The following is a 56,443-nucleotide window of genomic DNA, read 5'->3' as shown; positions in this document are numbered from 1 at the left end:
CGACAGCTGCGGCTGGCCATACGGCGCCACTGCCAGCGGCACGCCATCGAGCAGCACGGTCGAGCGCGGCGAGTAGCGCCCGGTCAGGCCGCGCACGCCGATGTTCAGCGAGACCGAACTGCCGGCGGTGCCGGAGTTGTCGGTGACCTGCACGCCGGGGATGCGGCGCATGGCATCGCCGATGCTGGCCGCGCCGCTGGCTTCGATGCGCTGGCGGTCCACCACGGTGCGCGCGCCAGCGAAGCTCTTCACGCTGTCATGCAGGCCGGTGCCCAGCCAGCTGCCGGAGACCTGGATGCTGTCCAGCGTGGTGGCACCATCCTGGGCGAAGGCGCGGGTGGCCGGGAGCAGACACAGGGCGAGGGCGGCAGCCAGTGGCAGGCGGGCCGTTTGCGGGACGTTGGTGGGCATCGGTGCGGGTTGTGGAAGGTCGTAAATGAGAATTATTGCTGATTCCATTCGCCAATGGAATGCGCCTCCGGTTCATGCTGACGGGCCGATGGTAAAGTGGGTGATTGCTTCCTGACTCGCTGAGATCTGCCATGTCCCAAGCCGCTTTCTACCCCGTCGGAACCCCTGGCCAGCCGTGGGGAGCGGCGGAACGGGAGGCGTGGCGTGGCCGCCAGCAGCGCCTGCGTCGCTACGACGAGGAGGTGCTGCCGCGCATCGAGGCGTTGGCTTCGCGCTTTGACAAGGTGGCCTACGGCCAGCTCGACTACGCGGGCGAGACCTACACCTTGTTCGCCCTGCGCAGCCGCGACTGGAACCCGGCGCTGCCGGCTGCCCTGGTCACCGGTGGCGTGCACGGCTATGAGACCAGCGGCGTGATGGGCGCGCTGGAGTTCCTCGAAAAGCACGCCGCCGACTATGCCGGCAAGGCCAACCTGCTGGTGACGCCGTGCGTGAATCCGTGGGGCTTCGAGCGCATCAACCGCTGGAACTTCGATGCGATCGACCCGAACCGCAACTTCCGCGCCGATGGCCCGGCCCGTGAGTCGACCGCGCTGATCGAGCTGGTTGCACCGATCAAGGACCAGTTCGTGCTGCACATTGACCTGCACGAGACCACCGACAGCGACGAGAGCGAGTTCCGCCCGGCGCTGGCCGCGCGTGACGGCAAGCCGTTCGAGCCGGGCTTGATTCCCGATGGCTTCTACCTGGTGGACGACAGCGAGAACCCGCAGGCGGCGTTCCAGCAGGCGGTGATCGCCGCGGTGGAGAAGGTCACCCACATCGCGCCAGCCGACGAGAAGGGCGAGATCATCGGTTCGCCGGTGGTGGCCCATGGCGTGATCGAGTACCCGCTGGTGAAGCTGGGCCTGTGCGCCGGCATTACCGGGGCGAAGTACACCACCACCACCGAGGTCTACCCGGACAGCCCGCGCGCGACCCCGCAGCAGTGCAACGACGCGCAGGTGGCCGCAGTGTGCTCGGCGCTGGATTACGCGCTCGCCCATCGTTGACCGGTAGTGCCGGCCGCTGGCCGGCAATCGAAAAAGGGGACGGAGGGGATTAAGTCGTTTGTGCCACAAACGACTTAATCCCCTCCGTCCCCTTTTCACCCCAGCGCGTCGGCCCACCATAGTGCAGCTGGGCCTGGCGGCGCGTCGCGGCGCCACAGCAGGTCGCTGTGGATGCGCCGCGGCCAGCCGGGCAGTACCAGTTCCACCAGCCGCCCGCGGTCGTAGCGCTGTACCAGTGCGCGCGGTAGTTCGGCCCAGCCGAGGCCGTCCTCGGCCATCTCCATCACCATCAGGTAATCGGTTGCGGTCCAGGCCAGGCCGGTGACCACGCGGGATTGATCGACTTCCGCGCTCAAGCGCACCTGTCTATGCCGCGCCAGCTGTGCGGCGGCGCGACGGCCAGCGCTGGCCAGCGGATGCTCGCGCGCCACATACACCGACAGTTCGCTGTGGTGCGCCAGCGGACGTGCCACCAGTCCGTCCGGATAGTGCTCCTGCCGTGGCAGCAGACCCAGCGCGGCGCGTTCGTTGCTCACCAGTTCCAGTACGTCCTCGCCCTCGGCATCCAGCCATTCCAGCTCGATCTCCGGGAACGCCTCGGCGAAGCGTTGCAGCACCCGTTGTTCCGGGTCCAGTTGGTAGACGTCGGAGAATGCCACGGTCAAGCGCGGCTCGACCGGTGCGGCCAGGCGCACGCTCAACTGCTGCAGGCGGGCATCGGCCGCGAGGATTTCCTGCGCGTGTCCAAGTACCTGGCGCCCGGCCTCGGTCAGCTGCGGGTAGCGCCCGCTGCGGTCGAACAGGCTCACGCCCAGGTCGGCTTCCAGGTGGGCGATGGCGGTGCTGACCGTCGATTGGGTCTTGCGCAGGCGTCGCGCCGCCGCCGAGAACGAGCCCAGCGCCGCGGCTTCCACGAAGGCCTGCAGGGATTCAGGGGAGTAGGGCATTGATCCATCGCTCCTGTCGATGGAATCTATTTTGATACCACCGTAAAAGGCGATGATACTGGCTTCCGTCGCCCCCGTCTGCGGGGCGTTCCGGACCCTCCACGCTCGGCGTGGATCCATTGATGAGGCGGCGTGGTCCCCGCCCTGCAAGGAGCTTCACATGTCCCGTACTGTTCCCGCCCGTGGCGCGCTGGTCGCCTGGGCCTGCCTGACCGTGGCGATCGTCGCCGAAGTGGTCGGCACCTCGTTCATGGCCCATGCCGCCCGCGATGGCGGCTGGACCGGTTACCTGATCATGGCTGGCGCGCTGGCGCTGTCCTACTTCTTCCTGGCGCAGTCGGTGCGCCGCATCGCCGTGGGCGTGGCCTACGCAGTGTGGGAAGGCCTCGGCCTGACCCTGCTCACTGTGGTCGGCCTCACCGTCTTCGGTGAAAGCCTGTCGCTGCAGCAGCTGGCCGGCCTGGTGCTGGCAGTGGTCGGCATCGTCTGCGTCACCCTCGGGGAGGCGCACTGATGAATACCTTGGCGTTGTTTTTCGTGATCTGTTCGGCCTTGATCGACGTCGCCGCCAACATGATGGTGGCCAAGTCGGAAGGCTTCCGCCGCTGGCGCTGGGGCGTAGCTGCGATCGTCATGGTCTGGATCGCCTTTGCCCTGCTGGGCCAGGCCGTGCGTTACATGGATCTGGCCACCGCCTATGCGATGTGGGGTGCGATCGGCGTGATCGGTACCGCTACCTGCGGCCGCCTGTTGTTCGGCAACCGCCTGCGTCCGATCGGCTGGGTCGGCATTGCGCTGGTCACTATTGCAGTGCTGCTGCTGAGTACAGCGAAGTGATGCATCGTTGCGCCAACCAAGGTTGGCGCCTACCAGAACCACGGTTGGCCCCTTCCAGAGCGTGAGCGGCCGCAAGCAAGCGCCCCGGGGATGATCTCCCCGGGGCGTTGCTGTTTCTGAAGCACTCAGAAGCGTGCGGTGAAGTTCAGTCGCGTGGTGCGCCCCGGGCCCGGCATCAGGCTCATCGCCAGCGTGTCCATGTAGTAGGTGTTGCGCAGGTTGCTGACCACCAGTTCCAGCTCGGCCTTCGGGGTGAACTGCCAGCGCGCATAGAAGTCATAGATCGCGGTCGGCAGGTAGATGTTCTGCAGGCCGGTCGAGCCGGTGGTGTTCCAGGGCTTGTCCAGTTCGTGGGTGGGGCCGCTGTTGTAGGTGCGGCGGATGCCGGTATCCAGTCGCTTGTCGAACAGGCGGAAGCCCAGCGTGCTGTGAATCGAGTACTTCGGTGGGTTCTGCGCGTTGACGAACGAGGTGCCGAAGCCGCCGTCCACGCAGTCCGGAGTGGTGTCCAGCTTGCTCCACTTCGCATAGGGGTCTTCGCGCAGGCGCTTGGCGGTGGCCGCATCGCAGGTACGCGCGCGCTGGTAGTAGCTGGCCGACAGGTCCAGGTAGGCGATGCCGGCGTCATAACCGGATTGCAGCTCATAGCCGGACACGGTGTAATTGTCGACGTTGTCGACATAGAACGCCCAGTTGCTGGAATCGAAGCGGCGGGTGATCGCGTTGTCGGTATCGTTCTTGAACCAGGCGACCTTGAACGCCAGGCGATCACCGTCACGCCAAAGGTCCTGCTTGAGCAGGCTGAAGCCGATGTCCCAGGCGCGGTTCTTCTCCGGCTTGAGGTCGGCCACCGGTGCCGAGGTGCTGTTGCCCAGCGTCGACTCGAACAGGCTGGGCATCTTCCAGCCCTGCGCGTACTTCACGTAGAAGAACATGTCCTCGTCGAGGTTGAAGCGTGCTTCGGCATAGGGCGCGAAGCCGTGGCCGGAGCGCCGGATCGCCGGCTTGTAGCCCCAGGCAGTGGGAATCTGCTTGGTATAGAAGCCGTTGGCGCCGCGCGGATCGGGAAGGAAGCCGTCGAAATCGTAGGCCTGGCCCAGGGTGCTGTCGCCATAGGGCGTAGCGCGCAGCGAGTCATAGGTGTAATTGCCCTGGGCATCCGGGTACCACTCCTTGTACCAGCCGGGCAGCAGCTGGCCGCCCTTGCTCAGGCGCGCGAAGGTGTAGCGCAGGTCGCGCGATTCACTGACGAAGGCCACGCGGTTGCGGTCGCGGGTGCGGTAGTCGGTGAAGCGGCCGCCCGCGGTCAGCGACAGCCAGTCCCACGGCTGCCACTGCAGTGATGCCACCACGCTGGCTTCGCGGCGCGTGCCCGAGCGCAGGTAGCGGTTGTTGTTGAAATCCACCGGCAGCACCGGTGAGTTGGGCGCCGTGTCCTCGTGCTGGAAGGACGCGCTATAGCGCAGCGTCCAGTCGCCCAGAGCATTGCTGAAGCGCGTGGTGTTGCTGCTGTCCACGCCCCAGCGCTGGGTCTTCACGTCCGACTGCAGGCCCGGGCCATAGGTTTCGCCCAGTGTGTCCGGCATCTGGTCGTTGGGCACGTCCTTGAACAGTGGTGTGTTGGCGATGTTGCTGTTGAACATGCGGCTGGTGGCGGTGGTGAACCACAGCGTGCTGCTCAGGTCCAGCCACGGATGCGCCTCGGGCCGGTAGCGATGGCGCAACGAGGTGGCATTGACCCGCATCTTCCCGGGCTCGAACTGGAACATGGTGTTGGCCTTGTCCACGTAGGTCACCCATTCGTTGGACTCACCCACGCGGCCGATCGCCGACGGCATGATCTCGCCGAAACTGGAATTGAAGTAGCGATGGCTCAGTTCCAGGCGCTGGTCCGGATTGGGCGTCCAGGTGAATTTCAGCAATGCCGATTCGTTGTCGGTATGCGTGTTGAGCACCTCATCGCCCGGATGGAAGAGCTTGGATACGGCCTGGCTGGACATGCCGGTACCGCCGCTGGACAGGTGCTGGTTGTCGTAGCGATGCGCACCGTTGCTGCCGGCGAAGAAGTTGCCCTGGCGGCGCCGCGCATAGGCCGCGACCAGCTGCCAGTCTTCGCCACGCTGAGCGAAGGCCACGCTGCCATTCCAGTCGCGCGGGTCGCGCAGGCTGTTGCGGTTGTCGCTGCCGCGCGCGATCTGCTTGAAGGTGCGGGTGCGGTCGATGCTGTTGTCGGCCACGCCGCCGCGCATGCGCAGGCCCCAGGTCTGGCCATCATCGAGGATGTCATCGACGTTCAACGTTTCCATGTAGACCACGCCGCCGATCGCGCTGGCGGCGTTGGCGGCCAGGCTCGGTCCCTTTTCAATGCTGACCGCACTGATCAGATCGGGATCGAGATAGCTGCGCTGCTGCACGCCGGCATAGCCGCGGTACACGTCGATGGCCTGCTGGCCGCCGTCGATGATCACCGGCACCCGGTTCTGGCCCTGCAGGCCGCGGATGTTGACGTCCAGCGCACCGCCGTTGCGAACGTCAGCGGTGTGCACGCCCACCGCACCGGCCAGCACGTCGCCGATCGACTGGCCGCGGAAGCGTTCCAGTTGCTGATGGTCCAGGTGCACGCGCGAGCCGCTGTCACGGTAGACCGCATCGGCATCGGCAAGCCCCCACGGTGAAGCGCCTTCGCCGGCCTGGCCAGCCACGCGCAGGGTGCCGATCTGGCGTACCCCGGCTTCAGCGGTAGGTGCCGCCTGCAGCACCACACCGCTGGCATCACGTTGGAAGGCCAGGCCGGTGCCGGCCAGCAGCTGCGCCAATGCGGCGTCAGTACCGAGCGTGGCCTGCACGCCGCTGCTGTGGCGGCCGCGGGTCAGGCGCGCATCGGCAGCGATCGACAGGCCCGACTGCTGGCCGAACGCGGTCAGGGCCTTGTCGAGCGGGCCGGGCGCAATCTGCCAGCGGACCGCAGCGGCGGTCTCCTGTGCATGGGCCGAGGCAGGCAGCAGGCAGGGGGTCGCCAGGGCCATGCACAAGGCGATGGCCAGGGGGCGAGGGGAGGGGCAGGACAGTTTCATGGGGGCGGCAACATCCGCAATGGGTTCCCTTGTAGTGCCCGGTGAGCGCGCAGAAAGGGAACCGCGATTTCAAAGCGGACGCACGACGGTCCACCACGGCCAGCGCTGCTCGACACGGATCGGCAGGGCGCGGGCCAGCAGATGCAGCGCCTGGGTGCTGTCCAGGCGTGGCAGTACTGCCGTGACCTTCAATGCGGCGAGCGCCGGATCACAACCCAGATAGCCCTGATGGTGGCGGGCCAGCTCATCGATGACGCGGACCAAAGGCGTGTCCTGTACCTGCAGGCGTCCGTCCTGCCAGTCACCGCGCAGAGGATCGGCAGCGACCGTTGTGAGCCCGCCCATCGGGCCGATCCGCACCGCGCCTCCGGCAGCCACATCCAGCGCCGCACCGAACATCGGCAGGCAGCGCACCGCGCCCTCGAATACATCCAACCGGCTGTCCTGCGCTTCGCGACCGACCGCGAAGCGGGTGCCGGCAGGCTGCAGGCGTGCGCCCGGCACATGCACGGTCAGGGGCAGGCCGGTGAATGCAGGATGGTGGCCGGTCTGCAGCAGCAGCTCGCCACGCAGCAGATGCAGGGCGCGGCGGCCGCTGCCGATGTCGATGGTGACTTCGCTGTCCGCGTTGAGCCACAACTGGCTGCCATCAATCAGCCTCCAGTGCCCGGTGCGCCCGGCAACGGTGCGCTGCGTCTGCAGGCCGCGTTGCGCCTTCAGGCCATGCAGGCCCAGCAGTGAAACCGCGCCGATGCCAAGTGCACCACCGAGGCTGCGCAGAGCCTGCCGGCGACGACGGCCTGCGGCATCCAGCGCGGTGGCGGCGGCCGGCGCCGACAGGGGCGCAAAGGACTGCCAGACCGACTCGACCCGACGCCACGCATCGGCATGGCCAGCATCGGCATGCAGCCATGCGTGCCATCGCTGCTGGTCGCTGTCACTCCAGCCCTGCTCGCGCAGCGCGAACCACTCTGCCGCCTGCTCCAGTGCCGGGCTGACCAATGCGGCATTCATGCCGTGGCATCGCCGGACAGGCGCAGGCAATGCAGCATCGCCTGCGCCATGTATTTCTTGACCATGCGCTCGGACACGCCCAGCTGTTGGCCGATTTCCGCATAGCCCAGGCCGGACAGCCGGGCCAGCAGGAACGCACGGCGTGGCCGCTCGGCCAGGCCGGCCAGCATGTCGGCGATGGCGTGCAGCAGTTGCAGTGCCTGCGTGCGTTCTTCCGCCGATGGATGCACCGGCTCCGGTTGCGCAGCCAGTGCGGCCAGGTAGGCGCGCTCCAGGTCCGCGCGCTGCCAGTGGTTGACCAGCAGGGCGTGCGCGATGGTGCTGAGGTAAGCGCGCGGCAGGCGCAGTTCGGACGGATCGACGCGACGGCTGAGCAGGCGCAGGAAGGTGTCCTGGGTCAGGTCGGCAGCGCAGTCGGCGTTGTGGGTGCGGCGGCGCAGCCAGCCCAGCAGCCAGCCATGGTGTTCGCGGTAGAACCCCGCCAGCGCGGTGCTGGAGGCGGCGGGCACGGCCATCGGCATCGATCATTAATGAGAATGATTCCCATTATAGGGTGATCGAGCGGTGTACGACAAACCCTGCGCACTTGGCAGCAGGCCGGAGGCGTGCATTTGCGATGCCCGCCGCGCTCGCCGACACTGCGGTCTTTCCACAAGGAGTGCCCGCATGTTCAGTCACATCACCGTCGGAACGAACGATATGGACGTCGCGCATCGCTTCTACGATGCCCTGTTCACCGCATTGGGCGCCCGTCCGGGTGTCTTCGATGACAAGGGTCGGCTGGTGTACTTCAAGGACGGCCGCATGTTCATCGTCACCGCACCGATCGATGGGCAGCCGGCGTGCCATGCCAACGGCGGCACGATTGGTTTCACCCTCGACAGCGCCGAGGCCGTGCGTGGCTGGCAGGATGCGGGCGTGGCCCATGGCGGCACCGCCATCGAAGACCCGGCCGGCATCCGCAACATGGCTGGGCGCCAGCTGTTCCTGGCCTACCTGCGCGACCCGGATGGCAACAAGCTGTGCGCGGTGCATGTGATGTCTTGAGCACAACAGCGCGGGGCAGCAGCACGCACCGGTGCGCGCGCGTGATAGCACGGAATCGCCAGCGCGGCCTGTGACCGCAGGCCGCAACTTCATGCTCTGTCCACTGCGGTTCAGCCAGAATCGGTCGGCTAACCCTTTGATCTACCGGAGAACGCCGCCCCATGGAAGTACTGGAGCCGCAACAATCCCCGGTGCGCACCCTTCGACCTGTGTTCGCCTTCGCGGCGATCGTTGTCGTGGCGTTCGCGCTGTTCGTCAGTCTGTTCCCGCTCGGTGCGGGCCGCCTTCTGGTCAAGGCGCAGGACTGGGCCGCACTCAATGTCGGCTGGTACTACCTGCTGGCGATGACCCTCTACCTGGTGTTCGTGGTCGGCGTGGCGCTGTCCAAGTACGGTGGCATCAAGCTCGGCGCCGACCATGACGAGCCGGAGTTCAGCTACCTTTCCTGGGCCGGCATGCTGTTCGCCGCTGGCATCAGCATCACCCTGTTCTTCTTCTGCGTCTCCGAACCGCTGACCCACTACCTGCAGCCGCCGCAGGGCGATCCGGCCGCGGGCGAGGCCGGCGCGCGCCAGGCCATGCAACTGCTGTTCCTGCACTGGGGCCTGCATGGCTGGGGCGTGTTCGCACTCGCGGCGATGGCGATGGCCTACTTCGCCTACCGCCACAACCTGCCGCTGGCCCTGCGTTCGGCGCTGTACCCGCTGATCGGCAAGCGCATCAATGGCCCGATCGGCTATACCGTGGACGCGTTGGGCATTGTCGCCACCGTGTTCGGCATCGGCGCCGACATGGGCTTCGGCGTTTTGCACCTCAACGCTGGCCTGTCGCACCTGTTCAACATCCCGCACTCCAACCTGGTGCAGATCATCCTGGTGGTCAGCATGATGGGCGCGGCGGTGGCCGTGGCCGTTTCAGGCGTGGAGAAGGGCGTGCGCTGGATGGCCAACATCAACATGCTGCTGGCGATCGCGCTGGTGCTGTTCATGCTGTGCGCCGGCCCCACCCAGTACCTGCTGAGCACGCTGATGCAGAACCTGGGCGACTACCTCGGCAGCGTGGTCGGCAAGAGTTTCGATGTGTACGCCTATGGCGGCCGACCGGAATGGCTGGGCGGCTGGACGGTGTTCTACTGGGCCTGGTGGATCGGCTGGGCGCCGTTCGTCGGCCTGTTCATCGCCCGCATCTCGCGTGGCCGCACCATCCGCGAATTCGTGTTCGGCGTGCTGCTGATCCCGCTCGGCTTCACCCTGGCGTGGCTGTCGATCTTCGGCAACAGTGCACTGGACCAGGTGCTGCACCATGGCCAGCAGCAACTGGCGCAACTGGCGGTAGATGATCCACCCACCGTGCTGTATGCCCTGCTGGATGGGTATCCGTGGAGCAAGGCGGTGATCGCGGTGACGGTGTTCGTCAGTTTCATTTTCTTCGTGACATCGGCTGACTCCGGCGCGGTGGTGCTGTCCACGTTGTCCTCGCATGGCGGGGCGCCGGAGGATGATGGTCCGCGCTGGCTGCGCGTGTTCTGGGGCACGGTGATCGCGGTGCTGACCGCCGGGTTGCTGCTGGCCGGCAGCATCGATGCGCTGAAATCGGCGGTGGTGCTGGCGTCGCTGCCGTTCTCGGCGGTGTTGTTGCTGATGATGTGGGGCCTGACCCGCGCCTTCAGTGACGAATCGCACCGCAAGCGCGCGCTGCAGTACCGTCCCTCGCCGCTGATCGGTGACGACCGCCACCACCAGGGCTGGCGCCAGCGCCTGAGCCAGGCCATGCACTTCCCGGTGCGCGACCAGGTCTACCGCTTCATGGACGACACGGTGAAGCCAGCGATGGAGGCGGTGGCCGAGCAGCTACGCGGGCAGGGCTGGGATGTGGCCACGCGGTTCGAGGCCGGCGACATGGAGCTGACGGTGAACCACGGCGAGCAGCAGGACTTCCTGTACCGGGTGATCCTCAGTGGCTATCTGACGCCGTCGTTCGCCGCGCAGCAGCTGCGCAACCAGCGCTACTACCGCGCTGAAGTGCACCTGTTCGAAGGCAGCCAGGACTACGACCTGGTCGGCTACAGCCGCAAGCAGATCATCAACGACATCATCAGCCAGTACGAACGGCACCTGCAGTTCCTGCACCTGAGCCGCTGATGCACGACCGCCGGGCTTGCCCCGGCGGTCAGTGGTAGTGCCGGCCGCTGGCCGGCAGCACAATTGGGGCGGCGCATCACCGCCGCCCCGATATCTCATCAGAACCGGTAGCGCGCCCCCAGCGAGACGAACTGCCCGCGCAGGTTGTACTGGCTGATGTCGAAACCGTTGGAGCCACCGGCCGGGTCGAACGGCGGGTCCTTGTCGGTCAGGTTCAGCACCGACAGCGACAACGTGGTGTTGGGAACACCTTCGTAGGCCACGTAAAGATCCAGCTGGTGATACGGCTTGATGCGGTCACGCAGCCCCGGGTTGCTGGTGACCGTCGCCACACGCTGGTCGTAGCCACTCACGTACTGCAGGCTCAGCGTGCTGCTCCAGTCGCCCACCGCCCAGTTCAACGACGTGGTGCCGCGGGTGCGCGGCAGTGCGCCGTGGCGGTTGTTGCCGGCCCCGTCATAGGGCGCCTGGCCGGCCACCAGCGGCTGCTTGAAGCTGAGCAGGTGGGTCCAGCTGCCGGCGACGGTGAAGTTGCCCCAACCGTCGGTGCGGAAGGTACGGCTGGCGTCCAGGTCCAGCCCCGAGGTGGTCAGTTCGCCCTGGTTGGCGTACTGGTTGGTGATGAACTGGATGCGTCCGTTCTCGCGTTGTACGCGGCCCGGGAACAGGGTCGGGTTGTCGACGATGAACTGCGCACTGTCAGGCTTGACCAGGTTGTCCTGTTCGATGCGGTACCAGTCCAGGCCGATGCTGGTATCGCCATCCGGCGACCACACCGCACCCACGTTGAAGTTGCGCGAGCGCTCGGCCTTCAGGTCCGGGTTGCCGGTGCGGATGTTGGTCACGCCACGGCTGCCACCGGGCTGCAGCGGATCCAGCGGATCGATTACCGAGCCGTAGCTGACGGTCTGGCCCGGCGCGATCTCCGGCAGCGAGGGGGCGCGGAAACCACGCGAGAACGAGCCGCGCAGCAGCAGGCTGTCCAGCGGCTGCCAGCGCAGCGCCACTTTCGGCGAGAACGCTTTGCCGAAATCATCGTAGTGGTCGCCGCGACCGGCCAGCTGCAGTTCCAGCGTGCGGTGCAGTGGCACGCTCAGTTCGGCGTAGGCGGCACTGACCTGGCGCTCGCCGTTGACCACGTTGATGGCCGGGCGCAGCTCGGTACCCGACAGCACCTGTGCGCTGGTGCGCGCATCCAATGATTCCTTGCGGAACTCGGCGCCCCAGGCGAAGCCGACTGCACCGGCCGGCAGCTCCCACAGCGTGGTCGACGCCTTTACGTTCAACGAGTGCAGCTTGTACCAGCCCGGACGCTTGGTCTGCAGGCGCAGTGCATCCAGCGCCCCCGGCGTGCTGGACGGGTTGAGGAAGTTGTAGCTGCCATCGCGCAGGATCTGCTCGAAGGCGTAGCGGTTGACGAAGTTGTCGACGTACTCGCGCTGTGCACTCTGCGAGGTCAGCGCTGCCACTTCCCAGTCCCAGCGCTCGCCACTGCCACGCACCCCGGCCAGGGCACGGTAGAACACCTGGGTGTTGTCCTTCAGGCGCGGGCCGAGATCGAAGAAGGTGTACTCGAACGGCAGCGGCGTGCTGCCCGGGTTGTTCGGGTGGCCGACCGGCAGCACCGCCGGCACATCGATCAGGGTGCCGGTGGCCGGGTTGTAGGCACGCAGGCCCGGCCCGACGGTCAGTGGCGCGCTGAAGATCTGGTCGGCCTTGTTGTGGCTGTACAGCACATCGGCGAAGGCCTCGACGCTGTCATTGAAGCGGTAGGTCGCACTCAGCGACGCCTGCAGGCGCTCGGCGCCGGGCTGCAGGGTCTTGAACGGCTGCGCATTGAAGGCGCAGGCCTGGCCGGGCAGGGTGCTGCCGAAGTCGCTGTACGGGCGCAGCTGGCTGCCGTCGGGGCAGTTGGCGAACGGCTGCGGCGCACGCGGGTTGCTCAGCCAGTTGCCACCGGCAGTGGACCACCCGGCCAGGCGACCACCGGGCTTGTCGCGGAAATCGCCGCTGCGGGTATAGGCACGGTCGTCGCCATCAAGGCGGTCGCGCTTGAGCAGGTCCAGCCCGAACAGCACGTTCCAGCCCTGCTGTTCCAGATCACCGAAGCCGGCCAGCAGGTTGGCCTTGCGTTCGTCGAGGCCGCCCTGGGTGGCGGTACCGAAGCCGCCGCCGACTTCCACGCCCTGGAAGTTCCTGCGCAGGATGATGTTGATGACGCCAGCGATGGCGTCGGAGCCGTACACCGCCGAGGCGCCATCCTTCAGCACTTCGATGCGCTCGACCGCACTGATCGGCAGTGCGTTGAGGTCGACGAAGGTGTCCTGGGTATTGAGTGCGAAGCCGAAGTTGGACACCCGATAGCCGTTGACCAGCACCAGCGTGTTCTTCGGCGACAGGCCGCGCAGGCCGATCGAGGCCGAGCCGGCGGCGAAGCTGCCGGTGTACTGTTCGTCGAAACTGTTGCCGGCATTGGCCGACAGGTTGCGCAGCACGGCGGTGAGGGTGGAGCGGCCGGTCTGCTCGATCTGTTCGCGGCTGACGATCTGCACGGGGTTGGGCCCGGCGGTATCGCTGCGTTTGATGTTGGAGCCGGTCACCAGCACAGTGCCGAGGGTGGTGCTGTCCTTGCCGGAATAGGCGGTTTCAGCGGCGCCGGCAGCGCCGGCGGTGAGGCCCAGCGCGATCGCGCCGGCAAGCAGGTTCAGGGTGGTGCGGTACATGGAAGCAAGAACGCCGAACGGGGAAGGAGCCGTCAGTACCGCACGCAGGTACATGCGCCTTCCAATGACGAAAGCGCATTCAGTTATACATCACAGGTTCTTAACGAAGTGGCTGCTTCTTGCTCTCGGTGGGTGCGGACCGTTGGTCCGCACGCTCCTGTAGAGCCGAGCCTACGCTCGGCTCCGCACACTGACAGGAAAGCAGCCGAGCATGGCTTGGCTCTACAGAAGGCAGTGCCAGCCCATCACGGCCGCAGCAGCACCTTGCCATTGCGGCCCGAACCCGCACCGGCCTTTGCTGCCTGGGCGATGTCGTCCAGCGCGAAGACCTGCTCCACAGGCAGGGTCAGTTCGCCGCTCGCCGCACGCTTCAGCAGCTCGCCAACCAGCCGGCGCTTGTCCTCCACTGCCATCGCCTGGCTGACCTTGCTGCCCCAGAAACCCTTCACCGTGGCTTCCTTGTAGATCAGGCCGCCGGCGGGAATGCGCATCGGTTCGCCGCTCATCACACCGAACGACACCAGGGTGCCGTGGTGGCCAAGCAGGTCGACCAGATCGCCGCTGGCGTCGCCGCCGATGGAATCCACCGCGGCCGCGGCCTGCGCTTCGCCGGTCGCCTCACGCACGCGATCCTTCCAGCCGTCCACCGAGGTGTCGAACACATGATCGATGCCCAGCACTTTCAACTGTGCGACCGCATCGGCATTGCGCACCAGGTTGGCCACGTGCACGCCGCGCGCCCGCGCCAGCATCGCCAGCGACTTGCCCACCGCGCCGTTGGCGGTGTTCTGCACGATCCACTGGCCCGGCTCGACGTGCAGGAACTCCAGCAGCATCAGCGCGCTCAGCGGCATCGCGATCAGCTGTGCGGCCATTTCGTCGGGGATCGCCTCCGGCATCGGAATCACCATGCGTGCCGGTGCAATGAACGCTTCGGCCCAGGTGCCATGCACCGAGGCGGCGGCAACCCGCTGGCCGATCTGCAGGCCCTCGACGCCTTCGCCAAGCGCATCGACCACGCCCAGCGCTTCACTGCCACCGATGGCCGGCAGCGTCGGCTTGTAGCCATACAGGCCGCGCACGGTCAGCAGATCGTGGTTGTGGATCGAGGCCAGCACGGTGCGGATGCGCACCTCACCGGGGCCGGGGTCGGGCAGGGCCGCATCGGCAATGGCGAGGACGTCGGCCGGGTCGCCGAAGGAGGAGTACTGGGCAGCGCGCATGGGCGGTGTTCCGATGAAAGTTGAAGTTGTATCGAACTGGGGACGCAGGGAGTGTCGACAAGGCGTCGCCGCTGCAACACGGCATCCTGCGACGGATCGTCGCGGCATGTCGTGATTACCGCATCTTGTGTTGACGGCTCGGGATATCCCCACTATGTTGTGGCCGTCACTCCCGGTCAGCCGCCGCCGCCGGACATGCAGCAAACGTCCCGCGGCCCGCCCCTGAAGGCTTGCCGTGTCGACGCGGCCGCCATCGTGCGGACACAGGTCGCCCCCACGGCCCGGATACCGGCCGCAGGCGCAGGCGCATGCCGACGACCTGGTGTTCCCGCGCTTTGGCATCCCACCCCGATCGCCCCGTGCGCCGGTATCGCGTGCAGGGCTGCCACGGCATCGACGCCACCGTGCGTGCGAGCCTGGAGACGCAGGACCATGACCGACAACACCTACCGCGCGGCCGATCTGGCCGGCGCCGGCGACGCTTTGCGCGCTGGCGGCGAGCGCGTGCCGACCTGGATCACCAAGGAGGCCGGCAACCGCCGCCTGCCGTTCGATGCCGAGCGCCTGCAGCGCAGCATCGATGCGGTGCATGCCGAGTTCCCGCAGCTGGATGTGAGCGACTACCGCCGCGTGGTGCAGGCGATGGTCGAGCGCAAGCCCAGCATCAGCGCCGACGACCTGGTCGATCTGCTGATCCGCGAGGCCGAATCGCGCGTGGACCTGGTCGCGCCGGAGTGGGAGCAGTTCGCCGCACGCATCTACCTGCGCCGCCTGTACAAACGCGCCAGCCGCAACCGCTTCTACGATGTTGGACTGAAGTACGGTTCCTACGTGGGCCTGCAGGAAAGCCTGGCCGACCGCGGCATCTACAGCAACGACATCCTGCGCTGCTATTCCAAGGAAGAGCTGCAGCAGGCCGGCGAAATGATCGACCCGGAACGCGACCGCCTGTTCGCCTACAACGGCCTGTACCTGCTGGCCACGCGCTACCTGGCCAGCGACCGCAGCCGCGAGGTCTATGAACTGCCGCAGGAGCGCTGGCTGACCATCGCGCTGTACCTGATGCAGGAGGAAAAGCCGCGCGAGCGGCGCATGCAGCTGGTCGGTGAGGCGTACTGGGCGCTGTCCAACCTGTACATGACGGTGGCCACACCGACCCTGGCCAATGCCGGCAAGGTGGGTGGGCAGTTGTCGAGCTGCTTCATCGACACGGTGGACGACAGCCTGCAGGGCATCTATGACTCCAACACCGATATCGCGCGCGTGTCCAAGCACGGCGGTGGTGTTGGAGCCTATCTGGGCTATGTGCGCAGCAGCGGCGCGCCGATCCGTGGCGTGGCCAATTCCTCCGGTGGCGTGGTGCCGTGGATCAAGCAGCTCAACAACACTGCGGTGTCGGTTGATCAGCTCGGCCAGCGCAAGGGCGCGGTGGCGGTGTACCTGGACATCTGGCACCGCGATATCGAAGCCTTCATGGACCTGCGCCTCAACAACGGCGACCAGCGCCTGCGCGCGCACGATGTGTTCACTTCGGTCTGCGTGCCGGACCTGTTCATGGAAGCGGTCGAACGTCGCGCCGACTGGTACCTGTTCGATCCGCACGAGGTGAAGCAGGCCAAGGGCTGGTACCTGCAGGACTTCTACGACGAGAAGCGTGGTTCTGGCAGCTTCCGTGACCGCTACGCCGAGCTGGTGGCCGATGAGCGCATCAGCCGCCGCACGGTGAAGGCCATCGATCTGTTCAAGCGGATCATGCTCAGCCAGCTGGAGACCGGCAACCCGTTCCTGTTCTACCGCGACGAGGTCAACCGCCGGAACCCGAACAAGCACGCGGGCATGATCTATTCCAGCAACCTGTGCACCGAGATCCTGCAGAACATGAGCCCGACGCGGATGATCCAGGAGATCGTCAGCGGCGACCAGATCGTGACTACGCGCCGCGCCGGTGACTTCGTGGTCTGTAACCTGTCCTCGATCAACCTCGGTCGGGCGATCAGTGCGCCGGATGACCTGTTGGCCACCGATGTGCTGGAACGCCTGATCCCGATCCAGGTGCGCATGCTCGACAACGTGATCGACCTCAACGCATTGCCGGTGCCGCAGGCCACGATCACCAACCGCAAGTACCGTGCCATCGGCCTGGGCACATTTGGCTGGCACCACCTGCTGGCGCAGCAGGCAATCCAATGGGAATCACCGGATGCCGAGGCGTTGGCCGACCGGCTCTACGAACGCATCAATTTCCTGACCATCCAGGCCAGCGCGCAGCTGGCGAAGGAGAAGGGCAGCTACCCGATGTTCGCGGGTAGTGACTGGCACAACGGGCGTTACTTCCGTGACCGCGACTACAGTGGCGCCGCGTGGGGCAGCCTGGCCCACGAAGTGGCCACGCACGGCCTGCGCAACGGCTGGCTGCTGGCGGTGGCGCCGAACATGAGCACCGCGCAGATTGCAGGCTCCACGGCCTCGATCGACCCGATCTACAGCGCGTTCTACTACGAGGAAAAGAAGGACTTCCGGCGGCCGGTGGCGGCGCCGGGCCTGTCGCTGGAAACCTGGCCGTACTACGAGAAGGGTGCCTACAAGGTCGACCAGTTCGCCAGCGTGCGCCAGAACGCGCGCCGCCAGCGCCATGTCGACCAGTCGATCAGCTTCAACCTGTACGTGCCCAGCACGATCCGCGCCAGCACCCTGCTGGAGCTGCACCTGAGCGCCTGGCGCGAAGGCCTGAAGACCACTTACTACGTGCGCTCCAACGACATCGACATCAGCGAATGCGAGTGGTGCTCCAGCTGATCAATGGTAGTGCCGGCCGCTGGCCGGCAACCCCGCGATCTTCGGTAGTGCCGGCCGCTGGCCGGCAACCCCGCGATCTTCGGTAGTGCCGGCCGCTGGCCGGCAACACGATAGAAAGAGAACGAAGGCAGAAACCCATGGCAACCCCCCTCGACCGCATCAAGATCCTCGAACCGCGCCATCCCAACCGCAGCACCGGCATCATCAACGGCCGCACCAGCGGCATCCTCAACTGGAACGACATTCCGTACCCGTCGTTCTATCGGGCCTACAAGGAGCTGTCGACCAACTTCTGGATTCCCGATGAGGTCGACATGAAGCTCGATGCCCGCCAGTACGGCGAGCTCAATGCGCGCGAAAAGAACGCCTACGACTCGATCATCGGCCTGCTGGCCACGCTCGACTCACCGCAGACCCGCTTTATCTACAACGTGGCCGAGTACATTACCGACCCAGCGGCGCATGCCAATGCAGCGATCATCGGCCAGCAGGAAGTGATCCACAACGAAAGCTACAGCTACGTGCTGGCCTCGATCACCGACCTGCCGAACCAGAACCGCATCTTCGAGATCGCCCGCACCCACCCGACCATCATCAAGCGCAACGCACCGATCATGGGCGCGTATGACGACTTCATGCGCGAGAAGACCGCCGAGACCCTGCTGAAGTCGCTGATCCAGTCCTCGATCCTGGAAGGCATCAACTTCTATTCCGGTTTCGCCTACTTCTACAACATGGTGCGGCAGAACCGCATGAACGGTACGGGCAAGATCATCAGCTTCATCAACCGTGACGAGCTGGCGCATACCAAGTTCATCAGCGAGCTGATCCGCGCCATCATCGGCGAGAACCCGGAGCTGCAGACCAACGAGCTGACCGCCTACGTGCACCAATCATTCGAACACGCGATCGAGCTGGAGACGCAGTGGTCGTCGGAGGTGCTGGACGGTATCGACGGCATCGACGTGGACGAGATGGTGCGCTACGTGAAGTACCGCGCCAACAAGATGGCCGGCATGCTCGGCATCGAGCGCCTGTACAGCGACACCACCGACAACGTGATGCCGTGGATCAAGGCCTACGCCGACAACTTCACCGAAACCAAGACCGACTTCTTCGAGATGCGCAATGCAAGTTACAAGAAGACCAACGTCGACAACGGCTTCGACGACCTCTGAGCCCAGCGAAGCGCTCAGCATCCTGCTGGTGGTGGCCTCGTTGAGTGGCAACACCCGCGAGCTCGGCCGGCAGATTGCCGAGCGTTGCCGCGCAGCGGGCCATGCGGTGCACTGGCAGGAGGCCGACGACCCGCGCCAGGCCCCGCCGCTGGCGGCCAACGAGGCCGACCTGGTGCTGCTGGGCTGCTGGACCGACAACGCCGGCCGCACGCCGGCGGAGATGAAGGCGTGGGTGGCCGGTATTACGGAGCGCGGCGAGCGGCCACGGCAGCTGGCGGTGTTCGGTACCGGCGAAACGCAGTGGGGGCAGGAGTACTACTGCGGCGCCGTGCACCGGCTGATCCGCTACTTCCGCAGCGACTACCCGCCGCTGGAGATCGAACAGATGCCGCATGGCGTTCGCCATGCCGCGGCCATCGAGGCCTGGACCGACGCGGTCCTGGCCCATTACTGGAGCAACACCGATGCAGATCATCGACGCCACCACGCCTGAGCAGTTCCAGCAGCTGCTGGCCGAACATCCGCGGGTGCTGGTGGATTTCCACAAGGACCAGTGCCCAGGGTGCCGGATGCTGGAGATGTCGCTGCACCGCGTGGCGACCAGCAGTGCAGGGCAGGGCATCACCCTGCTGCGCGTGCAGCTGGAAGTGCTGGGTGAAGCGTTCTTCAGGGGACTGGGGTTGCGGCAGACGCCGACGCTGTCCCTGTTCCGTGACGGCGACGAACGTACCCGCCTGGCCGGGTTCCAGTCGCCGCAGCAGATTGAGGCCGCCATTGCACTGCATCTGTAGAGTCGAGCCATGCTCGACTGCTATTCGCGCGGTGATGGAATGAGTCGAGCATGGCTCGACTCTACAAAGGCATCCACGCATGGCGTGGATCTACTGGCCGCTGAAGGTATCCACCAGCAGCTTCACGTTCAACGCCACGATCACCAGTGCGATCACCCAGGCGATGCTGCCCAGCCAGCGCGGGGCCACCAGCGCGCCCATCGTCACCTTGTCGGTCACGATCCGCACCAGCGGGATGATCGCGAACGGCAGCTGCATCGACAGCACCACCTGGCTCAGCACCAGCAGCTTTACCGCGCCCTGGTCGCCAAACAGCATGATCACCACCACCACCGGAATGATCGCCAGCGCCCGCGTGATCAGCCGCCGCAGCCACGGCGGCAGGCGGAGGTGCAGGAAGCCTTCCATCACGATCTGCCCGGCCAGCGTGGCGGTCACCGTCGAGTTCAGGCCCGAGGCCAGCAGCGCAATCGCAAACAGCGTCGCAGCGGCGCCCACGCCCAGCATCGGCGCCAGCAGCTGGTGCGCCTGCTCGATGTCTTCCACGTCGAAACGGCCATTGGCATGGAACACCGCCGCCGCCAGGATCAGGATGCTGGCGTTGATGAACAGTGCCAGGGTCAGTGCAAGGGTGCTGTCGGTCACTGCCCAGCGCAGCGCGCTGCGTCGGCCTTCATCGGTGCGCGGGTAGGCACGGGTCTGCACGATGGACGAGTGCAGATAGAGATTGTGCGGCATCACCGTGGCACCAATGATGCCGATGGCGATGTACAGCGCGTGCGGATCGGTCACCACCTGCGCGCGCGGGATGAACCCGCCCAGCACTTCCATCACCGGCGGTGCGGCCAGCGCGATCTGCACCACGAAGCAGCCGAAGATCACCATCAGCAATGCGATCACGAAGGCTTCCAGCGCACGGAAACCGCGGTTCATCAGCAGCAGCACCAGCAGCGTGTCCAGCGCGGTGATCACCGCGCCCCACAGCAACGGCAGGTCGAACAGCAGCTTCAGCGCGATCGCGGTGCCGATCACCTCGGCCAGGTCGCAGGCGATGATCGCCGCCTCGCACAGCGCCCATAACGCCAGGTTCACCGGCTTGGGGTAACGCGCGCGGCAAGCTTGGGCCAGGTCCATGCCGGTGGCGATGCCGAGCCGCGCCGACAGCGCCTGCAGGATCACCGCCATCAGGTTGGAAATGAGGATGACCGACAGCAGCAGGTAGCCGAAGCGCGAACCGCCGGCGAGGTCGGTGGCCCAGTTGCCCGGGTCCATGTAGCCGACCGAGATCATGTAGCCCGGGCCGAGGAAGGCCAGCAGGCGGAACCACCAATGGCCCTTGTCGGGCACCGCCACCGAGGCGTTGAGCGCACCCAGGCTGGCCGGAGTGGAGGCCGAAGGGTCGCGGGGTGCCAGGGTGTTCATGGCTCCGAATATAGCTCCTGCTATAGTCATTAGCAATGTGAAACAATCGTCTTTATCGCGTTACTGGTCCAGAATTCAGGTTCAACACCGGAACAACCGGAAGGACAGGCGCAGGCGTGGGCAAGACCGACGATTCGACATCGCTGAAAAGCACCTCCTTGATCGAGGCCGAGCGCCAGGTCGAGAGCTTCCGGCAAGTGCGCGAGGCGCACCGGATGGAGCTGGTGGAGGACTATGTCGAGCTGATCTCGGACCTGCTGGCCGACGGCGGCGAGGCCCGCCAGGTCGACATCGCCACCCGCCTGGGCGTGGCCCAGCCCACTGTGGCGAAGATGCTGCGGCGGCTGGCCCGTGATGGCTGGGTGGTGCAGCGGCCGTACCGCGGCGTGTTCCTGACCCCGGAAGGCGAGGCGCTGGCCCATGCCAGCCGCCAGCGTCACCAGACCGTGGAGCGTTTCCTGCTGGCGCTGGGCGTGGACGCGGATACCGCGCGGCGCGATGCCGAGGGTATCGAGCACCATGTAAGCGAGCAGACGCTGGCGTTGTTCGAAGCGTTCGTGCGCAAGGCCGAAGGCGGGGCGCTGTAACGGTAGCGCCGGGCCATGCCCGGCGGCTGTTCGCGCGGTGATGGAATGAGTCGAGCGTGGCTCGACTCTACAGATCGGGCGGACAATGGGCCTGCTGCTGCGCGCACGCCCGTTTCGTCCATTCCTTCAACACGGGCTGCAGGCCTTCGTAACGCCGGCCTTGCCAGCCATTGGCAAGTACATTCCCGTCTGCATCGATCAGCACCAGATTCGGCGGTGCCAGCCCGGCCAATGCCTGCAGTGCCGGCATGCGCGCGGCACGGCGCGGGTCCAGCACCGGCCACGGCATGTCCTGCGCGTGCATGTAGCGGCGCAGCGCGGCCTCGCTCTCGTCCAGGCTGACGTACACCACTTCGGTGTCGGCGCCGGCCTCGCGCAACGCATCACGCACGCTGCGCAGGGTGGGTACGAAAGCATGGCAGGGCGCGCACCAGTCGGCGCCGAAGTACAACGCCACCAGTTTCGGTGGCGATGACCACTGCATCGGGCGCAGCGAGCGCTGTTCCGGCCGCATCAGCGAGGCCGAGACCTGCGCATGCAGGTCCGCAGCCATCGCCGGTGCGGCCAGCAGCACGGCACAGGTCAGCAACAACGCTCGTAGTGGATCAGAACGCATAGCGCAGGTTGACGTACCACGAGCGCGCGAAACGCGGCCCGTAGACATAGTCGCTGTCGCGCAGCGCGCCGACTTCCAGATCCTTCTGGCGCTGATCGAACACGTTCTTGACGCCCGCGGCCACCGACACTTCCTGCTGCGCCTGCGCGCCCAGGTGACGATGCCAGCGCGCACCCAGGTCGGTCACCAGGAATGAACGCGTGCGGTGCAGTTCGCCTAGCCGGTTGTTCAGCACCGACATCGGGCCGGTGTGGCGCAGCGCGACGAACGTCTCCCACGGCTCGGCGGGCATCCAGCTGAGCTGGGCCAGGCCGGTCCAGCGTGGGGTCTTCAGGTAGTCGCGGCTTTCGATCACGGTGTCGCCGCCGTCGCCGGTGTCGTCGAAGATGCGCTGTGGTTCGCGGAAGCGCGAGCGGTACCACGAGGCACCCGCGGTCAGGCGCCACTGCGGCGACGGCTGCCAGCCGAGGTTGGTTTCCGCGCCAAGCACATTGGAACCGGACGCGTTGTAGCGCAGCTGGCTGAGCTGGCCGTCATCGCCGCGCTGGATCTCGCCCAGTGCGAAGGTGTCGCGGATGCGCGCATACGAGGCGGTGGCATCCCAGCTCCACACCGGATTGGCCGGGTCCGAGCGCCAGTCGAAGCCGAACAGGGTGGTCAACGCGCGCTCTTCCTTCAGGCCGTCGGTGTTGCGCACGCGCACCTGTTCACCACCCAGCGTATCGACATGCACATCCTCGACGAAGATTTCCGGTGCACGGAAGCCGGTGGCAACGCCTGCCCGCCACTTCAGGTTGGGCGTGGCCTGCCAGGCCAGCGCGATGCGCGGCGAGAACACCGCGCTGTCCAGCTCCGAGCTCTTGTCCACGCGCGCACCCAGCACCAGGTCGACGTTGTCGCGCAGGCTCCACTCGTCCTGGATGAAGGCGCCGAGGTTGTGGAAGGTGGCATCTTCCCCCCCCGCCGCCCCCCCCCCCCGTGTTGTGTGGCGCCGCCCCCCGCGTGTGTTGTGTCCCGCGGGGGGCCGCGCGGGGGCCCCCCCCCCCCCGTTCGGGGGGGGTGGGGGTGGGGGGGGGGGGGGGGGGGGGGGGGGGGCGGGGGCCCCGCCCGCGGGGCCGCGCCCCCGGCCCCGTTGGGGTCCAGCTGCGACGGGTCATAGCCCGGCGCCGACGGATCGGTGACCACGTCGCCCAGGCCGCCATAGAAGCTGTCGCGGTCGATGTCGGCGAAGGCATAGGCCAGGCGGAAATCGACGTCGGCATTGATCTCCTGGTCCCACGACACGCTGCCGCGCCGGTACTTCGTATCCAGCGATTCGGCGATGTTGGCCAGGTATTCCGGCTGGTCCAGGCGGTTGCCTCCGCGGCGGGTTTCATCGGTCACCTGCAGGTCCAGGCGCAGGCGTGTGCCCGGCGTGGGGGCGTACCAGGCCTGCAGCCCGCCGACCTTGAGGTTCTTGCGGGTGATCTCGGTGTAGCCGTCGCCGTTGTAGTCGATGCCGCTGTTCCAGTTGCGCTGGGCGATCACTGACAGGCCCGCGTCTGCGTCCTTGGCGACCAGGTCCAGCCGCACGTCGGCGTTCTTCTGCGGCGTACCCTTCAAGACATCCACGCCGGCCTGCACATGGCCACCGCTGCGCGCCGGCAGCGGCGGGATCAGGTTGATCACTCCGGCCACCGCGCCCGGGCCGTACAGTGCCGAGCCGCCGCCCTTGACCACTTCGATGCGGTCGACGAAGCCTGCCGGGATCTGTTCCAGGCCGTACACGCTGCCCAGCGTGGACAGCAGCGGGATGCCATCGAACAACAGCTGGTTGTAGGCGCCGGGCAGGCCCAGCAGCTGTACTTCGCTGGTGTTGCAGTTCTGGCAGTTGCTTTCCACGCGCAGGCCATTGATCAGCTCTGCGGCGCGCGAGAAGTCGGTGGCCGCACGCAGCGCGATGTCTTCCTTGCGCAGCACCTCGGTGCGGATCGGCACGTCCGACAGCAGGCGTTCGCTGCGGGTGGCAGTGCTGACCTTGACCTGCACACGGTCCAGCTCGGTCGGCTTCGGTGTGGCTGCCAGCGCGGGCAACGGCAGGGTCAGGGCGATGGCGGCAGCCAGAGGCAGCCGGCGGGATAGGGGTCTGGAAACGGGCATGAGGGCGTCGTCCTTGGGAGAGGAAAGGCGGCGAGGGCGACCTGGCTGACGCATATGAAAGCAGAGGGTCATAGATATAGCAAATGCTATATAGATGAGTCCTGGCAATCATGAGGACGAGGGCTCAGGTCGGATCATCGCGGACGACAGTGTTATAACATTACATTGCGTCAGCAAAACCCTGCCGGATGTCATGCCCGGCAGGGTGCGATCGAAATCGAGGAACGCCGCCCCGGTCTGGCCCCCGGGGCGGCGAGGGGCTTACCAGGCGGCGCGCAGGCCCATCTGGGCACCGTGGTTGCGATAGCCGCTGTCGCCACGCTGCACACGCAGGTCACCCCATGCGCTCCAGCGCTGGCCCAGCTGCAGCTGGGCACCGGCCTGCACTTCGTAGCGGTTCTCCGGCGTCTTCGCGTTCAGCGACTCGCTGTTGAAGCGCATCGACGCGTCGCGCTGGCCACGCAGCCAGTTCGCCGCCAGGAACGGCTGCACGCGGTTGCCCTGCAGCGTGCCCTGGCCAAACAGGCGTACGCCGAGGCGGCTGTTGAGGCCGCCGCCGCGACCATCCTCGACCGTGGTGCCATTGTTTTCGACCAGGCTGTCGCCGTCGTAGTCGGTCCAGGTCAGCTGCGCCTGCGGCTGCAGGTACAGCGTGCTGGCCTCACTGCTGCGGATGGCCCAGGCATAACCGGCTTCCAGCGATGCGCTCCGGGTCCTGGAATCGTAGGTCTCGCGGGCGATGCCTTCGCCCTGCACCTCGTTGTCGAAGCGCGCCGCCTGCAGCCAGCCGTCCACATACAGGCCGGCACTGCTCTGTGCATCCTGCACCCAACCCAGGTAGACACCGGCCGACTTGCCCTTGACCTTGCCGCGGGTGCCATAACCGCTCAGATTCGACACCGCCTGCGTGGTCGCCTCGCCGGTGCCCAGCATCACGCCGACCTGGCCACGGCCATCGCCCCAGCGCCAGACATCGCTGCCCAGCTGCAGGGTGTTGATGTGGGTACGGGCATCGACCTGGCCGGCCACGTTCGCCTGCAGCTGGTCACGCCCGGCGCGCACCCAGGTGCCGATGCGGGCGCGGTCGAAGCCGGGCTCGCCGCGGTCATGGCGGCGCAGCTGGAACATCTGCACGGCCGCGGCCTGGTTGGCCAGGTACGCGCCCGGCTCCGGACGCAGCACGGGGACCGGATCGACGGGATTGACCGGGTCCACCGGATCGACCGGGTCCACAGGATCGATCGGGTCCACAGGATCGACCGGATCCACCGGACCAGTGCCCTGGCACTCCGGCAGCGCCGGATTGATGTCGCACGGATTGCCGGTGTAGGCCGAGGTCAGGTACCAGTTGCCGTTGGTCGCGCCCGGAGTGCCCTTGCGCAGGAAATACTCGTACATGCCACCGATGGCGCGGCCCTGCATGGCGAAAGTTGCGGTGGAGGTGCCATCGACCTGCACCAGCGGAATGCCGTTGATGGTCTGCGCACCGGCGCCATTGATGTTGTTGACCACAATCCGGGTGCTGCCGCTTGCATCGCCGGTGACGTGCACCTTCGAAGTCGGCGCATCGTCGGCGGCCATCACCGTATTGAAGTGCAGCGTGCCGCCCTGGCCGACATAGTTGCCGTTGACGGTCAGCTGGCGGAACTCACCCGGCCCGAGCAGGATGTCGCTGCCTGCACCCAGAGTGAGATTACCCGTGTTGCTGTCGCCGGACAGCGTCCAGCGGCCGCCCTGGTCGACGATGACGTCGGCCGGGCCGAGGATACGGCCGGTGAGGTCGAGGCCGTCAAGGAAGCGCAGCGTGCCGGTGGCGGTATCGGCGATGGTGATATCGCCCTTGAGCGTGGAGGTGCGGGCGGTGACGTCAAATACTGAGCTAGCGCGCCCTTCGATCACGACATTATTGCTGCTGGAAAGCGTCGATCCGTTTTGGATTGCTACGCGGACAGGGTATCCCGTCGTGGTGCCGCCAATAAGAAGCGCCGGCCCGCTTGTTGTTGCAACATGTGAAGAATCGAGGAGCAGTCCCCAATCCTGCATGCCCGCCGAACCTGCGATTGCGCTGTTCGTGAGGCTGATGCCATAGGCACTTCCGACGACCTTTGTGTTGGCTTTCAGGTTGAGGATTGTGCCAAGGCTGCGAATCCCTTGCGCAAAAGTGCTTCCCTCCGAGTCCAGTCGGCCGCCGCCGCTGCCGGTGAAGGGCCCATTGAAGGTGCTGCCTGCCGTCGTAAGGTGTGGCCGAGTAAGTCCAGCATAGCCTGAGCCGACGAAGATTGAGAGGGTGAATTGGCCATTCACGGTCGAGTTGTGCAGCGTGCCAACACTATTGAGCAGCCGCATGCTGGAAATACTTGCGCCATTCGCAATGACCTGTGCGGGTTGACCTCCAGAATAGTTGGTGTCGATTCGGTTGGTCGTGGCTCCTTCCACAATCAGCGTGCCACCGTTTACGTCGTAGGGTTGAGGTAGTGAGCCTGCATTCACCACAAGAGTCTGGCCTGGATTGACGGTTGCTGCGCCGGCTGCACCAGAAGTGGCAATTAGCAATACTGTGGCGATAGCCCGAGCTAGATCGGATTGGTTCTTGGTGGAAGGAAACTTCGGCGTGAACTGCATCATGCGCATGGGTGTTTCTCCTTGAAGCCTATTGGGGGGACCTGCGTCCGCAGGGCCGGAGGCGGCACTGTGCGGATCGGGTCTTGCCTGGGCCATGCAATTAATCTGAAACGACTGCAGCGGTACTTGCCGGATTCAAACCCCGTTCAATAACTCACCAAGCTGAATGGAGTGCGCGGTCTGAATAATTCAGCGTGCGTGAGAGCGTAGTGAATGGCGCGTGCAGGATGCTCAAGCTGCGCATCTGCAATCTAGATCTGTGATGGCGGCCACGGTTCATCGGCGCCGTGGCGCTGCGTGGCGGGGGGCATGGAGTCGGGGACGGCTCAGAGCCCTTTCCTCTGGAAAGGGATCCGACCCAGGGGCCTCGATCAGCCGCGGCGGAACGCGGCGGGGGTACGGGCGCCGACGATGATCATGCGGATCATCGTGGAGATCTGCTCGACCAGCTCCGGATCCTTCTCCGGCGGCAGGTCCATGGCGGTGGCACCCATCGCGAACACCAGCCGGGTGATGGCCTTGGCCACCAGTTCCGGGGCATGCAGTACGGCGCCATCCAGTGCGGCCAGGCGCACCAGGTCGTGCTGCAGCTCTTCCTCGAAATAATGCAGCTCGCGTTCGACCGCGTGCTTGAAGTCGTCCGAGCCGACCGCGCCCTCGCGCAGCAGCACGTGCAGCAGCTTGTCGTCGGCGCGCAGCTGCTCCATGAAGGTCTCCACCGAGACCCGCACCACGCTGGTAGCGGTGGAGGTGGCGCGCTGCCGGGCCTCGCCGATGATGGTGCGCAGCGAGCGGCCGGCCGCATCGATCAGCGCCACGGCCAGTTCGTCCATGTCGCGGAACTGCCGGTAGAAGCTGTTCGGCGCGATGCCGGCCTCACGTGCCACTTCGCGCAGGCTGAGCGTGGACAGGCTGCGGTGCGGCCCGATCAGTTTCAGGGCAGCAGCCAGCAGATCCTCGCGGCTCACCGTACGGCGGGCCGGGCTGTTGGCATCTTCGGGCGTCGACAAAGCGGTGGCGGCGGCCATGGGGGTTCCGGTGGGGCGAGGCTGAATCATACCCAATCCGGTTCAATATACACATGTATACACAGGTGTATGTGCGCCCGTATAGTGCGCCCATGAGCGCTGTCGTCCGTCCGTCCCTGTTTTCTCCATACCGCTGGGTCTCGCCGTCGCTGTTCGATTTCTGGGCGGGCCAGCTCAATCCCCTGTGGACCCTGCGCGAGCCGGTGGCCCGCCTGGTCCGGCGCGAGCCGGCCGGCGAGGGCGCGGCGACCCTGGTCCTGCGCACCAACCGGCACTGGGCTGGCATGCGCGCTGGCCAGCACGTCACCCTCGGCGTCGAGATTGAAGGGCGCCTGTGGCAGCGCAGCTACAGCCCCACCGCACTGGGTCGGCGCGAGCTGGCGATCACCGTCAAGGCGGTCGATGGCGGCCGGGTCAGCCAGCATCTGGTCAATCATGCGCAGCCGGGCGAACTGTTCCGCCTCGATGCCGCCTTCGGCGAATTCCATATGCCGGCCGCGGCGCCAGTGCTGCTGCTGGCGGCCGGCAGTGGCATCACGCCGATGCGCAGCCTGTTGCGCGAGGCCTGCCAGCGTCCGCTGGCGGCGCCGGTGGACCTGTTCTACTGGGAGCGCACCGCTGCCCATCTGCAGTTCCGTGATGAACTGCAGGCGCTGGCCGCAGCGCATCCGAACCTGCGCGTGCATCTGCTGACCACCCGCGAGGGTGAGGCGCCGGCCGCGCGTATCGATACCCACGATCTGCAGGTGGCCGGCGATGACACGCCGTTGGCGCAGCGCCATGTGCTGGCCTGCGGCCCGGACGGCTTCGTTGCCGCCGCGCGCGAGCGTCTGGCGCACCAGGTGGCCGGCTTCCAGGCCGAAGCCTTCACCCCGCCAGCGCCGCTGCGCGATGCCGACAGTGAAGGCGAAGTCTCGCTGACACTGGCCCGCAGTGGCCGCCAGCTGAGCGTGCCGCGTGACCGCTCGCTGCTGGAAAGCCTCGAAGCCCATGGCATCAAGCCCAAACACGGCTGCCGCATGGGCATCTGCAACAGCTGCTCCTGTGACCGTGTAAGTGGTGCGACCCGCCACCTGCGCACCGGCGACCTGCAGTCCGAAACGGCGCAGCCGGTACGGATCTGCGTGAGCGCACCGACCACCGACCTGACCCTGGATCTCTGAGGACGCCTGCCATGACCCGCGCTACCGACCGTGCCCTGAGTACTGCCGAGATGCATGCCTTCGGTGAGGAACTCGACGCGATCCGCGACCGCGTGATCGGCAGCCTCGGCGCCTCCGATACCCGCTACATCCGCCGCGTGGCCGCCGCCGTGCGCTGGTTCGGCGTGGGTGGCCGTGGCCTGCTGTTCCTGGCGGCGTTCTCGCCACTGTTCTGGATGCCGCTGCTGTGGCCGGCCGCGATCACCGGCACGCTGCTGCTGGCGCTGTCGAAGATCCTGGAGAACATGGAGCTGGGCCACAACGTCATGCACGGCCAGTTCGACTGGACCGGCGACCCCAAGCTCAACGGCAACACCTACGAGTGGGACATCGTTGCCACCGCCGACAACTGGCGCAAGACCCACAATTTCCGCCACCACACCTACACCAACGTGCGTGGCATGGACGATGACATCGGCTACGGCCTGCTGCGCATCTTCCCTGAACAGCGCTGGAAGCCGTTCTACCTGCTGCAGCCGATCATCGCGCCGATCTTCGCGCTGCTGTTCCAGTGGGGCGTGGCCGCGCAGGACCTGCGCCTGGGCCGCTGGCTGAAGGGCCGCATGAGCAGCCGTGCGATGTGGCTGCAGACCCGTCCGGTGGCGCGCAAGATGCTGCGCCAGGTGCTGAAGGACTACGTGTTCTTCCCGCTGCTGGCCGGTCCGTTCTTCCTCACCGTGATGCTGGGCAACCTGGTCGCCAACGGCCTGCGCAACATCTGGACCTATGTGATCATCTTCTGCGGCCACTTCACCGCTGAATCGGAAACCTTCCCGAAGGAGTGCCTGCGCAATGAGTCGCGCGGTCATTGGTACCTGCGCCAGCTGCGCGGTTCGTCGAACATCAGTGGTGGCTTCCTGATCAATGTGCTGTCGGGCAACCTCAGCCACCAGATCGAGCACCACTTCTATCCGGACCTGCCGGCCAACCGCTATGCGGCCATCGCCAAGGAAGTGAAGGACATCTGCCGCCGCTACGGCCAGCACTACAACAACGGCTCGCTGCCGCGCCAGTTCGGCCAGGTGGTCTGGCGTATCCTGCGCCACGCGTTCCCGAGCAAGCCGCGCCGCCTGCCGATGTCGGACATCATGTCCGCACCGGCATCGGCCAACGCGGGCTGATCGACTCAGCCCGCCTTCGCCAGGGCCGCCTGTTCGCGGTCCAGGCGACGCAGGAACACCTGCATTTCCTTGCGTGCCTGCTGGTCGCCCTTGCTGCCGGCCACGCTCAGCCCGCGTTGCCACGCTTCGCGCGCCGCCTGCGGCTGGCCACTGGCCAGCCAGGCCTTGCCCAGCAGCTTCCACGCCGCCGAATACTGCGGATCAAGGACCACGCAACGGCCCAGATGGGTTGCCGCGCGCACCGGGTTGCCGGCATCCAGCCAGCCCTTGCCCAGGCCGAAGCGCAGCAGCGCGCCGTCCTTGCCGCTGGCGAGCATGCATTCCAGAGCCTCGATGTTCATCAGCGCACCTCCACCAGCAGCTCGGCCGGTCCCGGCTGGAAGCGGCCGCGATGGAACAGCAGTGGCGCGCCGCCGTTCTCGTGCACTTCGATGATGCGGCCGGCCAGCAGCAGGTGATCGCCCACCGGCCACTGCGCATGGCGGGTGCAGGTGAGATGCGCTACCGCACCGGCGATGCGTGGCGGGGCGTCCTCGTCGTCATCCAGCAATGCCAGACCGTCGAAGCGGTTGCGTACCTGCGGATCGGCAAAGCGCCGGGCCAGTGCTTCCTGGTCGGCCGCCAGCACGCTGATCGCAAAGCGGGTGGCGCGCTGGAAGGTGGAAAGACTCTGCGCGTGCAACGCCAGGTTCCACAGCACCAGTGGCGGCTGCAATGACACCGGCACGAACGAATTGATGGTCAGGCCGATGGGCTTGCCCTGCGCATCGCGCGCGCAGACGATGGCCACGCCGGTAGGAAAGTGGCCGAGCAGCCGCCGCAGGGCACGCGGCGGCATCTCGACCGACGGCACCGGGGCCGGGGCGGGGAAGACCCCCGCCCACGGCCCGGCGTACGGCAGTGTCTCGCCGCTCATGAGGCCCGGGCCTGGCGGTAGCGCCGGCCGACCTCGGCCCAGTTGATGATGTTGAAGAACGCACCGATGTAGTCCGGGCGGCGGTTCTGGTAGTGCAGGTAGTAGGCGTGTTCCCAGACGTCCAGTGCGAGGATCGGGGTATTGCCGGACAGGCCGACCGTTGCACCCATCAGCGGGCTGTCCTGGTTGGCGCTGCTTTCAACCTTCAGGCGGCCGTCGCGATCGCTGGTCAGCCAGGCCCAGCCACTGCCGAAGCGGGTCTGCGCGGCCTTGGTGAAGGCCTCCTTGAAGGCATCGAAGCCACCCAGATCGCGGTCGATGGCGGCGGCCAGCTCATCATCGGGCGTGCCGCCGTTGGCGCTGAGCACGGTCCAGAACAGGCTGTGGTTGGCGTGGCCACCGCCGTTGTTGCGGACTGCGCCACGCTGCGCCTCGGGCGCGGCATCGAGGTTGGCGATCAGCGCCTCGACCGGCTGCTCGGCGATGCCGGCCTGCTCGATGGCGGCATTGAGGTTGTTGACGTAGGTCTGGTGGTGCTTGCTGTGGTGGATCTCCATCGTGCGCGCATCGAAATGCGGCTCGAGGGCGTCGTAGGCGTAGGGGAGCGGGGGAAGCGAGTACGACATCGAAGCAATCTCCGTGGGGAAGGCCAGACGGGCTGGCCGTGGGGAGACTGTTATCGCACCTCAACATTGGTTGAGGTCAATAGATCAAGAGGTCAAGACGGAGGCATGGTAGTGCCGGCCGCTGGCCGGCATTCAGCGAAGGTCGGGTTGCCGGCCAGCGGCCGGCACTACCAGAACCCGCTTTCCGAACCCTCACCGGCGCGCTGAAGCGCTGCCCGCGCTCGCAGGAAACTGTCAGGAGGGGGCGGGGGCCGCTGGACAGGACCGTTGGCGCCAAGGATGGCGCCATCGAGCACCATGGAGGGGCTTTTGCGTGTCCTGGCCAGCGGCCCCCGCCCCCTCCCACACGGATCAACAAAAGCGCCGGCAGGCGAACCCGCCGCCAGCGCTTTCATCAACTCAGCTCAACCAGTCCTTGCACGCGCCATCCACCTGGTCACCGCACGCCTGCTGCATCCGCTGCTGCAGCCGTGCCAGCGTCTCCGCACCCTGGTGCTTGCCGCTCCACGCCTTCAACTGCCCGGCAAGTCGCTCGAAGCGCTGGCGAGTGCGCTGGTGGTAACCCGACGGCTGTGCCTCCAGTTCGGCGATCAGCGACGCGGTCGCCTGCTCGATGCGTGGTGCATCGTCCGGCGCCAGCTTCAGCAGGCCTTCCACGTACAGCACGCCCCATTGCACGCGGGTGGCCGGGCCCTGTGCACCATCGTAGGCGCGCTTCAACCACTCCAGCGCGCCGGCGGCGTCGCCGCGTTGCTCGGCCAGTTCGGCCAGCTCGGGCATGTAGTAGTACGGCTGCTCGCTGCGCTTCAGCTCGGCCAGCAACAGTGCCTCGGCACCCGCGTCGTCACCTACCTCGCGCAATGCGTACACCGCGCTGCTGATCGTGGCCTGGCGTGCATGCGCATCGGTGGCGGCGGCATCGGCAGCGGCCACGCGCTGCTTGACCCGCTCGACCAGCGGCGCGGGCAGTGCGCCCTTGGGCTGTTGCTGGCGGGCCAGCGATACTTCGGTCAACGCACGCGACAACGCGTCGTCGGCGCGATCACCGCGCTCGGCGTCGGCACGCTCCAGTGCGACCAGCAGCTGCTGTCCGAGCGTGTTGCTGGTGGCCGGCCCGGCACTGGCCTGCTTGACCAGCTGCACGCCTGCATAGCCGAGCAATTCACGGTTGCGGCGCACTTCCGCCGGTTGTGCCAGTACGGCCTGCAGCAGCTCGCGCACTTCGGTGGGCGAGGCATCGGGCTTTTCGGCTGTGGCCAGAGCCAGCAGGGCGAAACGGCGCTGCAGGGCGGCGTCGGGTGCCGCCTTGGACAACTGGCGCAGCACATCCTGGCTCCTGCGCTCGCCGGCCAGGCGGTTGGTGTCCACTTCCCAGCCGTAGTCGCCCAGCACCTGCCAGTCTTCGGCGGCCAGCCGGTCCGGCGTTGCCAGCGCGGTGGCCAAGGTGGTGGCAACAGCACTGCGGCGGCCTGCAGCGACGGTCAGGGCCCGGGTCAGTTCGGCGGCGTCATTGCCGCCAGCCACGCGGGTGATTTCGTTGCGCTGTGGGTCCAGCACGATCAGCGTGGGATAGCCGCGCACGCCGAAGCGTTCGCCCCAGGCCTGCGCACCTTCCTCGTCGCCATCCAGGTAGACGGGAACGAATTTGCTGGTCAGCGCGATGAAGGCCGGGTCCTTGAACAGGCCCGCCTTGAGCTGGTTGCACGGCGGGCACCAGACCGCACCCCAGTACAGCAGCACCGGCTTGCCGCTGTCGGCGGCTTCGGCGAAGGCATCGTCCACATCGCCCTGGCGCCAGGCGATGGCGGATGCCGGCGCGGGTGCCTCGGCGGAGTTGGCGGTGGATACCGGGGCCGGGGTGCAGGCGCTCAGCGCCGAGGCCAGCAGCAACACGGAAAGCGCGACGCGCATCGGCAGCATCTCGAAGGGCAGGGTGACAGGCCATTGTAGGAACCGCCGGGGAGCCTGCTGATTCAGTTTGCTTATGACAGGCGTGCCGCAGGGCATGACGCCCACCGGGCATTGCCGGACGGATGCCTTCAGGCCGCTGCCCGCACCATCTGCTGGTACACCAGCCCGTTGATCTCGCCGACCTCGCCATCCAGCACAAAGCCATAGCGCAGGTAGGTAGGTACTGCGTTGAGCGAGGCGCGCACCGTCAGTACCGGCTCGCGTACCTGCGGCAGCACGGCTTCGAACAAGGCATGGCCGATGCCCTGGCCCTGGCAGGCGGGATCGACGAACAGCATTGCCAGGTGCCGGCCCTCCTTCAGTTCGACCACGCCGACCACGCGCGCATCCTGTTCGGCCACCAGGATGTGGTTGTCACCCTGCAGGCGCGCACCAAATGCGTCGGCTGCTGCGACACTGCCGAAGGTGGCGATACCGGCAGCGCTGAGCGAAGGCGCCACCGCTGCAGTGAACGCAGCCAGGCACACCGCGCTGATCGCGGGCAGGTCATCGACGTGGGCAGGGCGGATCGTCAGCATGTAGTGTTCTTCCAGTGGTGGGCGGCGCGTCATCGTCGCCGCAGGCCTGCGCGCTAAGCTGGCGGCATGAGTGATTTCAATCCTGCTTACGTTGCCTTGTTTCCGCAACAGGGTCTGAGCCTGGGCCTGATGACGCCTGTCGCCGCACATGGGCTGGCCGATCCGCATGAAGCCAGGCGGATCGCACGGCTGGCCGATGATCTTGGCTTTGCCGCGCTATGGACCCGCGATGTACCGTTGATGGTGCCGCAGGGCCCGTATGCAACAGCGAGTGCGCTGGATGACCCGTTCCTGTGGCTGGGCATGCTGGCTGCCGCGACCGAGCGCATCGTGGTCGGCAGTGCAGCCATTGTGCTGCCACTGCGGCAGCCGTTGCAGGTGGCGAAGTCGGCGCTGAGCCTGGACCGGATCAGTGACGGGCGCTTCGTGCTGGGCCTGGGTTCGGGTGACCGCCCGGAAGAATTTGCTGCGTTCGGCGAGGATCTGGAGGGCAGGGCGGCGACGTTCCGTGAGCGCTGGACGTTGTTGCGCGCAGCGTTGTCACCAGAGGCCGATGAACGGACCGCCGTACTGCAGGCGACCGGTGGTTTCGACGTGTTGCCGGCGCCGGCAACGCGCATTCCGATGCTGGTGGTGGGTACTGCGCGGCAGAGCCTGCAATGGATCGCGCGTGAAAGCGAAGGCTGGGCCACCTATCACCGCGAGGAGGTTGCGCAGGAAGGACGCATCGGCCTGTGGCGGCAGGCACTGGCGCAGCGCGGCGGGCCAGGCAAGCCGTTCGTGCAGTCGATGCTGCTGGACCTGCAGGCGGATCCCCAGGCGCCAGCCGAGCCATTGCCGCTGGGCCTGAAGGTCGGCCGCGATGGTCTGCGTGACTATCTGTGGCGCGTGCATGCGCAGGGCGTGGCACATGTGATGTTCAACCTGGTCGACAACGGGCGGTCGATGGACGCGCTGCTGCGCGAGATCGGCGAGCAGGTTCTGCCGGATGTGCTCCGGTAGGTGCCCACCCTGGTGGACACGTTCCAGCAGTCGAGCACGGCTCGACTCTACATCGGGTTCGCATCTGCGTATCATTCGCATTTGATATCCCGATGCTGGAGCTCCGCGTGACCCAACGTTCCCCCATGCACCCGGCCGGACGCCTGTTCGCGGTGGTCGCTTTCATCGAGGCCGTGACCTGGGCCGGCCTGCTCATCGGCATGTGGATGAAGTACGGCCCCATGGCCAGCGTTGCACTGGTGAAGCTGTTCGGCCCCCTGCACGGCGTGGCGTTCCTGGTCTACGTGGCGGTGACGCTGTTCGCGGCAGTACGCCTGCGTTGGCCGTGGTGGGCCAGTGCCCTGGCCCTGCTGGCGGCGATCCCGCCGCTGGTGACGCTGCCGCTGGAGTGGTGGTTCAAGCGCCGTGGTCTGCTGGGCCTGCGTGCAATGCGCTGAACCCACTGTTGCATGCCCATTCAAGAGAATGGGTATCAAATGCAAATACGAGCCGTTATCATTTAAGGATGGCATCGGGCCCTGAGCAGGACCGGTGCCGGGCGGGGGCGTACAGACGCGCCCGGCCATCCTTTCCTGTTACGGCTGGTGTTTCATGCACGCACGTCCCGTCGTTCCCGGCTTGCCGGCGCTGGTGTTGGCTGCCCTGATCGGCACCATGGCGATGATGTCCTTCGTCGCCGTGATCGGCCCGGTGGTCCGCATGCTCGGCTTGTCCGAGTGGCATGCCGGCCTCTCGGTCACCGCCGCCGGTGTGTTGTGGATGCTGGCCGCGCGCCCGTGGGGCCAGCTCAGCGACCGCATCGGCCGCAAGCGCGTGCTGATGCTGGCGATGAGTGCCTACACCGTGGTCTACATCGCGCTGGCGGTGTTCATCGACGTGGCCCTGCAGGCGGTGCCGCCTGTGTTGGTATCGGTGCTCGTGCTGGTCGGTGCGCGTGGCCTGATCGGCCTGTTCTACGCCGCGGTGCCTCCTACCGCTGCCGCGCTGATCGCCGACAAGGCACCGACCGGGCAGCGTGCGAAATTCCTCGCTCGCCTGGGCAGCGCCAACGCGCTGGGCATGGTGCTTGGCCCGGCCGCCGCTGGCTGGCTGGCCTATACGAATCTGTCGCTGGCGCTGTATGTGGCCGCATTGTTGCCGCTGCTTGCGCTGGCATTGCTGGCGTGGCGGTTGCCGGCCACACCGCCGGTGGAGAGCGCTTCTGCGCAACGCCGCCAGCCGATGAGCCGTCTCGACCCGCGCCTGCGCCTGCCACAGCTGGCGGCGTTCATCGCCATGATCTCGGTGACCATCGCGCAGGTCACGGTCGGCTTCTTCGCAATCGACCGCCTCGGCCTGGATGCAGCGGCGGGCGCGCGCATGGCCGGCATTGCACTCACAGCGGTTGGCATCGGCCTGATCCTGGCGCAGGCGTTGGTGATGAAGCTGGAGGTACATCCACGCCGCTGGATCGTCCTCGGCGCGCTCATTTCCGGCATCGGCTTCGCTTCGGTGGCGGGCGTGCAGCAGGCTTGGCAGTTGCCGGCGGCGTACGCGCTGGCCGCGTTCGGCATGGGTTTCGTATTCCCCTCGTTCCAGGCGCTGGCCGCCGATGCGGTGGAGGCGCACGAGCAGGGCGCCGCGGCCGGCACGGTGGCGGCCGCGCAGGGGCTGGGCATGGTGGCCGGGCCGATGCTCGGCACGCTGTTGTATCGCGGCGGGCCAAGCCTGCCTTACCTGCTGGTCGGCGCGCTGCTGCTGTTGCTGTGCGCGCTGGCCGCAGCGCATCGGATGAAGGAGACCCCATGAACGATTCCCTGATGCAGGGCGCGTGGCCGGAGGCTGCGCCAGCGCCGCAGGAGAACACCGACGACGCGTCGCTGTTCCTGCTGCAGCATGCGGGCCAGCACGTGCACGCACGCGGGTGCCGCGCCGCGCTGCCGGTCGGTGCACTGGCGACGCTGGCAGAGCGCGTTTCGGAGTTCTTTGCCCAGCAGCGCGGTGGTCCGGGCCTGTTGGTTGGCGCGGTGCCGTTCGAACCGCGTGCGGACGATGCGTTGTACCAGCCCGAGCGCCTGTTGCCTGTGCTGGCATTGCAACCGCAGGCCGCACCGCCGCTGGACGGCGCCCTGCGGGCCGAGCCTGTGCCGCAGGACTATGCGTCAGCGGTTGCCGCGGCGGTGCAGGTCCTGCGTGCGCCCGAGCAGAACCTGCACAAGGTGGTGCTGGCGCGCAGCCTGTTGGCACGCACCCGCCAGGCGCTGTCGCCGGACGTGCTGCTGGCGCGCCTGGGCGCGGATCCGTCGGTGGCGACCTACGCGGTGCCGTTGCCGGTGGAGCTGGGCCAGGCGCCGGCGTGGCTGGTGGGGGCAACCCCGGAACTGCTGCTGCGCAAGCGCGGTGCCGAACTGCTGTCGCATCCGCTCGCCGGTTCAGCACGCCGCAGCGCCGATGCTGCCGAGGACGAGCGTGCCGCGCAGGCGCTGCTGGCCTCGACCAAGGACCATGACGAGCATCGCCATGTGGTGGACGCCATCGTCGAGGGCCTGGCACCGTACTGCAGCCACATCGATGCACAGCCACGGCCGATGCTGCATGCCACCGCCAGCATGTGGCACCTGGGCACCCGCATCCATGCCACCCTGAAGGATCCGCAGACGTCTGCCGCCGAACTGCTGGCACAGCTGCACCCCACGCCGGCGGTCTGCGGTACGCCGCGGCTGGCGGCACTGCAGCGCATCCGCGAACTGGAACCGGTGCCGCGCGGCTTCTACGCCGGCGCCGTGGGCTGGCTGGATGCGCAGGGTGACGGCGACTGGTACGTGGCGATCCGCTGCGCACGCCTGCAGGGCACGCAGCTGCGCCTGTATGCCGGTGCCGGCATCGTCGCCGAATCGGAACCCGAGGCCGAGGTGGCCGAAACCGCGGCGAAGTTCGCTGCCCTGTTGAACGCGCTGGGTGTCCATGAATCCGCGCCCGCCATCGAGCCTGCCGCATGACTACCTCCATTGATTCCTCCCGCCTGCCACTGCAGCAGGTGTGGCCTGATGAACTGATGGCGCGCTATCGCGAGGCCGGCCACTGGCGCGGCGAGACCTTCCCGGCGTTCCTGCGCGAGCGCGCGGAACGCTATGCGGATGACATCGCGGTGGTCGCCGGCGATGTCCGCCTGAGCTACGCGCAGCTGTGGCACGAAGCCGGTCGCATCGGTTCCGGACTGCTGGCACTCGGCCTGCAGCCCGGTGAGCGGGTGCTGGTGCAGCTGGGCAACACCGCCGGATTCATCACCACCGTATGCGGACTGTTCCGTGCGGGTCTGGTGCCGGTATACGCGTTGCCGGCGCATCGCATCACCGAACTGGTGCACTTCGCCAACAAGGCCGAGGCCAGTGCCTACATCACTGCCGACCTACACGATGGCTTTGATCATCGCGGGCTGGCGCGGGCGCTGCAGGCCGAGGTGCCGGCACTGCGCCACGTGGTCATTGACGGCGATGCGGCGGAGTTCACCGCGCTGGAGGCGCTGCAGGGCGATCGCAGCGAGCTGCCGGCCGACCCGGATCCGCAGTCGGTGGCGTTCCTGCAGATCTCCGGTGGCAGCACCGGCCTGTCCAAGCTGATCCCGCGCACGCACGACGACTACATCTATTCGTTCCGCGCCAGCAATGACCTCTGCGGCATCGACCGCGACAGCGTCTACCTGGTCGCGCTGCCGGCCGCGCACAACTTCCCGATGAGTTCGCCCGGCTTCTTCGGTGCGCTGTATGCCGGCGCCCGCGTGGTGCTCAGCCCCGGTCCCGGCCCGGATGCGGCCTTCCCGCTGATCGCCCGCGAACAGGTGACCTGCTGCGGACTGGTGCCGCCGCTGGCGCTGCTGTGGGCGCAGGCAGCGGCTACGAGCAAGCACGACCTGTCCAGCCTGCAGGTACTGCAGGTAGGCGGCGCCAAACTGGTACCGGAAGCCGCACGGCGAGTGATCGACGGCCTGGGCTGCACCCTGCAGCAGGTGTTTGGCATGGCCGAAGGCCTGGTCAACTACACCCGGCTGGATGATCCGGAGGAACTGATCGTGGCCTGCCAGGGCCGTCCGATCAGTCCGGACGACGAAGTGCGCGTGGTCGATGACCACGACCAGCCGGTGGCCGAAGGCGAAGTGGGCCATCTGCTGACCCGCGGCCCGTACACCATCCGTGGTTACCACAACGATGCGGTGGCCAACGCGCGCTCGTTCACCGACGATGGGTTCTACCGCACTGGTGACCGCGTGCAGCAGTTGCCCGGCGGCTATCTGGTGGTGCAGGGCCGTGCCGGTGACCACATCAACCGGGCGGGCGAGAAAATCTCCGCCGAGGAGATTGAAGATCACTTGCTGGCCCACCCTGGTGTGTTCGACGCCGCCGTGGTCTCCATTCCCGACGAGTATCTCGGTGAGCGCAGCTGCGCGTTCGTGATCCAGCAGGGGGAGCCGATCAAGGCGCCGGCACTGAAAGCCTGGATGCGTACGCGCGGCCTGGCGGCGTTCAAGGTGCCGGACCAGGTCGTGTTCGTCGACAGTTTCTATACCACCGCGGTCGGCAAGATCAGCCGCCGCGAACTGCGCGCGCAGCTGCGTGCGCGTCATCTGCAACAGACAGGAGGAACGCGCTGATGGCGCTGCCCCGCATCACCAACTATTCCTTGCCGACCGCTGCCGAACTGCCGCAGGCGCGCGGGCCCTGGCGCCCGCAACGCGATCGTGTCGCGCTGCTGGTACACGACATGCAGCGCTACTTCCTGGCCGCGTTCGATGCCGGAAACGCGCCGCTGCGGCCGGCGGTGGACAACATCGCGCGCCTGCTTGCGCATTGTCGCGCACATGGCATTCCGGTGTTCTACACCGCGCAGCATGGCGACCAGGACCGCCGCGACCGTGGCCTGCAGGCCGACCTGTGGGGCCCGGGCATGCGCCGCAGTGCCGATCATGAGCCGATCATCGAGGCGCTGGCACCACAGCCGGGCGAGCATGTGCTGGTGAAGCACCGCTACAGCGCGTTCCAGCGCAGCAACCTGGAGACGCTGATGCGGGTGCGTGGCCGCGACCAGCTGCTGGTGACCGGCGTGTACGCCCATATCGGCTGCACCGCGACCGTGGTGGAGGCGTTCCAGCGCGATATCGAGGCGTTCATCGCAGCCGATGCGGTGGCGGATTTTTCGCGTGCCGATCACGATCAGGCGCTGCACTGGATCGCACGCACCTGTGGCGTGCCGATGACCACCGATCAGTTGCTGGAGGTGCTGTGATGGCTGCCACGGGTGATGCGCTGGATCTGGAGCGGATGCGTGCCGACGTTGCGCGCGTGCTGGAGTGCACGCCGGCCGAGATCGGTGACGACGACAACCTGATCGATCTGGACCTGGACTCGATGCGCATGCTGGGCCTGGTCCTGGCCTGGGGCAACACCGGCCTGCCGCTGGAGTTCTCGCAGTTGGCCGAGCACACCACGCTGCGCCAGTGGTGGGGTGTGGTGCAGACGCTGCAGGCCGCGCAGAACGCATGAACGCCGCTGCGCTGGCCACGCCGGTGGCACTGACCGAGGCCCAGTCGGGGCTGTGGTTCGCGCAGCGGCTGGCGCCGGACAATCCGTCATTCAATACCGCACATGCGGTGTGGATCGACGGTCCGCTGGATGTGGCCGCGTTTGTCGCCGCGGCAGACCAGGCAGCGGGCGAAGCCCAGGCCTTCGCACTGCGCTTTGCCGAGGGGGCCGACGGCCAGCCGTTGCAGTGGCATGACCCGTCGCACGTGCCGCTGCTGTCGGTGCGCGATCTATCCGGCGAGACAGACCCGGCATCGGCGGCGCGTGCCCTGATGCAGGCCGACCGGATCAGCGCGGTCGATCCGACCCGCGACCGCATAAGCCAGCAGGTGTTGTTCGATCTGGGTGGCCAGCGCTGGGTCTGGTACCTGCGCGTGCATCATCTGGCCGCGGATGGTTACGGCATGGCGCTGTTTACTGATCGCGTGTGCGCATTGTATGCCGGTCGTACGGATGAGCCGCTGCCGAGGCTGGCGGGCGTGCTGGTCGATGATGCCGCCTACCGTGCCGACCCGCGCCGCGCGCAGGCGGGGCAGTGGTGGCGCGAGCAGTTGCAGGGCGCACCGGCGGGCGTGGGCCTGGCCGGTACGCTGGCGGCCAGTGACGACGCGCTGCGTTGGGTGCAACCGTTGGATGCGCCGTTCCGCGAACGGCTGCTGCAGACATCAGTACGCTGGTTGCAGCCGTGGCCGGATGTGCTGGCCGCGTTGTCTGCCGAGTATCTGCGGCGGATGAGCGCGGCCGATGAGGTGGTGCTGGGCGTGCCCTACATGGGGCGGCTCGGCAACGCATCGGCGCGGGTGCCGGCGATGGTGATGAATGTGCTGCCGCTGCGGGTGGCGGCCGGCGAGGGCAGTGTCGAGGCGTTTACCCGGGCATTGGGCCGGCAGCTCAGCCAGGGCCGCAAGCACGGCCGCTACCGTGGCGAGCAGTTGCGCCGGGACATGGGTTTGGTGGGCGCGCAGCAGCGCCTGCACGGTCCGCTGGTGAATGTGCAGCCGTTCTACAAGCCACTGGCACTGAACGGCGTGCGGGCGACGCTGGAAGTGCTGTGCACCGGGCCGGTGGATGATCTGACGCTGGGCTTCCGTGGCGACGGCCAGCACCTGCTGGATCTGGAGATCGAGGCCAATCCCGCGTTGTACAGTCGGGAGGATGTGGAGGCGCACGCGACCCGGTTGCTGCATTTCGTGTCGGCGGCGCTGGAAGCTGAAGATATCGCGGCGGTGCCGCTGGCTACCGTCGCAGAAGCGCAGCAGGTGGTGCATGCTTTCAATGCCACCGCGCATGCGCTGCCACCCACCACGTTGGTTGAACTGCTGCAGCAGGGCATGGACCGTGATCCGCACGCGCCCGCGCTGGTCTTCGGCGATGCCGAGCTGGACCACGCCACGCTGGAGGCGCGCAGCTTCGCACTGGCCGCGCAGCTGCGCTCGGTGGGTGTTGGGCCTGGCAGCGTAGTGGCGGTGGCGCTGCCACGCTCGCTGGAATTGGTGATCGCGCTGGTGGCGGTCCTCCGTGCGGGCGCCGCCTACCTGCCGCTGGATCTTGCCCATCCCGATGAGCGCCTCGCGCGTATTCTCGCCTCGGCGCAGCCGGCGTGCGTACTGGCTGCGGCAGAGGTATCGGCGCGCATGGACGGCGTGCCGGTGCTTGCCCCCGATCAATGGACCGCGCTGAGTTTCGCAGCACCGTGGGCCGATCCGGCGCCCAGCGATGCAGCCTATGTGATCTATACCTCCGGCTCGACTGGCGAGCCGAAGGGCGTGGTCATCGAGCACCGTGCCATCGTCAATCGCCTGCTGTGGATGCGCGAGCACTACGGCATCCGTTCCGATGACCGTGTTCTGCAGAAGACCCCGGCGACCTTCGATGTTTCGGTCTGGGAATTCTTCCTGCCGCTGCTGTGCGGCGCGACGCTGGTGGTGGCGGGTCCGGACGCGCATCGTGATCCGACCGAGCTGGCACGGCTTGTGCGTGCCCACTACATCACCACCGCACATTTCGTGCCGTCGATGCTCGACGCGTTCCTTGCCGCGCCGGCCTCCGAAGGCCTGCAGCTGCGCCGCGTGTTCACCAGTGGCGAGGCGCTGGACGCATCGCTGCGTGATCGTTTCCATGGGCGCGTGCAGGCCGAACTGCACAACCTGTATGGCCCGACCGAAGCGGCAGTGGACGTAAGCTACTGGCCGGCTTCGGCGCAGGACCGCTCACGGCCGGTACCGATCGGCTTCCCGGTCTGGAACACCCGCCTGTACGTGCTGGACGCGCGGATGCAGCCGCTGCCGGTGGGTGTGCCGGGCGACCTGTATCTGGGGGGCGTGCAGCTGGCGCGCGGCTATCTCGGTCGCGATGACCTGACCGCCGAACGCTTCCTGGCCGATCCCTTCCTGCCAGGGGAGCGCATCTACCGTACTGGCGACGTGGCGCGCTGGCGCAGTGACGGCGCAGTCGAATATCTGGGCCGCAGCGACCACCAGGTGAAGCTGCGCGGCCTGCGCATCGAGCTGGGCGAGATCGAGGCGGCACTGCGTACGCTGCCGGGCATGGAGCGGGTGGAAGTGCTGCTGCGCCAGGATGCACCCGGTGATGCCCGGCTGGTGGCCTATGTGCCAGCGGCGCTTGCCGATGCCGTGATGCTGCGCAGCCACCTGGCCACGCGCGTGCCGGACTACATGGTGCCGTCGGCGTTCGTTGGCGTGGATCAGTGGCCGGTGACCGCCAACGGCAAGCTCGACCGCAACGCGTTGCCGAAGCCGCCGCAGAACGAGATTGCCGGACTGGCGCCGCGCACGCCGCTGGAACAGGAGCTGGCGGTGCTGTTTGCCCAGGCACTCGGGCGTGAAGCGCCCGTGGCGGTCGATGCGGACTTCTTCAGCCTCGGCGGCGACTCGCTGTCCGCGGTGCACCTGCTGCTGGCGATCGAACAACGCTGGCGCTGTGACCTCGGCCTCGGTGCCTTGTTCGCGCAGCCGACCGTGGCCGCATTGGCGACGCGCATTCGCGAACCGCCGGCGCTGGCCGACCACGCGTTGGGGCCGGTGATCTCGTTGGCTGCCACTGATGCTGACGGGCCCACTCCGTTGTTCGTGCTGCACCCGGCCGGTGGCATCGCCTGGAACTACCGAACGCTGGCGCGCGCCCTGCAGCCGGCACGCCCGGTATATGGCCTGCAGTCGCCCGCGCTGGATCCGAAGCAGCCGTTGCCGTCCAGCATCGAAGCCATGGCCAATGACTATGTGCAGCGGGTGGTCACGTTGCAGCCGAAGGGACCGGTGCATCTGCTGGGCTGGTCGGTGGGGGGCATCCTCGCCCAGGCGATGGCGGTGCGCCTGCATGAAATCGGGCGTGAAGTCGGTGAACTGGTGCTGCTCGACGCCTACCCCAGCGAATGCTGGCGGGCTGAGCCGGAACCCGATGCCATCGCCGCATTGCGTGCGCTGCTGGCGATTGCAGGCCATGACCCGGAGGCGCATCCGGAGCTGGACAGCCGTGAACGCATTCTTGGTTTCCTGCGCCGTGGCGGTAGTGCGCTCGGTAGCCTGCCGGATGTAGTGCTCGATGGCGTGGTGCGTGCGGTGACCGGCACCAACCGGTTGATCCGCGAACACATCCACCAACCGTTCGACGGCACGCTGGTGCACGTGCGCGCTGGCCGGGATCATCAGGCGCGGCCGCAGCTGCAGTCGGCGTTGTGGCGCACGCACGCGCGCAGGGTGCAGGCGCTGGAACTGCCGTTCCTGCATGCCGAGCTGACCGGCCGCGATGCGGTGGCGCAGCTGGCACCGTGGTTGTCGGCGCGCCTGCGCCACTGGGATGAGCAAGAGGAGATCGCAACATGCAGTTGACCGGCTTTGAAGGTCGCGTGGCACTGGTGACCGGCGCCGCCGGCGGCATCGGCGAGGCCCTGGTACGGCTGTTGGCCGAGGCCGGCTGCACGGTGGTGGCAACCGACCGTGAGGCGCCCGCGGTGGTGGATGCACGTGTGCAGGCGTTTGCACTCGACGTGACCGACAGCGCAGCGGTGGACGCCCTGGTGGATCGTGTGGAAGCCGGCATCGGGCCCATTGGCCTTGCCGCCAGCGTGGCGGGTGTTCTGCATGTGGGAGCTGTTGCGGAGACCACAGATGCCGACTGGCGCCGGGTGTTCGCAGTCAATGCCGATGGCGTGTTCCATGTTGGGCGTGCGCTGGCGCGGGTGATGTCACCGCGTGGTCAGGGCGCGATCGTCACCGTCAGTTCGAACGCCGCCGGCGTGCCGCGGCACGGCATGGCCGCCTATGCCGCGTCCAAGGCCGCCGCCACGATGTTCACCCGCTGCCTCGGGTTGGAACTGGCGCCGCTGGGCATCCGCTGCAACATCGTCGCCCCGGGTTCAACGCTGACCCCGATGCAGACCGGCATGTGGCAGGACGCGCACGGTGCCGAGCGGGTGATCGCCGGCAGCCTGGAGACGTACAAGGCCGGCATCCCGCTGCGCAAGCTGGCCACCCCGGAAGACATCGCTCATTCGGTGATGTTCCTGCTCTCCGAGCAGGCCGGGCACGTGGCAATGAGCGACCTGTACGTCGACGGCGGCGCCACCCTGCGCGGCTGAGTCCTGTCGATACCGGCCGGCAACCCATGGCCCCGGTAGTGCCGGCCGCTGGCCGGCAATCCATGGTCCCTGGTAGTGCCGGCCGCTGGCCGGCAACCCATGGTCCCTGGTAGTGCCGGCCGCTGGCCGGCAGCCCATAGTCTCCGGTAGTGCCGGCCGCTGGCCGGCAACCTCATTCAACTTCAGACATCTCCGAACTTCCATCGAGGCATGGCCTGACGTTCAACGCGCAATGATCGCTCCACCATGGGGCATGAGCAGCCATCGCCTCCGCCTGGGCCGGCGTTCCATTGTCGGTCAGGTCTACGTTCTGACAACGACCACACATCAGCGCCGCCGGCTCTTTGAAAGCGAAGCTGCAGTGGCATGTGTAATCGACCAGCTCCATTACATCGAACAGCGCGGGCTCGTACAGTCACTCGCATGGGTCGTCATGCCGGATCATGTCCACTGGATGTTCGAGCTGCGTGCAGCTCATCTTCCAGACATTGCGCGCCGAATGAAGTCGTCGAGCGCGCTTGCCCTGAATCGCCTGGCGGGTCGTCGAAGTACGGTGTGGCAGCCAGGCTACTTCGATCATGCCGTGAGGGCCGAGGAGTCGCTGGCGCGGCAAGCGCTGTACATCCTGGGGAATCCGGTACGCGCCGGTATTGCCCGGCAGATTGGCGAGTATCCGCATGCGTGGTCGGCCTGGACGTGATGCCGGCCAGCGGCCGGCACTACCGGTTGCGGTGAGGGCTGAGCAGGCGCTGTACATCCTGGCGAACCCGGTACGCGCCAGTATTGCCCCGCAGGTTGGCGAGTATCCGCATGCGTGGTCGATATGGGCGTGATGCCGGCCAGCGGCCGGCACTACCCGTTGCAGTCAGGGTAGGGTCAGTCGGTAGACCAGAACGCGGTTGTCGTTGTCGTACGGGCTGTCGCAGGATTGGCCCTGCATGCGGCAGTGGCGGGCGATGAAGTCGTTGTCGTTGCCGATCAGCAACAGCACGTCGTTCGGATGCTGCGGGTCCAGCGCTGGCAGTACGTCCATGGCTTCCCACTTTTCCGAGAGCAGCCCGGCATGCGGGCCGCGCTTGGTGTTCAGGTCAAGGCCGGCACGCGCCAGCTGGGGGCGGTCGAGCAGGTTCAGCAGTTCGTCGCTGCGTGCGGGCACGATGCCGTCCTTCAACACGGTGCCCGCCGGGTCGGCCAGCACCGAGGCCGTACCGGACTCATAGTTGCTTCCTGCCAGGTTGCTGGCATCGGCCACATCCACCAGCAGCACCGACTTGTAGACGATCGGGTCATCGCCGTCCTTGCCCAGACCGTTGCCATCGCGGGCCAGCAGCAGGAAGCGGTGGGCATCCAGTGCACGTAGCTCGCTCTGCGCGGCGGTACGGTCCAGCTTGCCCTTGCCGTCGTGTGCATAGGCGGGCAGGGCCATCACGTAATGGCCGATCGGTTGCTGCGGCGTCGGCGAGGCCGTCACGTCGTAGACCAGCACGCGGGTGTTGATGCGCCCGGCCGCGTTGCCTTTTGCGCTGTCCTGCAGCGTGGCGCTCTGAAGGGCCACGAACAGGCGGGTACCGTCGGGGGACAGGCCCATGCCTTCCACGCCCTGGTTGTTGCGGCGCCCAGTCTGCGGCGCCGCCAGCGAACCGAAGGCGGGCTTGCCATCGCGCTGCGGACGGATCGCCGGCGGCGCCACGATCACGCCCTGCAGCTGGCCCTGTGCATCGAAGTAGTAGACGTTGGCGGTGTACTCATCGCCGATGTAGAAGTGGCCATCGGCGGTGAACTGCAGCGACTCCGCATCCAGCGAGACCTTGCCCGCGCCTGCGCCGCTGGCCGGTGAGGGCAGCACCACCTCGCGCTGGGTGATCGTGTGCTCACCCGGGTCGGCACCGGTGAACGGCTGCCCCTTGAAATCCTTAAGTACCACGCCCTTGTCGGGCACCATGCTCAGCGTGCCAAGCGCAGGCTTGCCCGGGGTAACGTCGATGCGCAGCTGCATGCGCTCCACGCGACCGGCGTAGTCGTAGAACAGGCCGGCCTCGGGATCATTACGACCGCGGTCGGGCAGGGTCCAGAGCACGCCTTCGTAGCCGCTGGCAGTGCGCTTCCAGGTGCCGGGCTGCACCGCCAGCGATGAAAACGAGCCCAGCGTATCGCCGAGGAAGTCCACCGTGCCCGCGGGCAACCGTCCGGCAGCGACCAGGCCCTTGTCCACATAGGTACGACCGCCCAGCTGCAGGGTGCGCGGTGGTGCACCCGTTGCCTCATGCGGAGCGGAGTATCCGCTGGCGGAGAGGGTGGCCAGCAGCAGGGCGGTCGTGAGCATCAGTGGACTCCGGGCGGAAGATCAGAAGCGAAGGTCGATCGTACCGAACACCTGGCGCGGTGCCGAGGCATGGAACACGTACAGCTTGCCGGCCGGGTCGCTGGGCGCGAACACGCTCGAATCCAGGTTGCTGGCGTAGCGTTTGTTGGTCAGGTTGGTCACGTTGAACGACAGGCGCATGCCCTTGGCGAAGCCGACCTGGCCGAAGTCATAGCCACCGGCCAGATCGAACACGGTAAAGCCGCCGAAGCCCTGGTCGTTGGTGTAGGTGTAGAAACGTTCGCCGGTGTACTTGCCACGCAGGCTGGCGAACCAGCCGTTGTCGCGCCAGGTGATCTCGGTGGCCAGCAGCTGCTTGGGCGTATCGGTCTGGATCTTGCCCTTGATCTGCTGCTCGACACCGGCCTGCACGTAGTTGGAGGCGTAGGTCGAACGGTTCAGCGAGGCCGAGGTGTACCAGCTGAAGTGCTCGTTCGGGGTCCACAGCACGGTCAGCTCGGCACCGCGGCTGTCGACGCCGCCCACGTTGTAGAAGCGGTTGCCGCAGGTCGGGCCGACCGGCTGCCGCGAATCGCAGGGGTTGTACTGAAGCAGGCGGTTGTCGAAGCGCACGCTGTAGGCCGCGATCGAGGCCTGCACGGTATCGGTGACGAAGCGATAGCCGGCTTCGAGTGAGCGCGACTCCTCCGGTTTCAGGTTGCCCTGTGCGTTCCAGGTCGCCTGGCTGACCGCCTGCGGACCGAGCTTGAAGCCGCCCTGGAACATGGCGATGTTCTCGGCATAGCTGGCGAAGATCTCGTGGTGCTCGGTCAGGCGGAAGTTGGCGCCGATGCTGGGCAGGAAGTTCTTGCTGGCCTTCAACGACCCGGTGGCGAACTGGTTGTTGGAGGTCGGCGAGATCGGCGTCTTCGCGTCGCCCGGCAGTGCCTGTGCATCGGAGGTGGCATGCGGGCTCTTGGCGCCGAACTCCAGGGTCAGGCGATCATCGAGCAGGCGCCAGGTGTCCTTCAGGAAGAACTGGTGAGTCTTCCAGCGGGTGCGCTGGGCGAACACGCCGACATCCGAGGGCAGGGTGTTCATGCCGCTCAGGTCGCGCGGGCCGTCCACCGCAGTCTGGTAGCGCTCGGCGCTGCTGGTGTTGCGCTCGTACCAGACGCCACCTTCGATGCGGTGTGCGCCCAGCTCCCAGTCGAACGACAGCGTGCCGCCATCGCGGTCGATGGTGTAGATGGTGTTGCGGAAGATGATCGGAATCTCCTGCGCGGTGCCCTTGTTCGACCACGCGCCGCTGTTCCAGTTGTGGCCTTCGCCACGGTCGTCGTGGTGGTAGGCCAGCGCACGCAGGCTGAAGCCATCGGCCAGGAAGAAATCACCTGCCAGGTAGTACAGGTTGTCGTCGCGCAGGATCTGCCCGGCGGTGAAGGCACCGTCGGCATCCTTGTCCGGGCCGCTGCTGTCGCACTTCTTCGCATTGAAGCTGGCGGTGTTGCAGTAGGCCTTGGCCACCGCCTTGTTCCAGTCCGGCGCGTAGCCGCCCCAGTCCCAGCCCAGGCCGCGCGACATCTCGTCCTTGGACAGGTAGAAGTAGTCGGCCTGGGTGGTGCGCGAGGTATCGACGAAACCGGTGATCTGGCCGCGGCCAAAGTTCCACACGCCCTTGGCGTTGAACTGCTTGGTGGTGGATTTGTTGTAGGCGGTCTGGTCGTTCCACAGATCGGAGACGGCATTCATGCCGGAAACGTAGCCGGAGAAGCCGTTGTACTCGCCGCTGTCCACGCGCACGAAGGTGCGGCGGTTGGCATCGCTGCCGAAGGTCTGCACCACGCGGCCACCCAACTCCTGGGCTGGGCGGTCAGAGGTATACGAGATGGTGCCGCCGAGGTTGCTGGTGGACGGCGTGCCGAGGCTGCCGATGCCCACCGCCAGTTCCGCGCCGGCCATGTTCTCGCTGATCAGCGCACGGTTGATGGTCAGGCCGTTGTAGTTGTTGTACGCGCCATCGCCCAGCGGCACGCCGTCGAGCGTGTAACCGAGACGGGTGGAGTTGAAGCCGCGCAGGCTGAGGGTCATCGACTGCTCGTTGGTGCCCAGCGCATCGGCCGACTGCGCGTTGACGCCAGGTAGTAGATTGAGCGTCTTCTGCAGGCTGGTGCCCGGCGGCAGGATGTCGAGGTTCTCGCGGGTGATGCGCTGCACCTGGCGCGCTTCACCGCTGCCGATCACCGAAACCGCATCGAGATCGGTGGCGGACGTGCCAGTGGAGGTCGGGGCAGCATCCTGCGCCCAAGCCGCGGGAGCGAGCGCGATCGACAGCGCAGCGGCCAACAAAGTCTTCGTCATGTTACGGACACTCAGGCAGGCACGAGCCACCGCACGGGCGCGGAGCTCATGGAGTTCAAAAGGGGAGACAACCGATGCGACCGGTGGCGCTGCAGGCGCCGTGGGTCAACGTGAAAATGGTGCGCTAGACAGATGACTGTCTGGTGACACTGCTATGCGCGTGGCATGCGGACGCATGCATTGGTAGATGCCAACCTTGGTTGGTATGCGCAGCGTCGAACAGACGCTGCGCTGCTCTGTCGCAGGAGCGCCAACCAAGGTTGGCATCTACCAGGGCAGGTCAGGCCTATCGGTTCAGGCAGCGCCGAACGAGGTCGGCATCAACGCGCGATCAACCCGCGTTGCGCGGCTTGCGCGTGCGCTTTGGCTTTGCAGTATCGCCGCCGCTGGCGGCGCCATCCTGCAGCGCCTGCAGCCACGACAGGGTGTCCACGTAGTCGATGAAATGCCGCAGGTAGCCTGGGCTGGTCGCCTGCATCGTGTCCAGCATGCGTTGCACCAGCACCGCCGAGTTCAACGGGCCGCCATCGGCCGGAGCCTCGGTGCGCAGCGAGCGGCGCACCTGCAGTTCGCTGCGCAGTTCCGACCACTCGCGCTGCACCTGCTGCAGCATCGGTACCTGCGGGTAATGCGGCAGCGAACGCGATCCCGCATCGAGATCGCGCACCAGTGCGCGCAGGCCCTCCAGTGCGGGCGGCTTACTTGGCATCCGCGGCCTTGGGCTTGGGAATCGGCGCGATTTCCACGCGACGATTGCGCGCGCGGCCGTCTTCGCTGGCATTGGAGCTGACCGGCTGCTCGCTGCCGAACGCGGCGGCGAATACCGCGTCAGCCGGTACGCCATCGGCAATCAACGTGCGGGTCACGGTCAGCGAACGCTGTGCCGACAGCTCCCAGTTGTCGGCGAAACGCCGGTTGCCTTCGCGCACCGGTGCGTCATCGGTGAAGCCGCTGACCATCAGGATCTCTTCGCGCGTCCCCAGATAGGCGGCCAGCGGTGCGGCCAGGCTGCGCAGCAGCTCCTGGCCTTCCGGCTGCAGCTGGTCCGAGTTCAGTGCAAACAACACGCTGCCGCTGATGCCGATGCGTCCATCGACCAGGGTCACGCGACCGGCGGCCAGCGGGCCCGCCAGCGCCTGTTCCAAGGTCTGCAGGCGCTTGGCTTCGGCCTGGCGCTGCTTCACTTCCTGGTCCAGTCGCTGCGACAGCTCCAGCTGCACGGCAACCACACCGACCAGTATCAGCACGAACGCGCCCAGCAGCACCGACATCAGGTCGCCGAAGGCGGCCCAGATCGGGGCGTGTGAGCCGCCGTCGACCTCCAGCTCGTCGCTCATGCGCTGCCGGCCTTGCCGCGGCGCGTGGCCAGCTGCTGCAGTTCTTCCATCACCTGCTTCTGCGACAGCAGGCTGAGGTCGACCACCTCGCGTGCCTGCGCCACGTAGTAGGCCAGCTGCTCGTCGCTGCGGGCCAGCGAGGCATCCAGTGCGCCGCCGATCTGTTCCAGGCGGCCGGACAACTCGGTGGAGGCGCTGCCGAACTGCGCAACCGCGTCGCCGAAGGCGCCAGCCAGCTGGCCGACGTCACCGGCGCTGCCGCTGAGCGCCGCAGCAATGCCATCCAGCTTTCCGGTCTCGGCGGCGATATGGTCGGTGAAGCGGTTGCCGACGCGTTCCAGCAGCTCGGCCGAACCACCGACCAGCGCGTCCACGGCGGTGCGCTGTTCGTGCGAGGCATGGTTGATCGCATCCAGCAGGGTCTGCACGGTGGCCAGCAGCCGGCCGCGTTCTTCCAGCATCGCGTTGTCGCGCACCAGGCTCTCGGAGAGCGTGCTGCGCAGCTCGTTGATGACGTCGGCGGCGGCCTTCGGTGCAGCGGCCGCGGTCTGCAGCAGGGTGGACACTTCCGCCAGCGTGGCACTGGCCTGGGCGCGACCGTTTTCGCCGATCTGCTGTGCGGTGGCCGCCAGCGTGTCGCAGACCTGCTGCTGCTGCGCGGCCAGGCGTTCGCCGTTGGCCTGCAGGCGTTCGGCCAGCTCCGTGGAAACGTGCTGCAGGGCATCGCTCCAGCGCTGCAGGCGCTGTTCGTCGCCGGCCTGCAGCTGGGCCTGCAGCGCGGCGTGGGCCTGCTGCAGTTCGGCGCTGACCGCATCCCAGCGTGCCTGGCGCTGCTGCTCGCGGCTGTCCAGGCGGGCCTGCAGTTCGGCGTGCGCGGTGGCGGCGGCGGCCTGCGCGGCCTGCCACTGCTGCGAGCGCTGCTCTTCATGATCCTGCAGCAGCGACTGGCTGGCGCTGTGATGCTGTTCCAGTGCCTGCAGCAGCGCCTGCGCACGCGCGTCCAGATGCTCGCTGGTGGCCAGCAATGCCTGCTGCTGGCGTTCGACCAGCGCGGTATTCAATGCCTGCTGCTGATCGGCGGCGGCGCGCCAGGCCTCGGCATTGCCGCTGGCATCGGCCTGCAGGCGCTCGCCGATGCGCGCGACCAGTGCTTCGGACTGGGTGCCCTGGCCATCGCTGAAGGCCTGCAGGTGCTGCCGCAGATCACTCACCAGCGCCTGTTGTGCCTGGGTCTGCTCGCTCACCACCTTGGCCCAGCTGGCTTCGGTGGCGACGCGGCTGCGCTCGAAACCGTCGCTCAGGCCAGACAACTGCTGCTGCACCGCCTGTTCGACACGGGCATGCAGCGCCTCACCATGGTGGGCCAGGCCGGCCAGCGTGGTTTCGGCCATCGGCTGCAGCGCGCCACCGATGGCAGCGGCGCTGGCCTCGGCGCCTTCGCGCAGCGACTGCTGCAGCGAGACGGCCAGGCGTTCCTGCAGCGCCTGGCTCTGGGTCAGGAACTCGGCCTGGCCGGCCAGCAGGCGCTCATTGGCGGCCGCACTGTGCTGTTCGAAGGTGCTGGTCATCGCCTGCAGGCGGTCGACCAGCGCCGGCAGCGCGGCGGACTGTGCCTGCAGCAGGCGCAGCGATTCGGCGCGCTGCCAGGCCTGCGAGTACGGGTGCAGGTCGCCGGCAATGGCACGGTCCAGCTGCTGCACGGCCTGCAGGCGGTCACGGCGCAGCAGCGCCGCCAGCAGGCCGAGCATGGCCGAGCTGGCCACACCGGCGATCGAGGTGCCGAATGCCACGGCCAGGCCCTGCACCGGCGAGGCCAGCGAGCCGCGGATGGCGGCCATGTCGGTCGCGCTCTGCAGGGCCAGGCCGGTGCCGCGCAGGGTGTCCATCATGCCCAGCAGGGTGCCGAGCATGCCCAGCAGCACCAGCAGTCCAACCAGATAGGGGGTCAGCACCGGCGCGGGCAGGGCGGTGCGCTCGCCTTCCACGCGCAGGCGCACGGCGTTGCGCAGGCCCATCGGCACGCGCTCCAGCCAGGGGGCAAGGCTTTCCTTCGCGCTGGAGAGATCGCTCAGCGCGCTACGCAGGCCGTTGCTGGCCTGCCGATAGCGGTACAGCTCCACGCCACCGGCGATGTAGCAGGCCGCGATGATCGCCGCCACCGCTGCACCCAGCGGATGCACCGAAACGTAGCCAATGCCGATCCAGCACACGGCCAGCAGGCCGACAAGGAAAACAACGACATGGAAAGCAGTTCTGGACATGGTGTTCCGGTCAGTGGGAGCGCAGGGCGTCTTGCAGCCCTTCGATCGGGTGGAAGCGCAGCTGCAGCTCGGCAAGCAGCAGGGTGCGCATGTCATGGCGGAAGGCCGTGCGCCAGCCGGGCTGGCCGTGCACGCGTTCAAAACGGGCGCCGAGCACCGCCGGCGCGGTGGCCAGCAGGCTGTGCTCGCGCGGGGTGAGTGTCTGTTCCATCACCGCATCGACCTCGGCCAGCCGTGCCAGCTCGGGTGAGACCTGCACCAGCTGATCGCGCAGGCGGCCCCGCAGGCGCCCGGTGGCGGTCTGGATGGCCTGCTGCAGCACCCGATAGCGCTGGCGCAGCGAGGCGAAGTTGGGTGCGGCGGCGGCTTCGGCCAGGTCCAGTAGACGCTCGGCCTCGGCATCCTCACTGATCGAGGCCAGCAGGCTGGCATGGGCCTGGGCGCAGTCGCCCAGCACATCCTCGGCCGCTTCGGTGGCCTCACCCGGCTCGGGCAGGCGTCCGCCGAGCGCCCCGGACAGGGCCACGGCACGGCTCCAGTCCACCCACTGGCCGAGGCGTTCGGTCAGGGCGGGACTGCTGGCCGGCATCGCGCCGTCGCTGAGACGGGCGAGCAGGCGGAGGAATTCCGGTCCACCCAGGACCGGCTGCGCTGCTTTCGCCATCAAGGGGTGAGGGGCCAAAAACCGTTGATTTTACAACCAGATGACCCGGCCTGGATGAAGGCGGGGCGGGGGGAGGGGACCCGCAGGTGCGACAAGGCTTAGAATGACCGGCTGCACCCATCCCGTTCGACCCTTGGAGTACCCCATGACTGTTGCGCAGTTCTACCCGATCGGCACCCCCGGACAGCCCTGGGGCGACGCGGAACGCGCACAGTGGCGGGCGCGCCAGCAGCGTCAGCGCAGCTACCACGACGACGTGGTGGCCGCCCTTGAACGCCTGGACGACAGCTTCGATGTGATCCAGTACGGTCAGCTGGACTATGCACCTGACCATTACCCGCTGTTCGCCGTGGTCAACCACGACTGGAACCCGGCGCTGCCGACCGCGCTGATCACCGGTGGCGTGCATGGCTACGAGACCAGCGGCGTGCACGGCGCGCTGCAGTTCCTGGAACAGCAGGCCGAGCGTTACCTGGGCCGGCTGAACCTGATCGTGGCGCCGTGCGTCAGCCCGTGGGGCTACGAGCGCATCCAGCGCTGGAACCCGGATGCCATCGACCCGAACCGCAGCTTCCGTGACGGCGGCCAGATCGAAGAGGCCGCCGCGCTGATGCGCTGGGTGGCTGAGCGCAAGCCGAACCTGCTGGTGCACCTGGACCTGCACGAGACCACCGACAGCGACCTGCACGAGTTCGATCCGGCGCGCTGCGCCCGCGACGGCAAGCCGTTCGAGCGCGACACCATTCCGGATGGCTTCTACGTGATCGGCAACAGCGAAGATCCGCAGGCGGAATTCCAGAAGGCCCTGATCGCCGCAGTGGCGCCCATCACCCACATCGCCCCCGCAGACGCCGAAGGCAACCTGGTCGGCCTGCCGCTGCAGTCGCCAGGCGTGGTCTGGGGTGAGTCGCGTTCGATCGGCGCCTGCGCCGGCTTCACCGACGCGCGCTTTGCCACCACCACCGAGGTCTACCCGGACAGCCCGCGCACCAACCCGCAGGAATGCAATGATGCGCAGGTGGCGGCGGTGTGCGCAGGCCTGGATTTCGCCCTGACGAAGTAAGGCACGTGGGTGTGCAAGCGGACCCGGCAGGTTCCTGCACGATGCGCCGGGTCATAGGATCGATTGTCGGGTTACGATCGGGCGATGACCACGATCAAGATTCTGCTCCGGCCATCACTCGTATCGGTCCTGGTGGCGACGACCGCACTCGGTGGATGCAAGCTGTCGGTGCTCGATCTGACGCCGCCGCGGGTGATCCAGCTGTCCTGCAGCAGCACAAGCGCCACGCCCCAGGCGCCGATGGTGTTGATCCTGGACTCCGGCCAGGCGTCGGTGGTCTGGGTCAACCGTCCGAGCGCGCGCGCGGGCAGGCTGGAGGTGGAGGCAAACGTGTATCGGCTGGATTTTCCGCCGGTCGCTGGCGCGGGCAGGCTGCAGGCGGTGATCAACCGCTACGACGGTAGAATGGCGTTGAGCGGGCCCGGCACAGATGTGGCCGGCGCTGCCCAGCCGCAGATGTCCTGTGAGGTACAGCCTGTGCAGCCCAAGGTATGAACATGCCCGATACATCGTCTGATCTGATTGCCGTGCTTACCGGCGACCTGGTCAAGTCCACGGAGATGGACGCGGCCACCATTGATGACGTCCGTGAAGTGATTTCCGTGGCCGTGGCCCAGGCCATGGAGTGGCCTGGGCCGGGCATTGTCGGCCCCGAGTTCTACCGGGGCGACGCCTGGCAGCTGGCGGTCACCCAGCCGCACGGTTTCCTGAGGTTGGCGACCTGGATCAAGGCCAAGCTTGCCGCGTCGGAGTCGCGGGCGCGCACGCGGATCGCGATTGGACTGGGTACGGTAGAGGCATTGGACCGGAAGGCGGTGTCGCGTTCGCTGGGTGAGGCATTCGTGCTGTCCGGTCGGTTGCTTGAATCCATGGGGCGCACGCAGGACATGGACGTAGCCCTGCCAGTACAACGGGAGAATCTGTACTGGTTACCGGCAGTGGTGTCTGCCTGTGATGTTATTGTCGCGCGCTGGACACGCAGTCAGGCTGAGGTGGCGTCGTTGTTTCTGATCCCCGATGCCCCCTCGCAGTTGGAAGCTGCCAATGCGTTGAACCGGCACCGACAATCGGTGAACCGGGTCTATCACGATGCTGGCGTCTTTGCCTTGCTGGCGCTGATCACCGCGGCTGAACGTGCACTGATGCAGCCGTACGGGAGTGTTCATGGTTCTGGAAAAGCAACTAAATAGCGTTGCTTTGGCTTAAGCAACTAAATTTCGTTGCTTTTGGCGGCGACTTGGCTATCGCGACGCGAGCCACAGGAAGGACTCACAGGCAGAAAGGACATGCTTGAAACGC

General features: G+C 67.0%; 48 protein-coding genes and 2 pseudogenes (2 of these 50 cut by a window edge). 26 read left to right on the top strand and 24 right to left on the bottom strand.

Features of this window, described 5'->3' with window-relative positions; genetic code table 11:
* Positions 1-411, bottom strand: the beginning of a protein-coding gene (locus ACZLHH_RS13375) for a TonB-dependent receptor family protein (RefSeq protein ID WP_180844366.1). It extends 1,671 nt beyond the left edge of the window; 411 of the gene's 2,082 nt are visible here — the first part of the coding sequence; the start codon lies at positions 409-411; its stop codon lies beyond the left edge, outside the window.
* A 131-nt stretch (positions 412-542) separates the two neighbouring features.
* On the opposite strand from ACZLHH_RS13375, the gene ACZLHH_RS13370 reads away from it, so the two are divergent.
* Positions 543-1,463: a M14 family metallopeptidase gene (locus ACZLHH_RS13370; RefSeq protein WP_180844367.1), complete on the top strand. Its 921-nt coding sequence runs from the start codon at positions 543-545 to the stop codon at positions 1,461-1,463.
* A gap of 95 nt (positions 1,464-1,558) precedes the next feature.
* Here ACZLHH_RS13370 and ACZLHH_RS13365 read toward each other — a convergent pair whose 3' ends face one another.
* A complete protein-coding gene (locus ACZLHH_RS13365; RefSeq protein ID WP_180844368.1) occupies positions 1,559-2,410 on the bottom strand; it encodes a LysR family transcriptional regulator in 852 nt (283 codons plus the stop codon).
* Positions 2,411-2,570: 160 nt separating this feature from the next.
* Here ACZLHH_RS13365 and ACZLHH_RS13360 point away from each other — a divergent pair, with 160 nt between their 5' ends.
* Positions 2,571-2,924, top strand: a complete 354-nt coding sequence (locus ACZLHH_RS13360; protein WP_010485170.1) for an SMR family transporter — start codon at positions 2,571-2,573, stop codon at positions 2,922-2,924.
* Positions 2,924-3,247, top strand: a complete 324-nt coding sequence (locus tag ACZLHH_RS13355) for a DMT family transporter (RefSeq protein WP_032128064.1) — start codon at positions 2,924-2,926, stop codon at positions 3,245-3,247. Before ACZLHH_RS13360 ends, ACZLHH_RS13355 begins: the two co-directional genes overlap by 1 nt.
* Before the next feature lie 125 nt (positions 3,248-3,372).
* Here the strand turns inward: ACZLHH_RS13355 and ACZLHH_RS13350 are convergent, their stop codons facing one another.
* The 3 genes from ACZLHH_RS13350 to ACZLHH_RS13340 form a co-directional block, all read right to left on the bottom strand.
* Entirely contained in the window at positions 3,373-6,321 is a 2,949-nt protein-coding gene (locus ACZLHH_RS13350; RefSeq protein ID WP_180844369.1) for a TonB-dependent receptor, read from the bottom strand.
* Between the two features lie 69 nt (positions 6,322-6,390).
* Complete coding sequence (locus tag ACZLHH_RS13345; protein WP_180844370.1) at positions 6,391-7,335, bottom strand: FecR family protein; 945 nt, start codon at positions 7,333-7,335, stop codon at positions 6,391-6,393.
* Positions 7,332-7,850, bottom strand: coding sequence for a sigma-70 family RNA polymerase sigma factor (locus ACZLHH_RS13340; protein WP_180844371.1), 519 nt, complete (start codon positions 7,848-7,850; stop codon positions 7,332-7,334). Before ACZLHH_RS13340 ends, ACZLHH_RS13345 begins: the two co-directional genes overlap by 4 nt.
* A gap of 151 nt (positions 7,851-8,001) precedes the next feature.
* Here ACZLHH_RS13340 and ACZLHH_RS13335 point away from each other — a divergent pair, with 151 nt between their 5' ends.
* Both ACZLHH_RS13335 and betT read left to right on the top strand, forming a co-directional pair.
* Positions 8,002-8,382 carry a VOC family protein gene (locus tag ACZLHH_RS13335; protein ID WP_014037502.1) on the top strand — a complete coding sequence of 127 codons (381 nt, stop codon included), beginning with the start codon at positions 8,002-8,004 and terminating at the stop codon, positions 8,380-8,382.
* A gap of 161 nt (positions 8,383-8,543) precedes the next feature.
* Positions 8,544-10,523 (top strand): choline BCCT transporter BetT, encoded by a 1,980-nt coding sequence (betT, locus tag ACZLHH_RS13330; RefSeq protein ID WP_049400600.1) that lies wholly within the window; start codon positions 8,544-8,546, stop codon positions 10,521-10,523.
* Positions 10,524-10,621: 98 nt separating this feature from the next.
* Here the strand turns inward: betT and ACZLHH_RS13325 are convergent, their stop codons facing one another.
* Together ACZLHH_RS13325 and ACZLHH_RS13320 are read right to left on the bottom strand one after the other, a co-directional pair.
* A complete protein-coding gene (locus tag ACZLHH_RS13325) occupies positions 10,622-13,300 on the bottom strand; it encodes a TonB-dependent receptor (protein WP_258014050.1) in 2,679 nt (892 codons plus the stop codon).
* Positions 13,301-13,491: 191 nt separating this feature from the next.
* Positions 13,492-14,469 (bottom strand): zinc-binding dehydrogenase, encoded by a 978-nt coding sequence (locus tag ACZLHH_RS13320; RefSeq protein ID WP_180844372.1) that lies wholly within the window; start codon positions 14,467-14,469, stop codon positions 13,492-13,494.
* A gap of 432 nt (positions 14,470-14,901) precedes the next feature.
* Between ACZLHH_RS13320 and ACZLHH_RS13315 the strand changes: the two genes are divergently transcribed.
* From ACZLHH_RS13315 to ACZLHH_RS13300, 4 genes are all read left to right on the top strand, one after another.
* The gene (locus tag ACZLHH_RS13315) at positions 14,902-17,265 is read left to right on the top strand and encodes a ribonucleoside-diphosphate reductase subunit alpha (protein WP_180844373.1); all 2,364 of its coding nucleotides are present in this window, start codon (positions 14,902-14,904) and stop codon (positions 17,263-17,265) included.
* 137 nt (positions 17,266-17,402) lie between these two features.
* Positions 17,403-18,443 carry a ribonucleotide-diphosphate reductase subunit beta gene (locus ACZLHH_RS13310; RefSeq protein ID WP_024957408.1) on the top strand — a complete coding sequence of 347 codons (1,041 nt, stop codon included), beginning with the start codon at positions 17,403-17,405 and terminating at the stop codon, positions 18,441-18,443.
* Between the two features lie 25 nt (positions 18,444-18,468).
* Positions 18,469-18,936, top strand: coding sequence for a flavodoxin (locus tag ACZLHH_RS13305; protein ID WP_180844383.1), 468 nt, complete (start codon positions 18,469-18,471; stop codon positions 18,934-18,936).
* Positions 18,908-19,234, top strand: a complete 327-nt coding sequence (locus ACZLHH_RS13300) for a thioredoxin family protein (RefSeq protein WP_032130003.1) — start codon at positions 18,908-18,910, stop codon at positions 19,232-19,234. Before ACZLHH_RS13305 ends, ACZLHH_RS13300 begins: the two co-directional genes overlap by 29 nt.
* Positions 19,235-19,324: 90 nt before the next feature.
* Here ACZLHH_RS13300 and ACZLHH_RS13295 read toward each other — a convergent pair whose 3' ends face one another.
* A complete protein-coding gene (locus ACZLHH_RS13295; RefSeq protein ID WP_180844374.1) occupies positions 19,325-20,656 on the bottom strand; it encodes an Nramp family divalent metal transporter in 1,332 nt (443 codons plus the stop codon).
* 116 nt (positions 20,657-20,772) lie between these two features.
* Between ACZLHH_RS13295 and mntR the strand changes: the two genes are divergently transcribed.
* The gene (gene mntR, locus ACZLHH_RS13290) at positions 20,773-21,243 is read left to right on the top strand and encodes a manganese-binding transcriptional regulator MntR (protein ID WP_180844375.1); all 471 of its coding nucleotides are present in this window, start codon (positions 20,773-20,775) and stop codon (positions 21,241-21,243) included.
* 67 nt (positions 21,244-21,310) lie between these two features.
* Here mntR and ACZLHH_RS13285 read toward each other — a convergent pair whose 3' ends face one another.
* From ACZLHH_RS13285 to fabR, 5 genes and pseudogenes are all read right to left on the bottom strand, one after another.
* Positions 21,311-21,859: a thioredoxin-like domain-containing protein gene (locus ACZLHH_RS13285; RefSeq protein ID WP_180844376.1), complete on the bottom strand. Its 549-nt coding sequence runs from the start codon at positions 21,857-21,859 to the stop codon at positions 21,311-21,313.
* Positions 21,849-22,823 (bottom strand): annotated as a pseudogene (locus ACZLHH_RS13280) (TonB-dependent receptor plug domain-containing protein); the annotation flags it as partial. The pseudogene ACZLHH_RS13280 and the gene ACZLHH_RS13285, both read right to left, overlap by 11 nt.
* 142 nt (positions 22,824-22,965) lie before the next feature.
* Positions 22,966-23,998: pseudogene (locus ACZLHH_RS13275) on the bottom strand (TonB-dependent receptor plug domain-containing protein); the annotation flags it as partial.
* A gap of 261 nt (positions 23,999-24,259) precedes the next feature.
* Positions 24,260-25,897 (bottom strand): autotransporter family protein, encoded by a 1,638-nt coding sequence (locus ACZLHH_RS13270; RefSeq protein ID WP_343205598.1) that lies wholly within the window; start codon positions 25,895-25,897, stop codon positions 24,260-24,262.
* 1,094 nt (positions 25,898-26,991) lie between these two features.
* Positions 26,992-27,648, bottom strand: a complete 657-nt coding sequence (gene fabR / locus ACZLHH_RS13265) for an HTH-type transcriptional repressor FabR (protein WP_005409961.1) — start codon at positions 27,646-27,648, stop codon at positions 26,992-26,994.
* Positions 27,649-27,740: 92 nt separating this feature from the next.
* On the opposite strand from fabR, the gene ACZLHH_RS13260 reads away from it, so the two are divergent.
* On the top strand, positions 27,741-28,811 hold the full coding sequence (locus ACZLHH_RS13260) for a ferredoxin reductase (RefSeq protein ID WP_180844378.1): 1,071 nt from the start codon (positions 27,741-27,743) through the stop codon (positions 28,809-28,811).
* A gap of 11 nt (positions 28,812-28,822) precedes the next feature.
* Complete coding sequence (locus ACZLHH_RS13255; RefSeq protein WP_071229068.1) at positions 28,823-29,971, top strand: fatty acid desaturase family protein; 1,149 nt, start codon at positions 28,823-28,825, stop codon at positions 29,969-29,971.
* A 5-nt stretch (positions 29,972-29,976) separates the two neighbouring features.
* On the opposite strand, the gene ACZLHH_RS13250 is transcribed toward ACZLHH_RS13255, so the two are convergent.
* The 5 genes from ACZLHH_RS13250 to ACZLHH_RS13230 all read right to left on the bottom strand — a co-directional run bounded on the left by ACZLHH_RS13250 (position 29,977) and on the right by ACZLHH_RS13230 (position 34,002).
* The gene (locus ACZLHH_RS13250) at positions 29,977-30,312 is read right to left on the bottom strand and encodes a tetratricopeptide repeat protein (RefSeq protein WP_008267331.1); all 336 of its coding nucleotides are present in this window, start codon (positions 30,310-30,312) and stop codon (positions 29,977-29,979) included.
* Entirely contained in the window at positions 30,312-30,887 is a 576-nt protein-coding gene (locus ACZLHH_RS13245) for a flavin reductase family protein (RefSeq protein ID WP_033833194.1), read from the bottom strand. The genes ACZLHH_RS13250 and ACZLHH_RS13245 overlap by 1 nt, the downstream gene beginning before the upstream one ends.
* The gene (locus tag ACZLHH_RS13240) at positions 30,884-31,513 is read right to left on the bottom strand and encodes a superoxide dismutase (RefSeq protein WP_180844379.1); all 630 of its coding nucleotides are present in this window, start codon (positions 31,511-31,513) and stop codon (positions 30,884-30,886) included. The genes ACZLHH_RS13245 and ACZLHH_RS13240 overlap by 4 nt, the downstream gene beginning before the upstream one ends.
* A gap of 399 nt (positions 31,514-31,912) precedes the next feature.
* On the bottom strand, positions 31,913-33,433 hold the full coding sequence (locus tag ACZLHH_RS13235) for a thioredoxin family protein (RefSeq protein WP_478478675.1): 1,521 nt from the start codon (positions 33,431-33,433) through the stop codon (positions 31,913-31,915).
* A 119-nt stretch (positions 33,434-33,552) separates the two neighbouring features.
* Positions 33,553-34,002 carry a GNAT family N-acetyltransferase gene (locus ACZLHH_RS13230; protein WP_107432390.1) on the bottom strand — a complete coding sequence of 150 codons (450 nt, stop codon included), beginning with the start codon at positions 34,000-34,002 and terminating at the stop codon, positions 33,553-33,555.
* A 66-nt stretch (positions 34,003-34,068) separates the two neighbouring features.
* On the opposite strand from ACZLHH_RS13230, the gene ACZLHH_RS13225 reads away from it, so the two are divergent.
* The 10 genes from ACZLHH_RS13225 to ACZLHH_RS13180 all read left to right on the top strand — a co-directional run bounded on the left by ACZLHH_RS13225 (position 34,069) and on the right by ACZLHH_RS13180 (position 45,856).
* On the top strand, positions 34,069-35,004 hold the full coding sequence (locus tag ACZLHH_RS13225) for a TIGR03571 family LLM class oxidoreductase (RefSeq protein ID WP_180844385.1): 936 nt from the start codon (positions 34,069-34,071) through the stop codon (positions 35,002-35,004).
* Positions 35,005-35,129: 125 nt separating this feature from the next.
* On the top strand, positions 35,130-35,441 hold the full coding sequence (locus ACZLHH_RS13220; RefSeq protein WP_180844449.1) for a DUF3817 domain-containing protein: 312 nt from the start codon (positions 35,130-35,132) through the stop codon (positions 35,439-35,441).
* Between the two features lie 154 nt (positions 35,442-35,595).
* Complete coding sequence (locus ACZLHH_RS13215) at positions 35,596-36,792, top strand: MFS transporter (protein ID WP_180844386.1); 1,197 nt, start codon at positions 35,596-35,598, stop codon at positions 36,790-36,792.
* On the top strand, positions 36,789-37,982 hold the full coding sequence (locus tag ACZLHH_RS13210) for an isochorismate synthase (RefSeq protein ID WP_180844387.1): 1,194 nt from the start codon (positions 36,789-36,791) through the stop codon (positions 37,980-37,982). Before ACZLHH_RS13215 ends, ACZLHH_RS13210 begins: the two co-directional genes overlap by 4 nt.
* Entirely contained in the window at positions 37,979-39,631 is a 1,653-nt protein-coding gene (locus tag ACZLHH_RS13205; protein WP_180844388.1) for a (2,3-dihydroxybenzoyl)adenylate synthase, read from the top strand. Before ACZLHH_RS13210 ends, ACZLHH_RS13205 begins: the two co-directional genes overlap by 4 nt.
* Positions 39,631-40,263, top strand: a complete 633-nt coding sequence (locus tag ACZLHH_RS13200) for an isochorismatase family protein (RefSeq protein ID WP_049462780.1) — start codon at positions 39,631-39,633, stop codon at positions 40,261-40,263. The genes ACZLHH_RS13205 and ACZLHH_RS13200 overlap by 1 nt, the downstream gene beginning before the upstream one ends.
* On the top strand, positions 40,263-40,520 hold the full coding sequence (locus ACZLHH_RS13195) for a phosphopantetheine-binding protein (protein WP_180844389.1): 258 nt from the start codon (positions 40,263-40,265) through the stop codon (positions 40,518-40,520). The genes ACZLHH_RS13200 and ACZLHH_RS13195 overlap by 1 nt, the downstream gene beginning before the upstream one ends.
* Positions 40,517-44,407, top strand: coding sequence for an enterobactin synthase subunit F (locus ACZLHH_RS13190; RefSeq protein ID WP_180844390.1), 3,891 nt, complete (start codon positions 40,517-40,519; stop codon positions 44,405-44,407). Before ACZLHH_RS13195 ends, ACZLHH_RS13190 begins: the two co-directional genes overlap by 4 nt.
* Positions 44,398-45,156 (top strand): 2,3-dihydro-2,3-dihydroxybenzoate dehydrogenase, encoded by a 759-nt coding sequence (locus ACZLHH_RS13185; protein WP_071229058.1) that lies wholly within the window; start codon positions 44,398-44,400, stop codon positions 45,154-45,156. Before ACZLHH_RS13190 ends, ACZLHH_RS13185 begins: the two co-directional genes overlap by 10 nt.
* 253 nt (positions 45,157-45,409) lie before the next feature.
* Positions 45,410-45,856 (top strand): REP-associated tyrosine transposase, encoded by a 447-nt coding sequence (locus ACZLHH_RS13180; protein WP_132810293.1) that lies wholly within the window; start codon positions 45,410-45,412, stop codon positions 45,854-45,856.
* 165 nt (positions 45,857-46,021) lie between these two features.
* On the opposite strand, the gene ACZLHH_RS13175 is transcribed toward ACZLHH_RS13180, so the two are convergent.
* From ACZLHH_RS13175 to ACZLHH_RS13150, 6 genes are all read right to left on the bottom strand, one after another.
* Positions 46,022-47,479 carry an esterase-like activity of phytase family protein gene (locus tag ACZLHH_RS13175; RefSeq protein ID WP_180844391.1) on the bottom strand — a complete coding sequence of 486 codons (1,458 nt, stop codon included), beginning with the start codon at positions 47,477-47,479 and terminating at the stop codon, positions 46,022-46,024.
* A gap of 21 nt (positions 47,480-47,500) precedes the next feature.
* Positions 47,501-49,819 carry a TonB-dependent receptor gene (locus ACZLHH_RS13170; RefSeq protein WP_180844392.1) on the bottom strand — a complete coding sequence of 773 codons (2,319 nt, stop codon included), beginning with the start codon at positions 49,817-49,819 and terminating at the stop codon, positions 47,501-47,503.
* Positions 49,820-50,150: 331 nt separating this feature from the next.
* Complete coding sequence (locus tag ACZLHH_RS13165; RefSeq protein ID WP_429000436.1) at positions 50,151-50,600, bottom strand: DUF2894 domain-containing protein; 450 nt, start codon at positions 50,598-50,600, stop codon at positions 50,151-50,153.
* Positions 50,518-51,156 (bottom strand): OmpA family protein, encoded by a 639-nt coding sequence (locus tag ACZLHH_RS13160; RefSeq protein ID WP_046986176.1) that lies wholly within the window; start codon positions 51,154-51,156, stop codon positions 50,518-50,520. The genes ACZLHH_RS13165 and ACZLHH_RS13160 overlap by 83 nt, the downstream gene beginning before the upstream one ends.
* Positions 51,153-53,417 carry a DUF802 domain-containing protein gene (locus ACZLHH_RS13155; RefSeq protein WP_197573150.1) on the bottom strand — a complete coding sequence of 755 codons (2,265 nt, stop codon included), beginning with the start codon at positions 53,415-53,417 and terminating at the stop codon, positions 51,153-51,155. Before ACZLHH_RS13155 ends, ACZLHH_RS13160 begins: the two co-directional genes overlap by 4 nt.
* Positions 53,418-53,427: 10 nt before the next feature.
* The gene (locus ACZLHH_RS13150) at positions 53,428-54,081 is read right to left on the bottom strand and encodes a DUF3348 family protein (protein ID WP_180844394.1); all 654 of its coding nucleotides are present in this window, start codon (positions 54,079-54,081) and stop codon (positions 53,428-53,430) included.
* 145 nt (positions 54,082-54,226) lie between these two features.
* Between ACZLHH_RS13150 and ACZLHH_RS13145 the strand changes: the two genes are divergently transcribed.
* The 4 genes from ACZLHH_RS13145 to ACZLHH_RS13130 form a co-directional block, all read left to right on the top strand.
* The gene (locus tag ACZLHH_RS13145) at positions 54,227-55,144 is read left to right on the top strand and encodes a M14 family metallopeptidase (RefSeq protein WP_032129976.1); all 918 of its coding nucleotides are present in this window, start codon (positions 54,227-54,229) and stop codon (positions 55,142-55,144) included.
* A gap of 84 nt (positions 55,145-55,228) precedes the next feature.
* Positions 55,229-55,639 (top strand): hypothetical protein, encoded by a 411-nt coding sequence (locus ACZLHH_RS13140; protein WP_107433735.1) that lies wholly within the window; start codon positions 55,229-55,231, stop codon positions 55,637-55,639.
* On the top strand, positions 55,636-56,334 hold the full coding sequence (locus ACZLHH_RS13135) for a hypothetical protein (protein ID WP_180844396.1): 699 nt from the start codon (positions 55,636-55,638) through the stop codon (positions 56,332-56,334). The genes ACZLHH_RS13140 and ACZLHH_RS13135 overlap by 4 nt, the downstream gene beginning before the upstream one ends.
* Before the next feature lie 96 nt (positions 56,335-56,430).
* Positions 56,431-56,443, top strand: the start of a protein-coding gene (locus ACZLHH_RS13130; RefSeq protein WP_134951469.1) for a DUF3307 domain-containing protein. It continues 743 nt past the right edge of the window; only the first 13 of its 756 coding nucleotides appear in the window; the start codon lies at positions 56,431-56,433; the stop codon falls past the right edge of the window.

The sequence above is a fragment of the Stenotrophomonas sp. 28608_Sma genome (assembly GCF_056486185.1).
This window is presented reverse-complemented; position numbering and strand designations above follow the sequence as displayed.

Coding starts and splice junctions, on each gene's coding strand:
- ACZLHH_RS13370 (WP_180844367.1), top strand. CDS start 543: ATGTCCCAAGCCGCTTTCTACCCCGTCGGAACCCCTGGCCAGCCGTGG.
- ACZLHH_RS13365 (WP_180844368.1), bottom strand. CDS start 2,410: ATGCCCTACTCCCCTGAATCCCTGCAGGCCTTCGTGGAAGCCGCGGCG.
- ACZLHH_RS13360 (WP_010485170.1), top strand. CDS start 2,571: ATGTCCCGTACTGTTCCCGCCCGTGGCGCGCTGGTCGCCTGGGCCTGC.
- ACZLHH_RS13355 (WP_032128064.1), top strand. CDS start 2,924: ATGAATACCTTGGCGTTGTTTTTCGTGATCTGTTCGGCCTTGATCGAC.
- ACZLHH_RS13350 (WP_180844369.1), bottom strand. CDS start 6,321: ATGAAACTGTCCTGCCCCTCCCCTCGCCCCCTGGCCATCGCCTTGTGC.
- ACZLHH_RS13345 (WP_180844370.1), bottom strand. CDS start 7,335: ATGAATGCCGCATTGGTCAGCCCGGCACTGGAGCAGGCGGCAGAGTGG.
- ACZLHH_RS13340 (WP_180844371.1), bottom strand. CDS start 7,850: ATGGCCGTGCCCGCCGCCTCCAGCACCGCGCTGGCGGGGTTCTACCGC.
- ACZLHH_RS13335 (WP_014037502.1), top strand. CDS start 8,002: ATGTTCAGTCACATCACCGTCGGAACGAACGATATGGACGTCGCGCAT.
- betT (WP_049400600.1), top strand. CDS start 8,544: ATGGAAGTACTGGAGCCGCAACAATCCCCGGTGCGCACCCTTCGACCT.
- ACZLHH_RS13325 (WP_258014050.1), bottom strand. CDS start 13,300: ATGTACCTGCGTGCGGTACTGACGGCTCCTTCCCCGTTCGGCGTTCTT.
- ACZLHH_RS13320 (WP_180844372.1), bottom strand. CDS start 14,469: ATGCGCGCTGCCCAGTACTCCTCCTTCGGCGACCCGGCCGACGTCCTC.
- ACZLHH_RS13315 (WP_180844373.1), top strand. CDS start 14,902: ATGACCGACAACACCTACCGCGCGGCCGATCTGGCCGGCGCCGGCGAC.
- ACZLHH_RS13310 (WP_024957408.1), top strand. CDS start 17,403: ATGGCAACCCCCCTCGACCGCATCAAGATCCTCGAACCGCGCCATCCC.
- ACZLHH_RS13300 (WP_032130003.1), top strand. CDS start 18,908: ATGCAGATCATCGACGCCACCACGCCTGAGCAGTTCCAGCAGCTGCTG.
- ACZLHH_RS13295 (WP_180844374.1), bottom strand. CDS start 20,656: ATGAACACCCTGGCACCCCGCGACCCTTCGGCCTCCACTCCGGCCAGC.
- ACZLHH_RS13285 (WP_180844376.1), bottom strand. CDS start 21,859: ATGCGTTCTGATCCACTACGAGCGTTGTTGCTGACCTGTGCCGTGCTG.
- fabR (WP_005409961.1), bottom strand. CDS start 27,648: ATGGCCGCCGCCACCGCTTTGTCGACGCCCGAAGATGCCAACAGCCCG.
- ACZLHH_RS13260 (WP_180844378.1), top strand. CDS start 27,741: ATGAGCGCTGTCGTCCGTCCGTCCCTGTTTTCTCCATACCGCTGGGTC.
- ACZLHH_RS13255 (WP_071229068.1), top strand. CDS start 28,823: ATGACCCGCGCTACCGACCGTGCCCTGAGTACTGCCGAGATGCATGCC.
- ACZLHH_RS13250 (WP_008267331.1), bottom strand. CDS start 30,312: ATGAACATCGAGGCTCTGGAATGCATGCTCGCCAGCGGCAAGGACGGC.
- ACZLHH_RS13245 (WP_033833194.1), bottom strand. CDS start 30,887: ATGAGCGGCGAGACACTGCCGTACGCCGGGCCGTGGGCGGGGGTCTTC.
- ACZLHH_RS13240 (WP_180844379.1), bottom strand. CDS start 31,513: ATGTCGTACTCGCTTCCCCCGCTCCCCTACGCCTACGACGCCCTCGAG.
- ACZLHH_RS13235 (WP_478478675.1), bottom strand. CDS start 33,433: ATGCTGCCGATGCGCGTCGCGCTTTCCGTGTTGCTGCTGGCCTCGGCG.
- ACZLHH_RS13230 (WP_107432390.1), bottom strand. CDS start 34,002: ATGCTGACGATCCGCCCTGCCCACGTCGATGACCTGCCCGCGATCAGC.
- ACZLHH_RS13225 (WP_180844385.1), top strand. CDS start 34,069: ATGAGTGATTTCAATCCTGCTTACGTTGCCTTGTTTCCGCAACAGGGT.
- ACZLHH_RS13220 (WP_180844449.1), top strand. CDS start 35,130: ATGCACCCGGCCGGACGCCTGTTCGCGGTGGTCGCTTTCATCGAGGCC.
- ACZLHH_RS13215 (WP_180844386.1), top strand. CDS start 35,596: ATGCACGCACGTCCCGTCGTTCCCGGCTTGCCGGCGCTGGTGTTGGCT.
- ACZLHH_RS13210 (WP_180844387.1), top strand. CDS start 36,789: ATGAACGATTCCCTGATGCAGGGCGCGTGGCCGGAGGCTGCGCCAGCG.
- ACZLHH_RS13205 (WP_180844388.1), top strand. CDS start 37,979: ATGACTACCTCCATTGATTCCTCCCGCCTGCCACTGCAGCAGGTGTGG.
- ACZLHH_RS13200 (WP_049462780.1), top strand. CDS start 39,631: ATGGCGCTGCCCCGCATCACCAACTATTCCTTGCCGACCGCTGCCGAA.
- ACZLHH_RS13195 (WP_180844389.1), top strand. CDS start 40,263: ATGGCTGCCACGGGTGATGCGCTGGATCTGGAGCGGATGCGTGCCGAC.
- ACZLHH_RS13190 (WP_180844390.1), top strand. CDS start 40,517: ATGAACGCCGCTGCGCTGGCCACGCCGGTGGCACTGACCGAGGCCCAG.
- ACZLHH_RS13185 (WP_071229058.1), top strand. CDS start 44,398: ATGCAGTTGACCGGCTTTGAAGGTCGCGTGGCACTGGTGACCGGCGCC.
- ACZLHH_RS13180 (WP_132810293.1), top strand. CDS start 45,410: ATGAGCAGCCATCGCCTCCGCCTGGGCCGGCGTTCCATTGTCGGTCAG.
- ACZLHH_RS13175 (WP_180844391.1), bottom strand. CDS start 47,479: ATGCTCACGACCGCCCTGCTGCTGGCCACCCTCTCCGCCAGCGGATAC.
- ACZLHH_RS13170 (WP_180844392.1), bottom strand. CDS start 49,819: ATGACGAAGACTTTGTTGGCCGCTGCGCTGTCGATCGCGCTCGCTCCC.
- ACZLHH_RS13165 (WP_429000436.1), bottom strand. CDS start 50,600: ATGCCAGCGAAGACGGCCGCGCGCGCAATCGTCGCGTGGAAATCGCGC.
- ACZLHH_RS13160 (WP_046986176.1), bottom strand. CDS start 51,156: ATGAGCGACGAGCTGGAGGTCGACGGCGGCTCACACGCCCCGATCTGG.
- ACZLHH_RS13155 (WP_197573150.1), bottom strand. CDS start 53,417: ATGTCCAGAACTGCTTTCCATGTCGTTGTTTTCCTTGTCGGCCTGCTG.
- ACZLHH_RS13150 (WP_180844394.1), bottom strand. CDS start 54,081: ATGGCGAAAGCAGCGCAGCCGGTCCTGGGTGGACCGGAATTCCTCCGC.
- ACZLHH_RS13145 (WP_032129976.1), top strand. CDS start 54,227: ATGACTGTTGCGCAGTTCTACCCGATCGGCACCCCCGGACAGCCCTGG.
- ACZLHH_RS13140 (WP_107433735.1), top strand. CDS start 55,229: ATGACCACGATCAAGATTCTGCTCCGGCCATCACTCGTATCGGTCCTG.
- ACZLHH_RS13135 (WP_180844396.1), top strand. CDS start 55,636: ATGAACATGCCCGATACATCGTCTGATCTGATTGCCGTGCTTACCGGC.